55 protein-coding genes (2 of these 55 running past the window's edge) are annotated in these 57,671 nt (G+C 59.1%); 7 read left to right on the top strand and 48 right to left on the bottom strand.

All coding sequences use genetic code 11. From position 1 onward, the window contains the following. From nrdE to NH395_RS01320, 6 genes are all read right to left on the bottom strand, one after another. Nucleotides 1–38 carry the start of a class 1b ribonucleoside-diphosphate reductase subunit alpha gene (nrdE, locus tag NH395_RS01345; protein WP_082926096.1) on the bottom strand. It extends 2,068 nt beyond the left edge of the window, so the window shows 38 of its 2,106 coding nt (coding positions 1–38); its start codon is at nucleotides 36–38; its stop codon lies beyond the left edge, outside the window. Between the two features lie 56 nt (nucleotides 39–94). Next, nucleotides 95–529, bottom strand: a complete 435-nt coding sequence (gene nrdI, locus NH395_RS01340) for a class Ib ribonucleoside-diphosphate reductase assembly flavoprotein NrdI (RefSeq protein ID WP_082926089.1) — start codon at nucleotides 527–529, stop codon at nucleotides 95–97. A gap of 7 nt (nucleotides 530–536) precedes the next feature. Continuing rightward, entirely contained in the window at nucleotides 537–758 is a 222-nt protein-coding gene (nrdH, locus tag NH395_RS01335) for a glutaredoxin-like protein NrdH (protein WP_066320999.1), read from the bottom strand. Nucleotides 759–1,010: 252 nt separating this feature from the next. Next, on the bottom strand, nucleotides 1,011–1,622 hold the full coding sequence (locus NH395_RS01330) for a superoxide dismutase (RefSeq protein WP_066321000.1): 612 nt from the start codon (nucleotides 1,620–1,622) through the stop codon (nucleotides 1,011–1,013). 213 nt (nucleotides 1,623–1,835) lie between these two features. Beyond that, nucleotides 1,836–2,762 carry an FAD-binding protein gene (locus NH395_RS01325; protein ID WP_253021854.1) on the bottom strand — a complete coding sequence of 309 codons (927 nt, stop codon included), beginning with the start codon at nucleotides 2,760–2,762 and terminating at the stop codon, nucleotides 1,836–1,838. Nucleotides 2,763–2,832: 70 nt separating this feature from the next. Further along, nucleotides 2,833–3,582 (bottom strand): electron transfer flavoprotein subunit beta/FixA family protein, encoded by a 750-nt coding sequence (locus NH395_RS01320; protein WP_066321003.1) that lies wholly within the window; start codon nucleotides 3,580–3,582, stop codon nucleotides 2,833–2,835. A 426-nt stretch (nucleotides 3,583–4,008) separates the two neighbouring features. On the opposite strand from NH395_RS01320, the gene NH395_RS01315 reads away from it, so the two are divergent. Further along, complete coding sequence (locus NH395_RS01315; RefSeq protein ID WP_253021852.1) at nucleotides 4,009–5,673, top strand: electron transfer flavoprotein-ubiquinone oxidoreductase; 1,665 nt, start codon at nucleotides 4,009–4,011, stop codon at nucleotides 5,671–5,673. Between the two features lie 66 nt (nucleotides 5,674–5,739). Here NH395_RS01315 and NH395_RS01310 read toward each other — a convergent pair whose 3' ends face one another. The 15 genes from NH395_RS01310 to NH395_RS01240 form a co-directional block, all read right to left on the bottom strand. Continuing rightward, the gene (locus NH395_RS01310; protein WP_253021850.1) at nucleotides 5,740–7,926 is read right to left on the bottom strand and encodes an ATP-dependent helicase; all 2,187 of its coding nucleotides are present in this window, start codon (nucleotides 7,924–7,926) and stop codon (nucleotides 5,740–5,742) included. Further along, the gene (locus tag NH395_RS01305) at nucleotides 7,923–8,498 is read right to left on the bottom strand and encodes a DUF1285 domain-containing protein (RefSeq protein WP_066321007.1); all 576 of its coding nucleotides are present in this window, start codon (nucleotides 8,496–8,498) and stop codon (nucleotides 7,923–7,925) included. The genes NH395_RS01310 and NH395_RS01305 overlap by 4 nt, the downstream gene beginning before the upstream one ends. A 39-nt stretch (nucleotides 8,499–8,537) precedes the next feature. After that, on the bottom strand, nucleotides 8,538–9,383 hold the full coding sequence (locus NH395_RS01300) for a TatD family hydrolase (RefSeq protein WP_253021848.1): 846 nt from the start codon (nucleotides 9,381–9,383) through the stop codon (nucleotides 8,538–8,540). Nucleotides 9,384–9,402: 19 nt separating this feature from the next. After that, nucleotides 9,403–9,738: a PilZ domain-containing protein gene (locus tag NH395_RS01295; RefSeq protein ID WP_066321010.1), complete on the bottom strand. Its 336-nt coding sequence runs from the start codon at nucleotides 9,736–9,738 to the stop codon at nucleotides 9,403–9,405. An 18-nt stretch (nucleotides 9,739–9,756) separates the two neighbouring features. Next, nucleotides 9,757–10,743, bottom strand: coding sequence for a DNA polymerase III subunit delta' (locus NH395_RS01290; protein ID WP_066321011.1), 987 nt, complete (start codon nucleotides 10,741–10,743; stop codon nucleotides 9,757–9,759). Next, nucleotides 10,734–11,387 carry a dTMP kinase gene (tmk, locus tag NH395_RS01285; RefSeq protein WP_253021846.1) on the bottom strand — a complete coding sequence of 218 codons (654 nt, stop codon included), beginning with the start codon at nucleotides 11,385–11,387 and terminating at the stop codon, nucleotides 10,734–10,736. Before tmk ends, NH395_RS01290 begins: the two co-directional genes overlap by 10 nt. An 18-nt stretch (nucleotides 11,388–11,405) precedes the next feature. Next, on the bottom strand, nucleotides 11,406–12,413 hold the full coding sequence (gene mltG / locus NH395_RS01280; protein WP_199825243.1) for an endolytic transglycosylase MltG: 1,008 nt from the start codon (nucleotides 12,411–12,413) through the stop codon (nucleotides 11,406–11,408). A 24-nt stretch (nucleotides 12,414–12,437) separates the two neighbouring features. Then, on the bottom strand, nucleotides 12,438–13,241 hold the full coding sequence (pabC, locus tag NH395_RS01275) for an aminodeoxychorismate lyase (protein WP_253021844.1): 804 nt from the start codon (nucleotides 13,239–13,241) through the stop codon (nucleotides 12,438–12,440). Between the two features lie 6 nt (nucleotides 13,242–13,247). Continuing rightward, a complete protein-coding gene (gene fabF, locus NH395_RS01270) occupies nucleotides 13,248–14,486 on the bottom strand; it encodes a beta-ketoacyl-ACP synthase II (protein WP_066321015.1) in 1,239 nt (412 codons plus the stop codon). A gap of 197 nt (nucleotides 14,487–14,683) precedes the next feature. Continuing rightward, nucleotides 14,684–14,917: an acyl carrier protein gene (gene acpP, locus NH395_RS01265; RefSeq protein ID WP_008956801.1), complete on the bottom strand. Its 234-nt coding sequence runs from the start codon at nucleotides 14,915–14,917 to the stop codon at nucleotides 14,684–14,686. Between the two features lie 124 nt (nucleotides 14,918–15,041). Beyond that, the gene (gene fabG, locus NH395_RS01260; RefSeq protein ID WP_253021842.1) at nucleotides 15,042–15,785 is read right to left on the bottom strand and encodes a 3-oxoacyl-ACP reductase FabG; all 744 of its coding nucleotides are present in this window, start codon (nucleotides 15,783–15,785) and stop codon (nucleotides 15,042–15,044) included. 55 nt (nucleotides 15,786–15,840) lie between these two features. Next, nucleotides 15,841–16,800 (bottom strand): ACP S-malonyltransferase, encoded by a 960-nt coding sequence (fabD, locus tag NH395_RS01255; protein ID WP_253021840.1) that lies wholly within the window; start codon nucleotides 16,798–16,800, stop codon nucleotides 15,841–15,843. 132 nt (nucleotides 16,801–16,932) lie between these two features. Beyond that, entirely contained in the window at nucleotides 16,933–17,955 is a 1,023-nt protein-coding gene (gene plsX, locus NH395_RS01250) for a phosphate acyltransferase PlsX (RefSeq protein ID WP_253021838.1), read from the bottom strand. A 42-nt stretch (nucleotides 17,956–17,997) separates the two neighbouring features. Then, entirely contained in the window at nucleotides 17,998–18,168 is a 171-nt protein-coding gene (gene rpmF, locus NH395_RS01245) for a 50S ribosomal protein L32 (RefSeq protein WP_027335444.1), read from the bottom strand. Nucleotides 18,169–18,202: 34 nt separating this feature from the next. Further along, the gene (locus tag NH395_RS01240) at nucleotides 18,203–18,730 is read right to left on the bottom strand and encodes a YceD family protein (protein ID WP_253021836.1); all 528 of its coding nucleotides are present in this window, start codon (nucleotides 18,728–18,730) and stop codon (nucleotides 18,203–18,205) included. Between the two features lie 155 nt (nucleotides 18,731–18,885). Between NH395_RS01240 and NH395_RS01235 the strand changes: the two genes are divergently transcribed. Next, on the top strand, nucleotides 18,886–19,500 hold the full coding sequence (locus NH395_RS01235; RefSeq protein ID WP_253021835.1) for a nucleoside triphosphate pyrophosphatase: 615 nt from the start codon (nucleotides 18,886–18,888) through the stop codon (nucleotides 19,498–19,500). On the opposite strand, the gene sppA is transcribed toward NH395_RS01235, so the two are convergent. Genes sppA through NH395_RS01220 form a run of 3 tightly spaced genes read right to left on the bottom strand, consistent with a single transcriptional unit; the run spans nucleotide 19,488 to nucleotide 22,202 of the window. Beyond that, nucleotides 19,488–20,597: a signal peptide peptidase SppA gene (gene sppA / locus NH395_RS01230; protein ID WP_253021834.1), complete on the bottom strand. Its 1,110-nt coding sequence runs from the start codon at nucleotides 20,595–20,597 to the stop codon at nucleotides 19,488–19,490. The two genes, NH395_RS01235 and sppA, sit on opposite strands and share 13 nt — an antisense overlap. A gap of 3 nt (nucleotides 20,598–20,600) precedes the next feature. After that, nucleotides 20,601–21,251 carry an HAD-IA family hydrolase gene (locus tag NH395_RS01225; RefSeq protein ID WP_253021833.1) on the bottom strand — a complete coding sequence of 217 codons (651 nt, stop codon included), beginning with the start codon at nucleotides 21,249–21,251 and terminating at the stop codon, nucleotides 20,601–20,603. A 9-nt stretch (nucleotides 21,252–21,260) separates the two neighbouring features. Beyond that, a complete protein-coding gene (locus NH395_RS01220; protein ID WP_066321025.1) occupies nucleotides 21,261–22,202 on the bottom strand; it encodes an RluA family pseudouridine synthase in 942 nt (313 codons plus the stop codon). A gap of 663 nt (nucleotides 22,203–22,865) precedes the next feature. Between NH395_RS01220 and rne the strand changes: the two genes are divergently transcribed. Beyond that, nucleotides 22,866–26,219 carry a ribonuclease E gene (gene rne / locus NH395_RS01215; RefSeq protein WP_253021832.1) on the top strand — a complete coding sequence of 1,118 codons (3,354 nt, stop codon included), beginning with the start codon at nucleotides 22,866–22,868 and terminating at the stop codon, nucleotides 26,217–26,219. Between the two features lie 82 nt (nucleotides 26,220–26,301). On the opposite strand, the gene murB is transcribed toward rne, so the two are convergent. Genes murB through NH395_RS01180 form a run of 7 tightly spaced genes read right to left on the bottom strand, consistent with a single transcriptional unit; the run spans nucleotide 26,302 to nucleotide 33,844 of the window. Then, complete coding sequence (gene murB, locus NH395_RS01210) at nucleotides 26,302–27,318, bottom strand: UDP-N-acetylmuramate dehydrogenase (RefSeq protein WP_253021831.1); 1,017 nt, start codon at nucleotides 27,316–27,318, stop codon at nucleotides 26,302–26,304. Beyond that, complete coding sequence (locus NH395_RS01205; protein ID WP_253021830.1) at nucleotides 27,315–27,782, bottom strand: low molecular weight protein-tyrosine-phosphatase; 468 nt, start codon at nucleotides 27,780–27,782, stop codon at nucleotides 27,315–27,317. The genes murB and NH395_RS01205 overlap by 4 nt, the downstream gene beginning before the upstream one ends. Before the next feature lie 3 nt (nucleotides 27,783–27,785). Continuing rightward, a complete protein-coding gene (kdsB, locus tag NH395_RS01200; protein WP_253021829.1) occupies nucleotides 27,786–28,562 on the bottom strand; it encodes a 3-deoxy-manno-octulosonate cytidylyltransferase in 777 nt (258 codons plus the stop codon). Further along, entirely contained in the window at nucleotides 28,563–28,772 is a 210-nt protein-coding gene (locus NH395_RS01195) for a Trm112 family protein (RefSeq protein ID WP_253021828.1), read from the bottom strand. Nucleotides 28,773–28,788: 16 nt separating this feature from the next. Beyond that, nucleotides 28,789–29,784, bottom strand: a complete 996-nt coding sequence (gene lpxK / locus NH395_RS01190; protein WP_253021827.1) for a tetraacyldisaccharide 4'-kinase — start codon at nucleotides 29,782–29,784, stop codon at nucleotides 28,789–28,791. Next, on the bottom strand, nucleotides 29,781–31,517 hold the full coding sequence (gene msbA, locus NH395_RS01185; RefSeq protein ID WP_253021825.1) for a lipid A export permease/ATP-binding protein MsbA: 1,737 nt from the start codon (nucleotides 31,515–31,517) through the stop codon (nucleotides 29,781–29,783). The genes lpxK and msbA overlap by 4 nt, the downstream gene beginning before the upstream one ends. Nucleotides 31,518–31,573: 56 nt before the next feature. Beyond that, nucleotides 31,574–33,844, bottom strand: coding sequence for a DNA internalization-related competence protein ComEC/Rec2 (locus NH395_RS01180; RefSeq protein ID WP_253021823.1), 2,271 nt, complete (start codon nucleotides 33,842–33,844; stop codon nucleotides 31,574–31,576). A gap of 97 nt (nucleotides 33,845–33,941) precedes the next feature. Between NH395_RS01180 and NH395_RS01175 the strand changes: the two genes are divergently transcribed. Continuing rightward, a complete protein-coding gene (locus NH395_RS01175; protein WP_066321038.1) occupies nucleotides 33,942–34,493 on the top strand; it encodes a DUF2062 domain-containing protein in 552 nt (183 codons plus the stop codon). Here NH395_RS01175 and NH395_RS01170 read toward each other — a convergent pair. After that, entirely contained in the window at nucleotides 34,490–35,194 is a 705-nt protein-coding gene (locus tag NH395_RS01170) for an ATP-binding cassette domain-containing protein (RefSeq protein WP_253021821.1), read from the bottom strand. The two genes, NH395_RS01175 and NH395_RS01170, sit on opposite strands and share 4 nt — an antisense overlap. 10 nt (nucleotides 35,195–35,204) lie before the next feature. After that, a complete protein-coding gene (locus tag NH395_RS01165) occupies nucleotides 35,205–36,446 on the bottom strand; it encodes a lipoprotein-releasing ABC transporter permease subunit (RefSeq protein ID WP_253021819.1) in 1,242 nt (413 codons plus the stop codon). Nucleotides 36,447–36,651: 205 nt separating this feature from the next. Between NH395_RS01165 and NH395_RS01160 the strand changes: the two genes are divergently transcribed. Together NH395_RS01160 and NH395_RS01155 are read left to right on the top strand one after the other, a co-directional pair. Continuing rightward, nucleotides 36,652–37,728 (top strand): agmatine deiminase family protein, encoded by a 1,077-nt coding sequence (locus tag NH395_RS01160; RefSeq protein ID WP_253021817.1) that lies wholly within the window; start codon nucleotides 36,652–36,654, stop codon nucleotides 37,726–37,728. Next, nucleotides 37,725–38,627: a carbon-nitrogen hydrolase gene (locus NH395_RS01155; RefSeq protein WP_253021815.1), complete on the top strand. Its 903-nt coding sequence runs from the start codon at nucleotides 37,725–37,727 to the stop codon at nucleotides 38,625–38,627. Before NH395_RS01160 ends, NH395_RS01155 begins: the two co-directional genes overlap by 4 nt. A 74-nt stretch (nucleotides 38,628–38,701) precedes the next feature. Here NH395_RS01155 and NH395_RS01150 read toward each other — a convergent pair whose 3' ends face one another. The 4 genes from NH395_RS01150 to NH395_RS01135 form a co-directional block, all read right to left on the bottom strand. Beyond that, the gene (locus NH395_RS01150) at nucleotides 38,702–39,658 is read right to left on the bottom strand and encodes a Nudix family hydrolase (RefSeq protein WP_253021813.1); all 957 of its coding nucleotides are present in this window, start codon (nucleotides 39,656–39,658) and stop codon (nucleotides 38,702–38,704) included. Nucleotides 39,659–39,756: 98 nt separating this feature from the next. Then, the gene (gene argJ / locus NH395_RS01145; protein WP_253021811.1) at nucleotides 39,757–40,986 is read right to left on the bottom strand and encodes a bifunctional glutamate N-acetyltransferase/amino-acid acetyltransferase ArgJ; all 1,230 of its coding nucleotides are present in this window, start codon (nucleotides 40,984–40,986) and stop codon (nucleotides 39,757–39,759) included. A 30-nt stretch (nucleotides 40,987–41,016) separates the two neighbouring features. Next, nucleotides 41,017–43,758, bottom strand: coding sequence for a preprotein translocase subunit SecA (gene secA / locus NH395_RS01140; protein ID WP_253021809.1), 2,742 nt, complete (start codon nucleotides 43,756–43,758; stop codon nucleotides 41,017–41,019). Between the two features lie 74 nt (nucleotides 43,759–43,832). Continuing rightward, on the bottom strand, nucleotides 43,833–44,195 hold the full coding sequence (locus NH395_RS01135; protein WP_253021807.1) for a hypothetical protein: 363 nt from the start codon (nucleotides 44,193–44,195) through the stop codon (nucleotides 43,833–43,835). Nucleotides 44,196–44,352: 157 nt separating this feature from the next. Here NH395_RS01135 and NH395_RS01130 point away from each other — a divergent pair, with 157 nt between their 5' ends. Beyond that, entirely contained in the window at nucleotides 44,353–44,826 is a 474-nt protein-coding gene (locus NH395_RS01130; protein WP_253021805.1) for a DciA family protein, read from the top strand. Nucleotides 44,827–44,894: 68 nt separating this feature from the next. On the opposite strand, the gene lpxC is transcribed toward NH395_RS01130, so the two are convergent. The 11 genes from lpxC to murF all read right to left on the bottom strand — a co-directional run. After that, nucleotides 44,895–45,806 carry a UDP-3-O-acyl-N-acetylglucosamine deacetylase gene (gene lpxC, locus NH395_RS01125; RefSeq protein WP_253021803.1) on the bottom strand — a complete coding sequence of 304 codons (912 nt, stop codon included), beginning with the start codon at nucleotides 45,804–45,806 and terminating at the stop codon, nucleotides 44,895–44,897. A 136-nt stretch (nucleotides 45,807–45,942) separates the two neighbouring features. After that, nucleotides 45,943–47,115, bottom strand: coding sequence for a cell division protein FtsZ (ftsZ, locus tag NH395_RS01120; protein WP_253021801.1), 1,173 nt, complete (start codon nucleotides 47,113–47,115; stop codon nucleotides 45,943–45,945). Nucleotides 47,116–47,149: 34 nt separating this feature from the next. Continuing rightward, on the bottom strand, nucleotides 47,150–48,439 hold the full coding sequence (ftsA, locus tag NH395_RS01115; protein WP_066321059.1) for a cell division protein FtsA: 1,290 nt from the start codon (nucleotides 48,437–48,439) through the stop codon (nucleotides 47,150–47,152). Between the two features lie 299 nt (nucleotides 48,440–48,738). Further along, nucleotides 48,739–49,452, bottom strand: a complete 714-nt coding sequence (locus NH395_RS01110; RefSeq protein ID WP_253021799.1) for a cell division protein FtsQ/DivIB — start codon at nucleotides 49,450–49,452, stop codon at nucleotides 48,739–48,741. Continuing rightward, nucleotides 49,449–50,390 (bottom strand): D-alanine--D-alanine ligase, encoded by a 942-nt coding sequence (locus NH395_RS01105; RefSeq protein ID WP_253021797.1) that lies wholly within the window; start codon nucleotides 50,388–50,390, stop codon nucleotides 49,449–49,451. The genes NH395_RS01110 and NH395_RS01105 overlap by 4 nt, the downstream gene beginning before the upstream one ends. After that, nucleotides 50,387–51,796 carry a UDP-N-acetylmuramate--L-alanine ligase gene (murC, locus tag NH395_RS01100; protein ID WP_253022410.1) on the bottom strand — a complete coding sequence of 470 codons (1,410 nt, stop codon included), beginning with the start codon at nucleotides 51,794–51,796 and terminating at the stop codon, nucleotides 50,387–50,389. The genes NH395_RS01105 and murC overlap by 4 nt, the downstream gene beginning before the upstream one ends. A 53-nt stretch (nucleotides 51,797–51,849) precedes the next feature. Beyond that, entirely contained in the window at nucleotides 51,850–52,944 is a 1,095-nt protein-coding gene (gene murG / locus NH395_RS01095) for an undecaprenyldiphospho-muramoylpentapeptide beta-N-acetylglucosaminyltransferase (protein WP_366064870.1), read from the bottom strand. Nucleotides 52,945–52,964: 20 nt separating this feature from the next. Then, complete coding sequence (gene ftsW, locus NH395_RS01090; protein WP_253021795.1) at nucleotides 52,965–54,146, bottom strand: putative lipid II flippase FtsW; 1,182 nt, start codon at nucleotides 54,144–54,146, stop codon at nucleotides 52,965–52,967. Beyond that, the gene (murD, locus tag NH395_RS01085; protein WP_253021793.1) at nucleotides 54,143–55,531 is read right to left on the bottom strand and encodes a UDP-N-acetylmuramoyl-L-alanine--D-glutamate ligase; all 1,389 of its coding nucleotides are present in this window, start codon (nucleotides 55,529–55,531) and stop codon (nucleotides 54,143–54,145) included. The genes ftsW and murD overlap by 4 nt, the downstream gene beginning before the upstream one ends. A 56-nt stretch (nucleotides 55,532–55,587) precedes the next feature. Continuing rightward, nucleotides 55,588–56,670: a phospho-N-acetylmuramoyl-pentapeptide-transferase gene (gene mraY, locus NH395_RS01080; protein ID WP_066321067.1), complete on the bottom strand. Its 1,083-nt coding sequence runs from the start codon at nucleotides 56,668–56,670 to the stop codon at nucleotides 55,588–55,590. A gap of 9 nt (nucleotides 56,671–56,679) precedes the next feature. Further along, nucleotides 56,680–57,671, bottom strand: partial view of a UDP-N-acetylmuramoyl-tripeptide--D-alanyl-D-alanine ligase gene (gene murF / locus NH395_RS01075; RefSeq protein WP_253021791.1) — the 3' portion only. Its footprint extends 367 nt past the window's final position; only the last 992 of its 1,359 coding nucleotides appear in the window; its start codon lies off the right edge, out of view — the gene reads right to left on this strand; its stop codon occupies nucleotides 56,680–56,682.

Here is a 57,671-nt window from a genome sequence, read left to right as displayed (position 1 = left end):
TAAAGATTCAGCATGGCGTTCAGCGCATGGTAATCCATGGTGCGACCGTCGCTTGCCGCCGCAGGCCGTTGCGTTTCAGTGACATTTCTCGAGGCTAGGGTTGTCGTTTCCAAAACTCTTCTACTCCTTCACGGACCTTGGCGACGTCTTCGTCAGTGCCAAACAGTTCGAATCGATAAAGCAACGGTACCTGGCATTTTTCCGCAATGATGCGGCCCGCCAGGCCATACGCGTCGCCAAAGTTGGTATTACCCGCGGCAATCACCCCACGTATCAGGTGGCGATTATGTTCGTCATTCAGAAACCGGATCACTTGGCCCGGCACCGCCCCCTTGGCCTGACCGCCACCGTAGGTGGGCGTTACCAGAATGTAAGGCTGATCCACCTGGGGGACCGGCGCTTGCCGACTGAGCGGCAAGCGCTGGGCAGCCAAACCTGTCTTTTCAATAAAACGGTGGGTATTGCCCGATTTGGTGGAAAAATACACCAGATTGCCGACCATGGAGGGCGTGCGTCCATCTGTCAGCATGGGTAACTTACGCCAGGGCTTGGATGCGGTCTGGACGGAAGCCTGACCAGTGGTCTTCACCGGCAACGACGACCGGCAACTGACGATAACCCAGCGCTTCGACTTCTTCTTGGGCACCCGATTCGGCGGTGATGTCGATCACGGTATAAGGAAGTCCCTGCTTGTCCAGCGCGCGATAGGTAGCGGTGCATTGCACACAGGCTGGCTTGCTATAAATTTGAATTTCCATGGTCATTTTCCTTTTCATAGCGGCATTTTTCGGGTAGGGCATATCTTGTGCCCGCCCTCTCTAGAAGCTACAACGCATACTATATATAGACCATCTGAAAATCAATTCAAGCATATGTGGTATTTTTCATCCACAGGATATTGACAGCTATTGCCCAATACTATTCACGACAGCAAAAAAACCGCCCCCGATTAAGGAGGCGGTTTTCAAGCAGAGGCCATCTGATGGCGTCATACGTAGCGCGACTAGGTGTTAAGCGATGGCCGCTTGATAACGACGCTCGACGTCTTCCCAGTTCACCACGTTGAAGAAAGCGGCGACATAGTCAGGGCGCTTGTTCTGGTACTTGAGGTAGTACGCATGCTCCCAGACATCCAGACCCAGTACCGGCGTATTGCCGTGCATTAGCGGGCTATCCTGGTTCAGCGTGTTTTCAACGACCAGTTTTTTCTCGGGTGTCACGGATAGCCAGGCCCAGCCACTACCAAAGCGACCAAGCGCTGCTTTCTTGAACGCTTCCTGGAAGGCTTCAAAACCGCCCAGCTCAGCATCAATCGCCTTGGCTACGCTGCCTTGCGGCTGGCCACCGCCATTGGGCGACATCATTTGCCAGAACATGGAGTGGTTGGCATGGCCGCCGCCGTTATTGATCACGGGCTGACGCTTGTCTTCCGGAACACGGTCCAAATTGGAGATCAGTTCTTCAACCGGCACGTCTTCGAGACCTGTGCCTTCCAGCGCGGCATTCAGGTTGGTGACATAGGTGTTGTGGTGACGAGAATGGTGGATCTCCATGGTCATCGCATCAATGTGCGGTTCTAGCGCATCGTACGCGTAGGGTAACTCTGGAAGTGTATGTGCCATATTGATCATCTCCTTTCAGTGGCTTTCTTTGCGTTCAGCAATATCCGGTTTCAATAACTAGGTGCGGTCACCTCATTGCTTTTTCAACCGCAAGGGGCTGATTTCGCTTTTGCCCCAGTATTTTAGTCAACTAACGGCAGTTTATCTAACCCAGCTCATATAAAAAAGCCGACTTCACACGAAGTCGGCTTTTAATCTCACGATTTCAACTGGTTACAGCTTACTTTCCAGCTCCGGGAGGATCTCGAACAGATCGCCAACCAGGCCATAATCGGCAACATGGAAGATCGGCGCTTCGTCGTCCTTGTTGATCGCGACGATCACCTTGGAGTCCTTCATGCCGGCCAGGTGCTGTATGGCGCCGGAAATACCCACCGCGATATACAGCTCCGGGGCCACGATCTTGCCGGTCTGGCCAACCTGCATATCGTTGGGCACGAAGCCTGCGTCTACCGCGGCGCGGGAAGCACCAATCGCCGCCCCCAGCTTGTCGGCAATGCCGTCGAGCAGCTTGAAGTTTTCGCCGTTGCCCATGCCGCGGCCGCCGGAAATCACCACCTTGGCGCCGCCAAGCTCCGGGCGGTCCGACTCGGCAAGCTCCTGCTTGACGAAACTGGACTGGGCATTGTCGACCACGGTATCAACGGCTTCGATGGTGGCGGTGCCGCCATCACCCACGGCATCAAAGCCGGTGGTACGCACGGTGATGACTTTCAGCGCGTCGTCGCTCTTGACGGTCGCGATGGCGTTACCCGCGTAAATCGGGCGTTTGAAGGTGTCAGCGCTATCCACGGCAAGCACATCGGAAAGCTGGCTGACGTCTTTCAAGGCCGCCAGACGCGGTAGCACGTTTTTGCCGGTGGTGGAGGCGCTGGCCAGTACGTGGGTATAGCCATCGGCCAGTTCGACCAGCAGTGCGCCCATAGGCTCGGCGAGCTGGTGGGCGTAAACGGCGTTATCCGCAACGCGTACTTTACTCACGCCGTCAAGCTTGGCCGCCGCCTCGGCCGCGGCCTGAACGCCTTCACCAGCGACAAGAACGTCGATATCGCCACCAATGGCTTTAGCCGCCGCCACGACGTGGGCCGTGGCGCCCGCCAGCTGGCCTTCATGAAGGTCGGCAAGTACCAAAATGCTCATAAAATCAGCTCCTTTCAAAGCGCTTGTCTCGAAGAACTCGTCTCAAAGTACGGGTTGTAAAGAACCGACCTTAAAGAACCTTGGCTTCGTTTTTCAGTTTGTCGATCAGCTCGTCTACCGAGGCCACTTTGATACCGCCCTTGCGCTCCGCCGGGGATTCGACTTTCAACAGGCTGACCTTGGACGCCACCTCGACACCCAGATCGGCGGGGGTCTTCACGTCCATGGGCTTTTTCTTGGCTTTCATGATATCCGGCAGCTTGGCGTAGCGCGGCTCGTTGAGGCGCAAGTCGGTCGTGACGATCGCCGGCAGCGTCAAGGCAACCGTCTGCAGACCGCCATCGATTTCCCGGGTCACGTGAACCTTGTCACCGTCGACGGTCACCTCTGACGCAAAGGTGCCCTGGGGCAGGTTGGTCAAGGCGGCAAGCATCTGGCCGGTCTGGTTATTGTCGGTGTCGATGGCCTGCTTGCCGAGAATCACCATGCCCGGCTGCTCTTCATCGACCACCTTGGCCAGCAGCTTGGCCACAGCCAGTGATTCGGCGCGCTCGTCAGTTTCGATATGAATGGCGCGATCCGCCCCCAGCGCCAGCGCGGTGCGCAGCTGTTCCTGGGCGGCCTTGGGGCCCACCGTCACGGCGACCACTTCCGTCGCAACGCCCTTCTCTTTCAGACGCACGGCCTCTTCCACGGCAATTTCGCAGAAGGGGTTCATGGCCATTTTGACGTTGGTAAGGTCGACGTCAGAATGGTCCGCTTTGACACGAATTTTGACGTTGTAGTCGATGACGCGTTTCACCGCGACAAGTACTTTCATAGGTTCCTCGCTTGGCTTGTGGTGAAGCCGTTAACCCTGGATGGCACCCACCTGGCAGGCACCTTGAGAAGCTTCGGATATCACATTGCGGCCCGGAAAGGCTGGCCGCATCAAATTCATTCGAGCGTTTGATAGGCGTGCAAATAAAAAACCTTTTTAATTTGCCATAGCCTACCTGCCTGCAACAATAGGCGCTGCTTACGGCCTTGGTCGAATCCCCATCACTGGATGGGCCGCCCTTCATCGTCGCTAAATGTGAAATCGCCATTTAGCATCGTAGGCGTGACCTTACACAGGTATTATGCCTATTATGAAGGATAACCAGAAGCAAACGACCGTTTAAAATTAAGGCCATGTTTTTATAAGCTAGTTCCCAATCGCTAGTCATTGTAAACAATGGCCCTTATGAGAGTAAGGAGACACCAGGTGGAGAACGTTGAACGCGATGTGATGGACTTTGACGTGGTCATCGTCGGGGCTGGCCCATCAGGACTGGCGGCGGCCTGCCGCCTGATGCAGCAGGCCAACGACGCGGAGCAGGAACTGACCGTCTGCGTGGTTGAAAAAGGCTCGGAAGTCGGCGCGCATATTCTGTCCGGTGCCGTGTTTGAACCCCGCGCCCTCAATGAGCTGTTTCCCGACTGGCAAGAGCGCGGCGCGCCCCTCAACACGCCCGCCATCCGCGATGATGTTTACCTACTGAAAGATGCTGACAAGGCGCAGAAACTGCCCAACGCGCTGGTGCCCAAAAGCATGCATAATACCGGCGGCGACCTTACCCGCTACGTGATCAGCGCGGGCAACCTGTGCCGCTGGCTGGCGGAACAGGCAGAGGCCCTGGGCGTGGAGATATTCCCGGGCTTTGCCGCCCAGGAAGCCATCGTTGAAGACGGTGCGGTACGTGGCATCCTCATTGGTGACATGGGCGTGGCCGCCGACGGCTCGCCAAAAGATAGCCACATGCCCGGCATGGAACTGCGGGCAAAATACACCCTGTTTGCCGAAGGCGCCCGCGGCCATATTGGCAAACGCTTGATCGAGGACTTTTCCCTCGACGCCGGACGCGACCCACAGCACTACGGTATCGGCCTGAAGGAGCTTTGGGACGTGCCTGCCGACAAGCATGAACCGGGCGTCGTCCTGCACGGCTCCGGCTGGCCGCTGGGCAACAATGCGCATGGTGGCTGGTTCCTCTACCACGCTGAAAATCAGCAGGTGGTGGTCGGGCTGATCATGGACCTGAGCTACCAGAACCCCTGGCTGTCACCGTTCGACGAATTCCAGCGCATGAAGCACCACCCGGTACTCAGCCAATACCTGGAAGGCGGCAAACGCGTTGCCTACGGCGCCCGGGCGATCACCAAAGGCGGCTTCAACTGTCTGCCTAAAATGACCTTCCCAGGTGGCCTGCTCATCGGCTGCGATGCGGGCACGCTCAACTTTGCCAAGATCAAGGGCCTGCACACCGCCATGAAATCGGGCATGGTGGCAGCCGAAAGCGTGTTTGAAGCGATAAAGAACGGCGACGAAGGCGCCCAGGAACTGACGAGCTTCAACGACAAATGGGAAGCCAGCTGGGCCTATCAAGAGCTGAAAGAAAGCGCCAGCTTTGGCCCGGCCATTCATAAATACGGCACTGTCGGGGGCGGCGCGTATAATTTTGCCAATCAACTACTGGGCAACAAGCTCCCCAACCTTCACGATACGACCACCGATCACGGGGCTCTGAAACCCGCCGACGAGTGCGAGAAGATCGACTACCCCAAGCCCGATGGCAAGCTATCCTTCGACAAGCCATCGTCGGTGTTCCTGTCCAACACCAACCACGAAGAAAACCAGCCTTGCCACCTGCGTCTGGACGATCCAGACCTACCGATTCGCGACAACCTGCCCAAGTATGCCGAACCCGCCCAGCGCTACTGCCCGGTAGGTGTCTATGAAGTCGTCGAGGATGACGAAGGGAAGCCACGCTTCCAGATCAACTTCCAGAACTGCATCCACTGCAAGACCTGCGATATCAAGGATCCGGCTCAGAATATTACCTGGGTAGCGCCAGAAGGCGGCGGCGGCCCCAACTACCCGAACATGTAGCGACTTCGGTGGCACACTACGCATGTCAATGAAGCTAAATGCCCCATCACTGGGGCATTTTCTTTATCAGGCCAGCCGTTCGATGGGAGCCCGGCTGGCGATCAGCCGTCGCCGACCTGCCTGATCGAAGCGCACATCGATCACCGGGTCGCTTGGGTTACCCTCTACGGTGGCCACTTCGCCTTCGCCGAACACCGCATGGTGCAACCGCTGGCCAGGATAGAACGCGCTTGCGGTGTAGGCCGCCTGCGGGGCTTGAACCTCGGGCGCTGCCAACTCGATGTCATCACGCCCTAGCTGGCTCAGGTAACGCCCCACGAGCGATGGCGACGTGACCCGCAGCGTCTTCGACGGCGTGTTGTCGCCAGCCAGGCAGGCGGCGACCTGCATGCTGTCCTGCCAGGCGCTTTCGGTAATAAAACGGCTGGGCCGATGCGCCCCGCCATCGTGAAGCACAAGCAGCCGTTCTTTCGAGCGCGTGATCGCGACATAAAACAGCCGCCGCTCCTCCTCCAGCCGGTCGTCAGTAAGCGGGTTGTCACGGCTGTAATAAGGAAAATCTTCCTCGTTGACACCTGCCACGGCGACGAAGGGCCACTCAAGCCCCTTGGCGCCGTGAACGGTGCTGATCAAAACCCCCGCTGCTTGATTCTCCACCGGGCGCTCCAACAGCTCGATAAACGCATCCGGGTCCGAAACGCTTTGCGCCTGCTCGATCAACACGTCCAGCAAGCGCACGTCTTCTTCGCCTTTATCGCGCCGGGCGGCAGCGCGTTTCAGGGTTTTCTCGGCCTCGATGGTGTCCACGACGTGCTGCAGGAGCTTGGCGGGCGGCCATGCGCTGAGCTGCGGCAGTTCGCACAGCAAGGTCCAGCGTTTTTTCAGCGTGCGCCGCTGGATGGGCTTTAAATCACTGATCACCGGGTCGTGATTTTCCGGCCATGCTTGACGGCTGGCGAGATACTGAGCCAGCCGCTGCAGGCGCTCGCGGGCCACGAATGGCGTGGGCTGGGCCAGCAGCAAGGTGAGTTGTTCGGGGTCTTGCAGCAATGTCGGGCGACGGGAAAGTTTTAAATACCCGGCCAGCGCCTGAACCAGCGGCAGGCGAAACACGAAGCGGTCTTCGCGGGCCAGCCGAAAGGGGATGCCGGCCTGCAGAAGCGCCAGTTGAAACGGCACCGAAAGCGCCCAACTGCGCACCAGGAGACTCACGTCGCTCAACACGCGGCCCTGCGCCTGCCAGTCGATCAACGCATCCAGCAGTTGCCGACCACCCTGCCCCACGGACAAGCGGGTATCCGGATTGTGGGGCGCGGCCAAACATAGCTGGTCCGGCCGACGCTGGTTGGCGGCAATCGCATGGTTGGCCGCCAGCGCCAGGGCATGGCCGTGGCGAAACGTGGTCGAGAGAGGGTAATCGGTCGCTTCGCCAAAGGTGGCGGTAAAGTTTTCTAGCATGGTATCCGGCCGCGCACCGCGCCATTCGTAGATACACTGATTGGCGTCGCCCACCGCCATCACGGATGCCCGCTTACCCGCCAGAACCGCCAGCAGGCGCTGCTGGGCCGCATTGATATCCTGATACTCATCGATGATCACGTGATCGAGAAAACCCTCTACCCGGCTGCGTAAGGCGCCATCGGCTTCGAGGGCTTGCAGCGGACGATAAAGCAGATCCGCATAGGTCATCACCCCTTCACTACGCAACAGGCGTTCGGCCTCGTTAAAGGCGGCGGGGAAATAGTCCGTATCGGGGTCGTAATTGAGACGTTCAAAGAGGGCTTCAGGGGGCAGCATTTCGGCTTTGACCAGACCGCAAAAATGGGCCAGCGTCTCGAGTCGATCACCTTCCAGCGCCGCATCGCGGCGCTCAACGGCATCGCTGAGCACATTCAGGCTGGCCTGGCGAAGCAAACGCTCGAGCTGCCATTCCGCCGACAACAGGCGACGCGGCGCCAGAACGCCCCAGCGACACAGACTTTGCGTCAGCCGGTGACCCAGCGAGTGGAAAGTACGAACGTCAGGTAGCGCCTGGCCGGATGGCGCCATACTGGCCAGGCGACGCTGAAAATCTTCCCGGGCGGAGCGGTTAAACATCAGCACCAGAATGCGCTTGGGCGGAACACCGCGGGCGAGCAGATGGTGAACACGTGCTGCCATGGTGGTGGTTTTACCGGCACCGGCCACCGCAGCAACACGGGCATGGCCCTCATCGTGGTGAATGACGGCTTGCTGTTCAGCGGTTAGCTTCACGACCCCTCGCTGGGTGATAACCCATCAAGCTCATGCCCTTCCAGGTAGCCGATGGGGTGCCAGTGGCCGGCGCTGTAGACACTCAGCGCCTGACGACCGGCCCCTTCATCGCGTAATTCGGCGACCTCAGCAAGCTGATAGTAGACATGGCGATGCAACCTGGCTGCCAGCCCGAAACGTACGGCAATTTCCGGCACCTGATCTCCCTGCGGCGTCTCGCTCAACGTCAAGGGGTGCTCGGCATCAAGGCGCACGACGTCGTCAAACTGCGTGGTCAACCACCACGCATCGTCATGAAAATCGGCTTCCACGGCGACCAGCGGCCGATCATCCACCTTGATACGCCAGCGCTCGATAGGTGTTACCAGGCAATAGCCCTCGGCATCATGACGCAGCAAGGTCGACAGCAACCGCGCGACGCTGGCACGGGCAAAAGGCGTTCCTTCATGCCACCAGCCGCCCTGGGCATCGATGCGTATGTCCATATCGCCTGACAGGGCGGGCTGCCAGTCATCGAGTGGCGGTATGCTGGAAGCGCCCTGACGATAATCGAGCAATCGGTCTATATTCATCGTGTTACCTCGCCCTGGCTTGCCTGTTTAGCTCATCATTCAACCACTAGTCTTAGCCAATAGCCCCGCTTCTGCCAACGCTTGGCGAACCTGTTCGGGCGCCTCGGGGACGGCATCACGAAAGAGCTGATAGAAATTGGCCGTGGTCTGCATGGCGACTTCATCCACGCTGATACCCCGCGCTTCGGCAATGCACTCGGCCACTTCCACCACCCAGGCTGGCTCGTTGGGTTTACCGCGATACGGCACCGGCGCCAGGTAGGGGCTGTCGGTTTCAATCAGCAGTCGGTCAAGGGGCAACTGGACTGCCAGTTCGCGCAGCGACTCGGCACTGTTGAAGGTGACGATACCCGACAATGAAATATAGAACCCCAGGCGCACAGCTTCACGCGCCATCTCGATATCTTCGGTAAAGCAGTGGAGCACGCCGCCGACTCGCGGGTCGCTGTGCTCACGCAGCAAGGCCAGGGTGTCTTCCTTGGCATCGCGGGTATGCACCACCACGGGCAGTTCGAGCTCACGCGCGGCGATCAGGTGGCGCTTGAAACGTTCGTGCTGCACCGCCACCGGCACGCGGTCCGCATAATGGTAGTCAAGGCCCGTCTCGCCGATGGCCACCGCACCGAACTGTTCGGCCGCTTCCTGGATGTCGCTGACGCTGGGTTCGACCGGTGCGTCATGCAGGGGATGCTGCCCCGCCGATATGACGACATCCTCGTGCTCTCTGGCAATGTCGGCAAGCTTGGGCATGTCCTCAAGGGTCACGGCGATGGCAAGAAACTGATTGACGCCAACGCCGCGGGCGGCCTCGAGCGTTGCCGCAAGGCTACCGTTGTGCGTGGTGTCGGATAGGCGGTCCAGATGACAGTGGGAATCAACAAACATGTCGCTCTCGTGGTGGGCGTTAAAGAGTAAATGAGGGCGCCGCTTTGTCCAGCTGCCCCGCCAGAAGCGTTTCAATACGGTCTCGTACTCGGTAGTCCTGTGCGTTGAAGTGAATACCGATACCCGGCATGCGCCGACCGGTGACACCGTCGGGAGACACCCAGATCACCTCGCCGCTTAGCGAAAGGCGCTCGCTCTCCCCCGGCAGTGTCAGCAGTAAATAGACGGTCTGGCCCAGGTCATAGTAGCCGCGCGTGGGGATGAACATGCCCCCGCGGTCGAGAAACGGCATATAGGCCGACAATAACGTGGGCACATCGGGCACCGTGAGGGAGAGCGCTTTTTGCGTTGCCATAACACCTCGTCAGTCGGTCTAGGAGCGGAGCAATGCCGACCAGCGTACCAGCCACGCTTCCAGCACAAGCTGCGGATTGGGATTGGCACCAACAGCGAGCAGGCGGCGCTGCTCGCGGGCATAGTCCAGCAGTTTAAACCAGTCCCGTACCCGGGCATTTTTCACCGCTTGACGGTAAAGCGGAAGTAAATCGGGATTGCGCAGGGAGGAGGTGGAGCCGGACAGCCCCAGCCTGATCAGGTCTTCGAGCCAGGCAATACCGTACCATAAAATCGCATCTATCGCCTGACGGTCTAGCCGCGCGGCTTCAGACACCGGCTCCCCGCCCCGCACCAGCTGTTCGAAACAGTCGTGCAACTGCTGTCGCAAGGCGCGGGCCTCGGGAGCGGCAAGCTCGACCGCGCGCAACGGCAGTCCACCTGACACCTGCCACCAGAAGCGCGCTTCGTCCTCGCCTGCCAACTGTTCGGTCAACCAGCCCAGGCAATCGGCTAATGCAACGCTGGGTAGCGGCCACTGCTGGCAGCGCGAGCGAATGGTGGGCAGCACTCTGGAGGGCACGTCCGCCAAGAGGATAAACAATGTTTGATCGCCCGGCTCTTCCAGGCTTTTCAACAGCGCGTTTGACGCCGCCACGTTCATGGCTTCAGCCGGCGAGATAACGATGACCCTGTAGCCACCCTGCTGCGCCGTTTGCGAGACGAAGCGATTGACGTCACGAATGGTATCGATGCGAATCTGGCGCTTGCCTTCTTCCGGCGCAATGCGCAGCAAATCGGGATGGTAGCCAGAGGCCAGCAGTTGACAGCTGCGGCACTGGCCACAGGCCTGCTCGCCCGGGGCGGCACACATGGTCCGGGCAATCAGTGCCTCCGCCAGGCGCTGCTTGCCGACGCCATGCTCGCCGCTGAACAGCAACGCATGGGGCATTCGTCCGGTGTCCGCAAGACGGCATAGCTGGCGCCAGGTGGGTTCATGCCAGGGCAGTACACCGCTCAGTCCCATAACGCGACTCGCCGGGCCAGGGTGTCACAGATATCGGACTGGACCTCCGCCAGGGACTGGTGGGCGTTGATCACGGCAAACCGCTCCGGCGCTTGTTCGGCCCTCGCCAGGTAGGCATTACGGACGGCCTGAAAGAAGTCTGCCTGCTCCTTTTCAAACCGGTCTCGCTGGGTATGCTGGTCGCGCAGGCGTGATTCCAGGCGTTGCTTGGCAGCGTCGTGTGGCATATCCAGCAATAGCGTCAGATCAGGCGCCAGCCCCTTCTGCACAAACGCCTCAAGCGCTGCGATACGCTCTACCGGAATCCCTCGGCCGCCACCCTGATAGGCATATGTCGCGTCGGTGAAGCGATCACAGACCACCCAGGCACCCCGCGCCAGTGCAGGCAGAATCTTTTCGGCCAGATGCTGGGCGCGGGCGGCAAACATGAGCAGCAGCTCAGCGTCAGTATGCAGCCATTCCTCGGGGGCAGGGTCCAACAGCAGTTGGCGAATCGCTTCCGCCCGAGGCGTTCCCCCTGGCTCCCGCGTGGCCACCACTTCGATTCCCTGCGCTTCCAGCCAGGCCACCACGAACTGCATATTGGTGGACTTACCTACACCTTCACCGCCTTCTAGGGTGATAAAGCGACCGTGCTTCGTCATCATGGCCTCTGGGTAATATTAGTCACGGTTGCGGATATAACGGTTCACGGCGTTGTTATGCTCCCGCAGCGTGCTCGAGAACTTATGGGTGCCGTCGCCCCGCGAGACAAAATACAGCGTATCGCCCGGTAGAGGGTTCACGGCGGCTTCCAGCGAAGCCCGACCCGGCATCGCGATAGGCGTCGGCGGCAGCCCATCAATCACGTAGGTGTTGTAGGGCGTGGCCTCGCGCAAATCGGCATGGCTAATCCGTCCCTCATAGCGCTCCCCCATGCCATAGATAACCGTCGGGTCGGTTTGCAGCCGCATGCCCCTTTCCATCCGCCGCTTGAAAACGCCCGCGATTTCACGCCGCTCTTCAGGCGCCCCGGTTTCGCGTTCGATCAACGATGCCATGATCAACGCCTCATAGGGCGAGTCGATGGTCAGATCGTCGTCGCGTTCCGCCCATACCTCTTCAAGTATGCGCTCCATACGCTCAAGCGACTGACGCAGGATATCGACGTCGCTCATCCCCAGGTGATAGTGATAGGTATCGGGGAAGAACCAGCCTTCCGGATAGGTTCCCTCACGACCAAGCAGCGCCATGACCTCCTCATCGCTCATATCCGCCGTGCGCTGTTCAAGTTTGGGAGCTGCTGCCAGTTGCTCACGCATCTGGGCAAAGGTCCATCCTTCGGGGAAGGTCAGCGGATAGGTCACGACATCGTGACTGTCGAACAGCGCCAGAAGCTCCATGCCGGTCATGCCAGGCTCGAGAAGATATTCCCCGGTGCGCAAATCCGGCAAATCCTGCGGCTGCAGTTTCGTCATCAGCTGGAAAGCCCAGGCATCCTCAATAATGCCTTGCGCCTCCAACTCACCGACAACGCGGTTAAGACCGGCACCCGAGGGCACTTGATACAGCGTGGGTTCATCAATCGTCAGCGGCGCATCAAGCCGCTGCTGCCAATAAGCATAACCACCGACGACACCGGCAACGCCCACCATTACCACCATGGCCAGTGCCACCACCAAGCGTTTCACTATAAGACCTCAATATTCAATACGTTAAGGCGTCGCTGGGTAACCGAGCAACGGGTGGGCCACCGCTTGCAGGGGATCATGCCTGGACACCCCCCAGTGACGCAGGAGTGCGCCTTGCGCCGTCCACAATGCATTGACCGGCCATACGCCCTGCACTGAGTTGGCCAGCCACAGCCGGTCAACCAACGCGACCTCATCAATCGGCAATTGGGCGAGGGTCACGAGCTGCGCGTCAATCAACGCGGCGCGCAGCGTGCCTTCAACACCGCACTGGTCCAGCGCCGGCGTCATGATGCGCCCGCCCTTTTCCCAAAACAGGTTCATGCTGGTCGCTTCCACGGCCAGGCCGTGATCATCGGCCAGCAAGCCTTCACGGTAGTCCGTTGTCTGCCATTCCTGGCGAGCCAGCACATTTTCAAGACGGTTGAGATGCTTGATACCCGCCAAACGCGGTTGCCGGGCAAGGCGTAACGAACAGATACGCACGCTGACGCCCTGTGCCCAGGCCGACGGATCTGGCTGAAAAGGCACACGACGGCTCATAAGACGGGGCACCGCCACGTCAGGCGTCGCGTAGCCGCGACCACCACTCCCCCGGGTGACGATAATCTTGAGCACTTCCCACCCGGCAGCGGGTGTTGCTTGCCAGGTACCCGCCAAATCGGCTGGCGATGGCGGGTCGATTTTCAGGCGCTCACAGCCCAACTGAAGCCGCTCCAGATGCTGCTGCCAGAGCACCGGCTGACCATCGCGCAGCAGAACGGTTTCAAAGACGCCGTCGCCGTAGGCCAGCCCGCGGTCGTCAAAAGGTACCCAGGGCTGGCTCATACCGGCTTACACCTTTTTGAACAGCAATGACCCGTTGGTACCGCCAAAGCCAAAGGAGTTCGACAGCACAGCATCGATGCGCATGTCACGAGCCGTGTGCGGGACGTAATCCAGTCGGCAGCCTTCCTGCGGATTGTCGAGGTTAATCGTGGGCGGTGCGATCTGGTCACGGATAGCCAGCACGCTAAACACCGCCTCCACGGCCCCAGCCGCTCCCAACAGGTGGCCAATCATCGACTTGGTCGAACTGACGGCCACTTTTTCAGCCGCCTGGCCCATGACTTTCTCGACGGCCCGGCTTTCAGCCAGATCGCCTGATGCTGTCGAGGTACCATGAGCGTTGATATAGTCCACCTCGGCAGGATCGATCTGCGCGTCCTTGATGGCGTTACTCATCGACAACGCAGCACCACTGCCATCTTCGGGTGGCGACGTCATGTGGTAAGCGTCATCGCTCATGCCAAACCCGGCCAGTTCCGCATAGATGGTTGCGCCGCGAGCCTTGGCGTGCTCGAACTCTTCAAGCACCAGCACACCGGCCCCGTCAGACAACACAAAGCCGTCACGATCGGTATCCCAGGGACGGCTGGCCGCCTGGGGGTCATCATTGCGGGTCGACAGCGCGCGGGCGGCTGCAAACCCACCCAGGCCAAGCGGTGTCGTGGCCATTTCCGCGCCACCGCAGACCATCACGTCGGCATCGCCATAGGCGATGGTGCGCGCACTATAGCCAATATTGTGCGTCCCCGTGGTACAGGCTGTGGTAATCGCAATATTGGGCCCTTTGAAGCCGTGCTGAATCGCCATATTGCCCGAGATCATGTTGATGATCGACCCTGGGACAAAAAAGGGCGAAATTCTGCGCGCTCCGCCTTTATTCAGCGCATCGTGATTGTGCTCGATCATAGGCAATCCGCCAATGCCGGACCCAATCGCCACACCGATGCGGTCAGCGTTGGCTTCGGTGCACTCAAGACCTGAATCCTGAATCGCCTGAGCGCCCGCGGCCATGCCGTACTGGATGAACAAGTCCATCTTGCGGGCATCTTTGGGGTTCAGATACGGGCTGATGTCAAAATTTTTGACCGACCCGCCAAACCGCGTGTTGAAGCCGCTGGTATCGAAATGCTCAATCGGCGCGATACCGCTCTGCCCGGCCACAATATTGGCCCACGATTCCTGGACCGTATTTCCAACTGGGGTTACCAGACCTAGCCCGGTTACCACTACCCTTCTTCGCGCCATCAACCTTCCTCCAGGCATCCATGGTGACTCGACCCTTGTGAGTCATTATCAGTCGTCAAAGTTGCCGCTAGTATAACGGAGATTGAACGTTATATTCAGTGCGACCGCAAAGCAAAAAAGCCGTCCCCTGGAAGGACGGCTTTTTAATGCGGGTAGACATCAAGCCACCTACCCGGGTTCGATGCATCAACTAAGCCTTACTGATGGGCGTTAACGTAGTCGATGGCTTCTTGCACCGTGGTGATTTTCTCGGCTTCTTCGTCCGGAATCTCCGTATCGAACTCTTCTTCCAACGCCATGACGAGCTCAACTGTGTCAAGCGAGTCAGCACCCAGGTCTTCAGTAAAAGAAGAGCTATTCTGGATATCTTCTTCTTTAACGTTCAGGCGCTCAGCCACTACTTTCTTTACGCGCTCTTCAATAGTACTCATCAACGTACTCCAGTCATTCACATTAGCCGTTTTGGATAACCAGCTATTTGGGAACCGCAAGCCAAAAGCTGCGGGGTAGTTTATAGACGCCCTTGAGCTGACGCAACCGCCAAACTCAAGGCCATCAACGCATATTCATGCCGCCGTTAACATGCAGCGTCTCGCCGGTGATGTATCCTGCCGCATCACTGGCCAGAAACCCCACAGCAGCGGCAATTTCATCCGGCGAACCCAGGCGCGCCAACGGAATCTGCTTGAGCAGCATTTCGTGCTGCGCTTCAGGTAGCGCTTCGGTCATGTCAGTGGCGATAAACCCCGGGGCCACCGAGTTGACCGTAATGGCCCGCGAAGCGACCTCACGGGCCAGCGCTCGGCTAAAGCCTTCCATGCCCGCCTTGGCCGCCGCGTAGTTAGTCTGGCCCAGGTTGCCCATGGTCGCCACCACCGAGCTGATCGACACAATACGCCCAAAACGCGCCTTGGTCATCCCTCGCAAACACGCTTTGCTGACGCGGTAAACGGATTTGAGATTGGTGTCCATCACCGAGTCCCACTCGTCTTCCTTCATGCGCATCAATAAATTGTCGCGGGTGATGCCGGCATTGTTGACCAGAATAGTCGGCGCAGCAAATCGCTCCGCAATGGTTTTCAACACGTCATCGATGCTCGCCTGATCGGTGACATCGAGGCATAAGCCAGCCCCTTCAATGCCCTGATCTGCGAAGTCGGCATCAATCTTGGCCGCCCCCGCATCGCTCGTCGCTGTACCAACGACAATACGTCCCTGGCGGCTCAGTTCGTAAGCGACCGCCCGGCCGATGCCACGACTGGCACCCGTAACAAGCGCTACTCTACGTTCTTGGGTCATAAGGTACTGCCTTTCACCATGTAAATAAGCAAGGATAGCGGAAAATCACCACTTATCATGCATCATCCGCCAACGCGTCGCGGGCCAACTCAAGTGCAGCATCCAAGCTATCGGGATCGTTGACCGCCAGGCTTTTACTGCCACGCACAATACGCTTATTCAAGCCGGTCAGCACTTTACCCGGGCCACACTCGATAAACACGTTAGCCCCCTGGGCAGCCATCGTCTCGACACAGTCGCTCCAGCGCACGGGTTGATAGAGCTGTTCGATCAGCCGTGTGCGCAGCGTGTCAACGTCAGCATGCGCCTCGGCGTCTACGTTTTGAATGACCGTGTAGCGCGGCGGACGCAGCTCGATTTCCTGCATCGCCGCCGCCAGGCGGTCCGCTGCCGGGCGCATGAGGCTGCAGTGGGAAGGCACGGAAACCGGTAGCGGCATCGCCCGCTTGGCGCCCGCTTCCTGACACGCCACAATCGCCCGCTCGACGGCTGCCTTGTCGCCCGCAATCACCACCTGGCCCGGGGCATTGTAGTTGACGGCTGACACGACGTCCCCTTGCGCTGCGCTGGCACAGGCGGCCTCCACAGACGCGTTATCGAGCCCCAGAATGGCGGCCATACCGCCTTCTCCCGCTGGCACTGCGTGCTGCATGGCCTCACCGCGAAGGCGAACCAGTTTAACGCCCTCGGCAAACCCCAGCACACCGGCACAGACCATGGCGCTGTATTCACCCAGGCTGTGCCCTGCCATGACCGTCGGGCGCGGCCCTTCCAGCTCTTGCCAGACACGCCATATCGCTATGCTGGCGGACAGCAACGCTGGCTGAGTGCATTCGGTAGCATTTAGCGAGGCTTCTGGCCCCTCTTGAACGACTTTCCATAAGTCGTAGCGTAACGCATCCGACGCTTCCTCAAAGGTCGTTCCCACCACGCTGTAACGCTCGGCAAGCTCGCGCAGCATTCCAAGCTGCTGAGAGCCCTGCCCGGGAAAAATGAGGGCAAGGGGTTGAGACATGTCGTTCACCTTTGCTCTTGTAGGCATTTGCTCAGTTGAGCGATAGACGCGGTCATGGGCACATCCTGCTGCTCACCATGACCCGCTAACCTGCGATGCAATGACACCATCACTGCACCATTAAAACAGTCGCTACTCATTGAAGGACCAGCGCTTGGCAAGCCGCTCGGGCAGGTTGTGCTCAACTTCCTGCATCGCGCGGCGAATGGCATAGTAAAAGCCATCTGCACGGGTACCTCCGTGGCTTTTCACCACGATACCCTGCAAGCCTAGTAAGCTGGCACCGTTGTAGCGTACCGGATCCAGTTCTTGCTTTAAGTGCTTTAGCACGGGCTTGCCAATCCAGCTCGCCAGGCGCCCTCTCAGGCGCGACGCAAACGCCAGTTGCACCCGCTCGACCAGCATTCCGGCCAAACCCTCGCTGGCCTTGAGAACGGCATTGCCTGCAAAACCATCACAGACAATCACATCCAGTTCGCCCTGAAAGATATCGCCGCCCTCGGCATAACCCAGGTAGGCAAATGGCAAGCTGTCCGCCGATTCGCGAAGCAATCTGTCGGCTTCGCGCACGCTGGCACTGCCTTTGGTTGACTCGGCACCAACGTTGAGTAATGCCGCGCGCGGGCGCGCGATACCGTCCACCTGCTCTGCCATTGCCGCACCAATCAGGGCAAACTCGACCAGACGGCTCGCTGGCGAGTCAACATTGGCGCCCAGATCCAGCAAATAACAGCGCCGCCCACCGCGCGCAGGAATGGCCGTACTGATAGCCGGTCGTGACATACCCGCCAGCATGCCCAGCTCGCGCCGGGCCAGCGCCACCAGGGCTGCCGTATTGCCAACGCTGACACCCGCCAGGGCATCGCCCTGGGCCAGGCAACGCAGCATTTGCGCCATACTGGTCGACTGCCCGCGGCGCAATGCCCAGGCAGCCGTCGCCGTCGCCGCCACGCTATGAGCCACATCATGGACCAATAAACGTGACGTTGCCGCAGCCAAAGGCCGCGGCAAACGCGAAAGCTCAGCACTGATCTGCTGATGCGGACCAAACAGAATAAGCTCGAGACCAGGGGTTTCGATAACGGCCCTGGCTGCCCCTTCAATCAGCGCGTGAGGACCTTGGTCGCCCCCCATCACATCAATTGCTAGGCGCACAAAGCACCCATTCGTTTAGTCGTATCGATCGGCAGAGACGCTTTACGCGTCAACCACCTTGCGACCGCGGTAGAAACCATCCGGCGAAACGTGGTGGCGCAGGTGGGTGGTGCCGGTTTCTTTGTCTTGAGACAGCGTCGGGGCGGTCAGCGCATCGTGGCTACGACGCATACCGCGCTTGGAACGAGTTTTACGGTTCTTTTGAACTGCCATGGGAGTACTCCAGGGTCTGTCGGATTATGGGTGCTTACTTCTTGCCTTTCAGCGTGCTAAGCACCGCGAAAGGATTGACGGGGGTTGTTTCCTGCTCCCCGCCTTCTGTCTTGCTGACCAGTTGCTCTGCCGAAACGTGGCACTCTGCTTCCTCGTGGTAAACCACTTGGGGCAGACTGAGGATCAGTTCATCTTCAACGACCGTCAGCAAGTCCAGCTGTTCATGTTCCACCAGCACCGGCTCATGACTGGCTGGCAGCTCTCCGGCCAAGCTTTCATCAGCGACCATCCCTAACAGGAAATCGCTGGTAACGTGCTGGCTGAGCGGCTCCAGACAACGGCGGCAAGGCAGCGCCAGTGTCGCTTGCATATGACCACGAATTTCACGTCGCCCCTGAGCATCGACACCAAATTCGAGCACGACGTGACAGTCGCCCGATTGGAGTCCGGCTTCTTCGGCGAGGCGTGGCAGCCTATCAAGCGCTACCAGGCCTTCGAGTCGTTCGCGGCGGGCTGCAAGCTTATAAGGCTCAACCCGGCTGGGGAGTTGTGAGGTCAACATAGGCGCGCAATGATAGGCACTCCCCATGCTGGTGTCAAAGCCAAGGACGCAATTCTTTGTGGTCGTGCGGTAGGATAAGCCCCAAGTTTGGGTAAACTGGGCAACTATCATACCGATTGACTGCAAACGACTCTTACCTCACGAAGGAAAACTGCATGCCTCATACAACGCCTGCGCTTGTCCTGGCCTCAAGTTCGCGTTCGCGCCGCGCGCTGCTCGACCGCCTGCAGATGCCCTATGAATGCTGCTCGCCCGATATCGATGAAACGCCCAGAGAGGCAGAAACACCGCACCAGCTGGTTCATCGACTGGCGTTAAGCAAAGCCAACGCCGTGGCCGAACGGTTTAACGACCATTTGATTATCGGCTCTGATCAGGTTGCCGTCTTCGAGGGCGACATCCTGGGCAAGCCCCACACCAGCGAGCGCGCCGAACATAATCTCAACCGCTTTTCCGGCCAACGGGTGACCTTCCTGACGGGTCTGGCACTACTCGATACCCGCCATCAGTCGCACCGCGTTCACGTAGAGCCCTTCGAGGTGGTCTTCCGGCAGCTAAGCCGAGAGGAAATAAGTGTTTACGTCGCTAAAGAACAGCCGCTCGATAGCGCAGGCAGCTTTCGCATGGAGGGCCTGGGCATCGCGCTGTTCGAACGCCTGGAGGGGCACGATCCCAACGCCCTGGTGGGCCTACCCTTGATCGCCCTTTGCAGCATGCTGCGCCAAGCGGGCCTCGACCCGCTTGGCAGCAACCTTCCTCAGGGTGATTGAAAACGCAGCGGCGAAGGGGATGTGTCGACCCCCAGAAGCTGGGCGGCCGTTCGAGTGAAGCGCCGGGTCAGCCGATCGAACGGGTCCAGGCTCGGCGTGTAGTTTTGCCACTCGACCTCATCGCCGTACTCACGGGCAACATCATCGATACTACCCAACTGGTCGATCAGCCCCAGCGCCTGGGCCTGCTCGCCGCTCCATACCAGGCCGCTGAACAAGGATTCATCATCACTCAAACGATCACCGCGCCCCGCTTTTACATCATCGATGAACTGCTGGTGGGTACTGTTCAACACGCTCTGCCAGAATTCTTCGTCTTCGTCGTCAAACGGCTGAAAGGGGTCGAGAAAGGCCTTGTTGTCCCCGGCGGTCAACACGCGCCGCTCGACGCCCACCCGATCGATGGCTTCCTGCAGCCCGAAGCCGGAATAAATCACCCCGATGGAACCCACCAGACTCACCGGCGAGGCCACGATGTCGTCAGCAGCGGCGGCAATGTAGTAAGCGCCGCTGGCACCGATGTCTTCAATGACGGCCACGATGGGTTTATCCCCCGATTCGCGCAGCCGCATGATTTCCGCATAAACCCGCTGTGACTGCACAGGGCTGCCGCCCGGGCTGTTGATATGAAGCACCACGGCCTTGGCGCTATCGGCCTCCCAGGCGTTGCGCAGCCCTTCAATGATCCGCTCGGCATTGGCTGGTGCGTCCTCGGCGATCACGCCGTTAACGTCCACTCTGGCGAGGTGTGCAGCAGCGGGCGTCGCTTCCGACGGGGCATAGAACCGGTATATGCCCAGCCCCAGCGCCACCGCGAACAGGCTCAGCATCAACAGGCGAAAAAACAGCTTCCAACGACGCGAACGCCGCTGCTCTGCCAACACACCGCCAATCCAGTGATCCATCATCTCGATCTGCGCCAGCCGCTGGCGCTCACGCAGCGTATCGGCGTCGTCATCGGGATGCCCCGCCTCCTCATGCCGCTTTTTATTAGGCGGCACTTCGGGGCCCTGGGTCCAACGATCTTCCGTCTTCTGCTGCTCGGCCGATGGCGATGTATCGTTTTCCATGTCGCTGCGCGAATCATCGTCCTTCATCATTTATCCCTGTAGCCATGTAAAAAGTTCATCAACACTGTGCACGATCTCGTGCGGCTGGCTGGCCGCCAGGCGCTCAGGGGAATGAACGCCATAACTGACGCCGACACGGGGCATGCCGAGTGAGCGCGCCATTTCCAGGTCATACTCGGTATCCCCTACCATGACCGCCCGTTCGGCAGGAATCGAGAGTTCGTCGAGCAATTCCTGCAGCATTTGCGGGTGAGGCTTGGAACGTGTCTCGTCGGCGGTGCGGCTGGCGTGAAACCAGTCAAGGCTCCCTGTCTCCTGGAAAACCCGGTCCAGCCCACGGCGGCTTTTACCCGTCGCGACCGCCAGTTTCTGCGCCCCATTTAACCGAAGCCGCGCCAGATGATCTTCCACACCGGCGAAAAATCGCATGGGCGTGGTATCCACATGCACAAATTGATGCGCGTAGGCTTGGCGAAGACGCTCGGCCTGCTCTGGCGATATACCCGGGCAAAGCGTTTCAATGGCTTCAGGCAACCCCAGCCCGATGATGTTCTCGATATCCGCCCGGGGAAGCATCCCCAATCCCGCTTCGAGCCCCGCCGCCTGCATGCACGACACGATACGCGGCACCGAGTCCATCAGCGTGCCGTCCCAATCAAAGATAACCAGTTCATAGCGCATGGGAGCTCCTTATCGACGCACGCGATCAAGCGCGTTTTCCAGCGCCTCGGGCAGCGGCGCCTTGACCGTGACGGGGCGTCCATTGGAAGGCTCGGGGAACGTCAGCGAGCGGGCATGCAAGAAAAGCCGGGCAAGCCCGAGCTGCTTGGTAAGCAGGCCGCTCTCTCGATTGGCATACTTGTCATCCCCGAGCAGCGCATGACCGGCATGCGCGGCATGCACACGGATCTGATGCGTCCGCCCGGTCACCGGCTCGGCTTCAATAAGGGTGGCTTTTGCAAACGTCTCGACAACCGCAAAATGGGTGCGCGACACCTTACCATTGGGGTCTACCCTGACACGCCGCTCGCCGTTGCCCGCATCATAGCGATCCAGACGGGCGCTTTCGTAGGTCTTGCGTGCTGGCCAGCGGCCTGCCACCAGTGCCAGATAGCGCTTGTCCATGCCGTGCTTTTTCAGCGACTCGTTCAGGGTGACAAGTGCATCCCGGGATTTGGCCAGCAGCAGGCAGCCCGAGGTATCGCGGTCCAGACGGTGAACCAGTTCCAAGAACGTCAGGTCGTCGCGCACCTGACGAAGCGCTTCGATCAGGCCGATTTTAACCCCGCTACCGCCATGAACCGCGAGCCCTGACGGTTTATTGAGCACCATCCAGTCCGGCCCCTCCATGATAACGCTGCCGACCAGCAGATCACGCAAATTGTCGCTGACTTCCTTGACTGCCTCACGGGGTGCCAAACGTAGCGGTGGAATGCGCACCAGATCGCCGGACTGGAGCCGGTAATCGACCTTGATGCGCTTTTTATTCACGCGCACCTCGCCCTTGCGCACGATCCGGTAAATCAACGCACGCGGCGCGCCTTTAAGGCGGGTCATCAAAAAATTATCAATTCGCTGGCCAGATTGTTCCTGGGCAATTTCCACCCACTGTACTTCACGCCCTTCGGCCATTGCCGCGCACTCCTGCTGATAGGCTAAAACGGCATTCTACCGTAGACCAAACACCAATGCGTCAATTGCTGGTCGTTTGCTTTACTGTTATATTCCAAAGCGCTTACCGGCCGATAGAGATCATTGATAGCATCGCGTTGTCATTAGCTAATTGATGGTATCCACATGATAATCGGCCAGCGCCTGCCCGACTAACACGCAGGCCGAAGCAAGAGGCGTGGCTCAGTGTACGCATTATCCACCCCTCGCCGTAAAAAAATGCAGTAACTCTGCCGCCCGTTTTCAATACGGCAGAGAAGATTGTGCCCAACCCTGAACGGTGGGCAATCGCTTAAAACGCCACGTCCTAAGTAGCCAGGCTGAAACGTCACAACGCGCTGCCTGCTTAAGACGACAAAGTTCAACACCGTGCCGATGACGGTGTTGGTGAATCGATGAATGCCAGGTGTTGGCGGTGTCAGCAGGGCCGGATGGACGTGACAGCCACCGAAACATGTCTTGCCTCCGCCACGTACTCAACGCCTAATTAGCCAGGTCGGCGGTCATGCCTTCCTGGTAAAATGCGTCAGCATCGCTATGCGCCGAGCACAAGCACGCAGCACCCAGCGGTTCGCCACATCACCCCAAGGTGGTTCGTCGGCACGCTACGCTATGCGAGACATTATGAAAAGAATGCTGATCAATGCGACCCAGCCTGAAGAGCTGCGCGTCGCTCTGGTTGATGGACAACGGTTGTATGACCTTGATATCGAGTCCGGCGCACGAGAACAGAAAAAAGCCAATATTTATCGCGGCAAGATCACCCGCGTCGAACCTTCACTGGAAGCGGCCTTCGTTGACTTCGGTGCCGAACGTCATGGGTTTCTGCCGCTAAAGGAAATCTCGCGGGAATATTTCGTCAAGGATGTTTCCGGCCGCCCGAGTATTAAAGAGGTGCTCAAAGAAGGCCAGGAAGTCATTGTCCAGGTCGACAAGGAGGAACGTGGCAATAAAGGCGCGGCGTTAACCACCTTTATAAGCCTGGCCGGACGCTTTCTGGTACTGATGCCCAACAATCCCCGCGCCGGCGGTATCTCACGCCGCATCGAGGGCGATGAGCGCAGCGACTTGAAAGAGGCCATGAGCCATCTTACCGTGCCCGACAAGATGGGCCTGATCGTGCGCACCGCCGGCATCGGCCGAAGCCCTGAAGAACTGCAGTGGGACCTGGACTACCTTGTTCAGGTATGGGAGTCGATCACGACCGAAGCGGGCAAACGCGCCGCGCCCTTCCTCATCTATCGCGAATCCAACGTGATCATCCGCGCGATGCGGGACTACCTGCGCCAGGATATTGGCGAAGTCTTGATCGACAGCCCCGAGATACACGCGGAAGCGCTCGCCTTCATTCGTCAGGTGATGCCGTCTTACCAGCAGAAGATCAAGCTGTACGCCGACGAAGTACCGCTGTTCTCGCGCTTTCAGATCGAATCGCAAATCGAAACGGCCTACCAGCGCGAAGTCAAGCTGCCTTCGGGCGGCTCGATCGTTATCGACCATACCGAAGCCCTGGTCTCCATCGATATCAACTCGGCTCGCGCCACCCGCGGCAGCGATATCGAAGAAACCGCGCTGCAGACCAACTCGGAAGCCGCCGATGAAATCGCCCGTCAGCTGCGTCTGCGCGACATTGGCGGCCTGGTGGTCATCGACTTTATCGACATGGGCCCCGCCCGCAACCAGCGTGAAGTCGAAAATCGCATGCGCGATGCCCTCAAGCTGGACCGGGCCCGGGTGCAAATCGGCCGCATCTCGCGCTTTGGCCTGATGGAAATGTCACGCCAGCGCCTGCGCCCTTCACTGGGTGAAACCAGCGGCGTGGTCTGCCCGCGCTGCAACGGCCAGGGCACCATTCGCGATGTCCGCTCGCTCTCGCTATCCATCATGCGCCTGATCGAAGAAGAGGCCATGAAAGAGCGCAGCGCGCAGATCCGGGCCATCTTGCCTGTCCCTGTGGCGACGTACCTGCTCAACGAAAAACGTAGCGTGCTGGCCGATATCGAATCCCGCCAGGGCGTTCGCGTCGTTCTGCTGCCCAACCCGGACATGGATACCCCCCATTACGATGTGCAGCGTCTGCGCGATGATCACCTTGACGAAGACGACAGCCAGACGCTCTCAAGCTTTGAGCTATCCACGGATAGCGACATCGGCAAAGAACCGGCGCCAAGCTTTGTGCCTCCTGCTCAGCGCGCTGAAGCGGCGGTTAAAAGCGTTGCCCACAACGCGCCCGCGCCTGCCTCATTGCAGCATGAGCCAAGCCCGGAAAGCCCAGCTCCCGCAAGCAACACCGACGGCGCCAGCATGCTGGGTCGCTTCATGCGCGGATTTGCCAAATTGCTCGGCAACGATGAGCAGCGCCCCGCGTCCACCGAGCAGACCAAGACCCCGTCAGAACCGGCTGCGCCGCGCAAAACCGAGCGTGCCTCTTCCTCTCGTCGTGAAGAGTCGCAACCCAACCGGCAGCGCAGCGATAGTGCAGCCAAGAGCAATACGGGCAATGCCCAGCGCAGCAGCGCCAGCAACGAAACCGACGAAAAGCGTAACGGCCCCAGCCGGACCCGCAACCGTCGCCGCCATCCCCAGCAGGATGAGGGCAACGTCGCCCAGGGCAATGACAAAAAGCCAAACCGTCAGAAAGACACGGCACCGGCAAGTTCTGCCAAGGGCAGCGACAGCGAGACGGCAGGCAAAAGCGCACCCCCCAAAGCCCGTCGCGAGTCGAACCGTGACACCTCGCGCAATGCCGGTGAGGCGAATGCCAGTGACGCTAAAAACGCTGCCAAGGCCAACACCGATACGTCAGCGGCCAAGCAGGATGACGGCAAGCCCAAGCGCACGCGCAATAACCCACGTCAGCGCACGCGTCAGCAGGCCATCAACCCGAAGGCCGAAGCCGAGCAGCTAAAGCTTCAGGAAGAAGCCGCCAAGGCGCCCAGCGAGTCGGGTAATGCGTCAAACGACGCGGTGACAGGCAACGGCAACGAGCGCCAAGCAGATAACCACTCGACCGCCGAGACTTCATCCCAGGCAACTCAGCTAACGGCCGCTGCGCCAGCGGAAACGGCCAAGCAATCGCCCGCTGAGCAGGAAGCAACCTCCTCTTCAGCAGATAGCACTGCTGATTCCGTCGACGAGGCGTCGACCACAACGGCTGAAAGCCCTGCCGATAATGCGGCCAAACCCCGCAAGTCGACGCAGCAACGGCGTCAGCCGAAGCGCGATTCGCGTTCGAAAGGCGGCGATACAGCATCGAATGAAGACACCGACGTGGTGCAGTCGCAGGACCAAGCGACTGTATCAGAGGAGGCTTCTACACATGCCGAGGCCGTTGAAGCGCCAACCACCCAGGCGCCAACAACGGAAGACTCGCCCAAGGCTGAACCCACTGCTGATCAAGCGGACGCTAACACGTCCTCGACGACAGCAACGGAGCAGGCTGCCGCACCAGCGGCCGATGCAGACGCGCCTGAAGAGAACACCTCAGAAGCCGTCTCCAAGCCAGCAGCCAGCGATGAAACGGCTGACGTAAGCAAGCAGCAGGCAGCGCAGACGCCGCAGGATAGCGATGGCGAGCAAGCCGCGTCAGCGCCTGAGGCATCGGAGAAGGCACCTGAGCAACGCACCTCTAAAGAAAGTACTTCTAAAGAAAGCTCTTCTGAAGGAAGTACTTCTGAAAAAAGCACTTCTGACGAAAACGCACCTGAAGTAAGTGCTGAAGCCCCTGCTGAAGCGCAAGCCAAAGATGACACTGCTGAATCAGGCGCTGCAGAGAAGGCCTCGCCTAAGCAGGCACCAGCCACTGAGCCAGCGGCCGAGACGTCATCGCAGCCCGAGGCAACCCCTGCCCAGCAGGCGGCGCCCAATAGCGAAGCAGGCGCTGAAGAAGCCGCAAAACCGCGTCGTCGTCGCAGCCGGGCACATAACGACCCGCGCGAGAAACGCAAGCAGCGGGCAAACGACACGAACGCTGACTAACGACTGAGTCAGCCAAGTGGCATAAAACGAACGCCCCGCCGTTGTTAACGGCGGGGCGTTTTTTGTGTGCAACGGAAACGGATCAAGCGCTGATCAGGCGCGGCTCGGGCGTTAGCCTGACGGCAAAGCGTTCAGCGACTCGCTCAGCGACCGTATTGGCTAACGCCAGCAGGCCTTTGCGATTACCGCCGCCGAAATGAACCAGTACCAGCGCCTGGCGTTCATGGACCGCAAACGCCCCCTGACGAAATCCCTTTAAGCCACACTGGTCGATTAACCAGCCTGCTGCCAGCTTCGTCTGCCCGTTACCCTGAGGAAAACACGGCATGTCAGGATAGCGCTGGCGTAGCGCCGCGGCCCGCTGATCGGTCACGAACGGATTTTTGAAAAAGCTGCCCGCATTGGCCAATTCTGCGGGGTCCGGTAGCTTTTCACGGCGGATAGCGCATACCGCCTTGGCCACTTCCAGGGGCGAAGGCGATTCAGGCACCCGGGTTGCCAGATCCCCATAGCCAAGCGTCACCAAGGGCTCACGGGACAGTCGCAGCACCAGCCGGGTAATAATGACCGTTTCCGCCAGTGCGCCTTTGAAGATGCTATCGCGATAGCCAAACTGGCAGGCATCGCGGCTCAACCAACGCACTTCGCCGGTCGCCCTGTCAAGCACTTGTACCGCGCGCAGCCTATCCGCCAGCTCAACGCCGTAGGCACCGATATTCTGCACCGGGGCGGCACCGCAATCGCCAGGGATCAGGGCGAGGTTTTCGGTACCCCATAACCCGGACGCTGCCAGCGACATGACCAGTCGGTGCCAGTTCACGCCTGCCCCCACATGCGCAAGCAGTTGATCGCCCTGCGTCTGTAGCCACCACTGATCAAGCAATGGTCGAATGACGATGCCGCTGAGCCGTGCGGGCAAAAGCACATTACTGCCGCCGCCCAGCACGGTTGCCGACCACCCTTCTCGCCTGGATTGGGCAAGCACCTGCTGCAATTGAACCAGCGTTCGGGGCGCCGCGTACCGTTCGGCCACACACGGCAGACGCAGCGTGTTGGCACCGCTCAGGTCGACTTCGCGCTGGACTGCCAGTGGGCTCATTGCTTGCCACGCTGGATATGCGCAACCAGACCTTCGGCAGCGGTTTCCAGGAGATTGAACACCCGCTCGAAGCCTTCATCCCCCCCGTAATAAGGGTCCGGCACCTCGCTTTCCGCCAGGTCGGCAAAGTCCAGAAACAGCCCCACATGGGCGTTGGCGTGAGCAGGCTTCATGGCCAACATGGCGCGAAGATTGTCGCGATCCATCCCCAGTACATAGTCGAATTCAGTGAAATCCTGCGCTTGCAATTGGCGAGCCCTTAAACCACTGATGTCGATACCTCGCTGTTCGGCCGCTGCCTGGGCGCGCGGGTCAGGTGCATTACCCAGGTGCCAACGCCCCACGCCACAGGAGTCGACGACCACGCGATCCTGCCACCCGGCGCGTTCCAGCGCGCGGCGAAATACCCCTTCTGCAGTGGGCGACCGACAGATATTACCTAAGCAGACAAACAGCACTTTCACGGTTCACTCCTTCTGCTGTGTTGGCGCCAAAAGCGCGCGTACACGGGCTAAATCCTCAGAGGTATCGACCCCGGCCGGGTTCACGTCACAGGCCAGCGCGACCTGGATCGTATGGCCATATTGCAGTGCGCGCAGCTGTTCGAGCTGCTCGAGCTGCTCGAGGCTCGACGCGGGCCAGTCGCAGTAGGCATGCAAAAAGCTGACCCGATAGGCATAAAGGCCAATATGGCGCAGCCACGCATCCGTGCCGAGTACCGCGGGGGGCTGCGAAAATTGTTCACGGTCCCAGGGAATCGGTGCCCGGGAAAAGTACAGCGCCCGCCCCTGAAACGAACGCACCACCTTGACGACATTGGGGTTGAACAACGAATCGATATCCGTAATCGGTTCCGCCAGCGTCGCAATGGAAGCCTGATCGTCGTCCGCCAGGCGTTCGGCCACCTGGTTGATCAGCGCCGGGGGAATCAAGGGTTCGTCGCCCTGGACATTGACCACCAGTGCCGACTCGTCCAACGCCAACTGATCGGCCACCTCGGCCAGCCGGTCGGTCCCGGAAGCATGGTCCTCGCGCGTCATGACGACCTCGGCACCGTAAGGCGCCATGGCCGTCTTGATACGCACATCGTCGGTGGCCACCACGACACGGCTGGCGCGGCTCTGGCAGGCGCGTCGCCAGACATGGGCGATCATCGGCTCTCCCGCAATATCCAGCAGTGGCTTGCCCGGCAACCGGCTTGAGCCATAGCGGGCAGGAATCACCACGGTAAACGACAACGCCATTCACCCCTCTCCTGTGCGGCCTGGTGACGGTGTCAGTTTTTCATCGACCTCCAGCGCACGGGCCGTCTCTGGCAACATCACCGGAATGCCGTCTTCGATCGGATAGGCGAGGCCATCGTAAACACAGTGTAGCTCCAGGGCCTCGCGGTCGAACTTCAACTTGCCTTGACACAGCGGGCAGACCAGCATGGCCAGCAGTTCCTTATCCATGAGCGTTTCTCCTGTCTCAGGTAAGCGCTGACAGTTTGTCTGTCAGCCAATGCTCAAAATCAGGTGGAAGCATGGCTTCCACATCGAGAACCCAACTATCCGGCGGGGCGAACGCCTGACATTTCACGGCATCCTTGGCGGTCATCACCAGTGGACGACCTCTCCACCGGTTCAGCAGCGCCTCGTTCAACGGCTGGTGATCCGCCAGCGGATGCCACTCGCCCGTCACCCCCAGTGCTATCAAGGTTGCAAAAAAGCGCTGGGGATTACCGATGGCAGCCAAGCCGTTGACCGGGGCCTTGAACGGTAAAGGCGCCAGTAGAAACCGTTGGCCATCGCAAAGCCTGCGCCAGCCGCATGGCCTCAGGTGCATGGTGACGCCCTCTACCGGCAGCTCACAAGCGTTATCGCCATTCACGATCACGGCATCGACGCCCTTCAACCGGTCGGGCGATTCACGCAGCGGCCCTGCCGGCAGGCAATGGCCATTCCCCAGTCCGCGTGCGCCATCGATCACCACCAGTTCAATATCGCGCGCAAGCGCAAGGTGCTGCAAACCATCATCGCTGATAATCAGGTCGCAACCGGCCCGGACAAGAGCCTCCGCCGCCCGGGCTCGCTGCGGGTCGACCATGACCGGCAGCCCTGTCTGCTGAGCCAGCATCAGCGGCTCATCGCCGCTCTCGTTTACTGGCGTCGTCGGCGTCACCCGCAGCGGGTAGCGTTCGGCACTGCCGCCGTAGCCGCGTGACACGATACCCGGCGACCAGCCCTGTGCTGCCAGCCGGTTTCCCAGCCATGCCACCAGCGGTGATTTACCCGTACCGCCCAGGGTGATATTACCCACAACGATGACCGGCACCGGCGCGCGCCATGCGCGTCGCCTGCCGGTATGAAACTGGCGCGCCCGACGCTGCATCAGTCTTTCATACAGCTTGCCCAAGGGCTGTAAAGGCCTCAGCCAGCGGCTGCCCTGGTAGGCACCCGCAAGCCAGCGGTCGGCAAGCTTCACTGGGGCTCCTGAAACTGCAACTGGTGCAGCGCCGCGTAAGCACCGCCTGCCGCCAGCAGGGTTTGATGACTGCCCTGTTCAACAATGCGCCCCTGATCCATGACGATGATCCGATCCGCGCGCTCGATGGTGGACAACCGGTGGGCAATCACCAGGGTGGTGCGCCCCTGGCAGACATCTTCAAGCGCCTTTTGGATATAACGCTCTGATTCGGTATCCAGGGCAGAGGTGGCCTCATCCAGGATCAGCAGCGGGGCATCCTTGAAAATCGCCCGCGCAATGGCCAGCCGCTGGCGTTGACCGCCTGACAGCATCACGCCGTTTTCCCCCACCACGGTGTCATATCCCTGGGGAAGCTGGTCGATAAATTCATCGGCGTAGGCCGCTTCAGCCGCCGACCTGATGGCCTCAGGGTCTGGATCATCCACGCCGTAAGCAATGTTATCGGCAATCGAGGCGTTGAACAGCGTGACCTGCTGAGAGACCAGCGCCATTTGCTGACGCAGCGGGCGTAGCGCATAGTCCTCCAGTGGCACATCATCGATGGTGATACGCCCCTCACTGGGCTGGTAAAAGCGCGGCAGCAAGCTCACCAGGGTCGACTTGCCGCTGCCGGACCGCCCCACAATCGCTACCATCTCGCCGGCTGCCACCTCAAGATTGATATCTTGAAGGACATAGGGCTGATCCTCGGCATAGCGGAAGCTGACATTTTCGAGTTTGACGCGCCCCGCTAACCGTTCGACCCGATACGTTCCGCTATCGCTTTCGGGAACCATATCCAGCAGGCCGAAGAGTTCGGAGGCGGCGGCAATCCCTTTCTGGATTTCGCTGTTGATTTCCGACAGCTGTCTAACCGGCTTGATCATCAGGGCAGCGGCCGTAATAAAGGCAACAAACTCACCCGGCGTCATACTGGCCATCAGTGAGGGTGCCATGGCCAGCCAGACCAGAATGGCCATCGAGATCGCCACCAGAATCAAGATGACCGGAGAACTGATGGCACGTGTCATCGCTTCCTTCATGCTTTGGCGACGGTTTTCTTCACTGACGCGCTCGAAACGCTGCTTTTCATACATTTCCGCGCCATGGGTGCGCACCACCCGATGGCCCGAAAGCGCTTCAGAGGCCACATGGGTGACGTCGCCCATGGAGTTCTGAATGCGCTTGGAAAGCCTGCGAAAGCGCTTGCTGGCGTAGCTCACCACGCCTGCGATAATCGGCGTGACGCCTAAAAACAGCAGCGTCAGCATCCAGTTGGTCCATAGCAAATAGCCGAGCAGGCCAATCACGAACAGACCTTCACGTAGCAGGATGGTAAACGCCTTGGTCGCAGCACCCGCCACTTGTTCCACATGGTAGGTAACCCGGGACACCAGATGACCGCTGGAATGGTGGTCAAAAAACATGCCCGGCAGGTGGAGCATGTGGGCAAAGACATCGCAGCGCAGCGTATGGATCACATAGCGCCCGACATAGGCCATGAAGTAGGTACTCAGAAAAGTCCCGATACCCCGCGCGGAAAACATGATGATGACGAATAACGGAAGAAAGAGCCGGAAAGAGGCGTCGGGATTCTGGATGCCGTCAATCAGGCGTTTCATCATTTCCGCCAGCGCGGTGCTTGACGCGGCATAAATGACAAAGCCCACCAGCGCCAGGCTGAAAGCACGCCAGTGCGGCTTTACATAGCTTAATAAACGTTTATAGAGGATCCAGCCTGAGTCAGTCACACGAGCTCCTAAGCAATAGCGTGCAGTGGGAGAATTCTACCTGATGGCGCTGCGCATCAACACCGCTGTCGAGGCGCCGACCCGCGCAGGGAGTTTATTTCAAGCGGGGCATCAGGGGAGAGGCGTAACTGGACGGCGCCATCTTGGGCAGTATTCCATAAACAGCTCCCCTGCTCGCGAAAACGCTGCACGACGCCATCATTGGGGTGACCAAAGGGGTTATCGCGCCCGGCACTAAAAATAACATGCTGTGCATCGGCCGCTCGCACGAACTGCAGCCCCGAACTCGAGGCGCTACCATGGTGCCCCGCGACCAATACCGTAACGGGCGATCTGAGATCTCCGATCAACCGCCGCTCGACCTGTCGACCGGCATCACCAGTGATTAACACCTGCTGCTGGCCCACCTGAACCGACAGCACGCACGACCGGTCATTGGAGGAGGCGTCGCCGAGGTCCGCACTGGGCCACAATACGCGATAATGAACACCATCCCGTTGCCATTCATCGCCCCTTTGACAGTCAAGACGTTGCACCGCAATCGGTTCCTGGGCAGGTGCACGCCATTCATCCACCTGGTGCTGGTCGCGGAGCGCCTGCACGCCCCCTGCGTGGTCACTATCGCTATGGCTGACAAGCACCTGATCGAAATGCTGCCCCGGCGGCCACAGGGTTTCAAGCGGCATGAACCCCGAGCGATAACGCGGCCCCGTGTCCACCAACATCCGCTGATGGGCGCTACGCAGTTCTATCAATTGGCCCTGCCCCACATCATAAACGGTGATAAGCAAGTCATCGCCTGCGGGGCGTGACGACGCTGGCCAAAAAGGCACCCACATGACAATGATAAGCGCCCCTAGCTTCAGCCACCTTGCCGTGCCGGGCAGCCCCCAGCATAACGCCATCACAAGAAGCCCCACTGCCCACGGCAGTTGCAGGTAGCGCGGCGGTTCCCATAACGGCCAATGCACCACCGCCACTTCCAGGACACTGTAAAAGCCGCCCAATCCCTGCTCGAATAACCACCAGACCGCCGTCGACGCGTAAGGCACTGGTGTCAGCAACCAACCCAGCAGCGCCAGCGGCACCATGAAAAGGCTCATGAAGGGAACGGCGACCAGATTAATCAGGGGAGCCGCTGGCGCTACCCGGCCAAACGCGATGAGCACCGCCGCCGCCATTAGCGGGGCCAGCAGACATTGGGACCGCAGTACGGCCCAGCACCATCCGCGCAGACCCTGCGGGCGTGGCCTGCCTTGCCAAATGATGATCAGCCAGGCAACGGCCACAAACGACAGCCATAACCCGGGTTGCCAAAGGGCAACGGGATCGATCACCAGTACAGCGGCTAGTGCCAGCCACCAGCCTTGCCAGGACCCCGGCGCGTGGCGACCACTCAACACCCAGAGACCCACACCGCTCATGATCATGGCGCGCATGGCCGGTGGCTCCATGCCTGCCAGTACCGCATAACCGAAGGCCGCCGAGCCCGCTAGCCACCAGGGCCACGCCCTCAGGCGCCAGTTGCCCGGCGTCAGCTTGCGCGCGGCTCCGCGGGCTAACAGCAAGACGAAAGAAGCGACCAGCCCCACATGCAAACCGGAGATCACAACCAGATGGGTCGTACCACTGGCGTTGAGTAGCTTCCAGTCATCCCGGGTGAGCTGGTCTCCCAGCCCGAGCGTCAGCGCCGCAAGCCAACGCCGTGTACGCGGCGAAAGCGATTGCTCTTCCAGCAGGGCATGTGCTTGGTGGCGCAGTGAGAAAGGGGCAGCGGTTAGCCGCTGAGCAGAAGGTTCCTGGCGGACATAGCCGGTCGCATCGATACCCTCACGCCATAGCCAGTGGGCATAGTCGAAAGCACCGGGGTTCATAAAGCCGTTGGGCGGACGCAGACGCAGCGTCATCACCCAGCGCTCGCCTGGTTTAGGCAATGGCGGCTCCGGGTCGTATGCGCTGACCCGCACCCTTTGCAGGCGCTCGCAGCTTGGTCGAAGGTCCGGGGCGTCACAGCGATCCACTTCCACTAACAGGCGCAGGCCACTACTGGTCGGCTGGGTCTGAGTAATACGCCCTTCAACCCGAACATCCTCGCCGGAAAGGCCGGGTGGCAATTGACGCGCCCACTGGGATTGGATGGCCACCACTCCCCAACAGACGATCGCCAGCCAAAGGCAATAACGCAAACGCACTGTTGCCAGGACAAGCAGCAAGATACCCAGCGCTGAGGTGACTGGCAGCGTATTACCGGCTGGCCCCAGCCAACGGCCAAGAACAGCTCCCGCCATAACGGCCACTGCAACGGGTATCGCAACCCCAATGCGCATACTGCCCTCCCTGGCGCTGCCTTATCGCCGCCTTGGCGTAGCCGAAACCCTGTCCCTTATGGATAATGGGCGGCATTCATAGGCAAGAGTGTCCGACATGCCTCGCCGTTTCTTCCAACGCTATATGCCCAAGCCCGATACGCTAAAGCGTCAGCGGTCGCTGCGTTTCATGGCGCCGCTGATTGCCGACCCGCGCTTGTGGCAACTGACGCGACGCAGCGTCGCCAATGCGTTCAGTGTGGGGCTTTTCTGCGCTATGCTGCCGATTCCCTGCCAAATGGTGGTAGCGGCCATAGGTGCTCGCTTCAGCCGCTGCAACCTTGCCCTCGCGGTCGGCCTGGTGTGGATTACCAACCCACTGACCATGCCGCTATTCTTTTACGGTAACTATTGGATTGGGACCTTTTTTCTGGATACGCCTGCACGTGAGGCGCCTTCCCGCCTTTCGACGCAATGGCTAGCCGAACAAATGCATAACATCATGCCCGCTTTGCTGCTTGGCTCTCTAGTATCGGCCCTGGTCCTGGCCGTAATGGCCAATATTGCCGTGCGCCTGATCTGGCGTTGGCACGTTTCCCACCACTGGAAGCGCCGCCGCCAAAAGAGGCGGCAGCGGCGTGCCCGGATCGAAGCCGAATTCGACGATTAAGGCTGCTGTACGAGCTTTCCTCCATCCAGTTTCATCATTCGGTCCTGATGCCCTGCCAAGCCAATGTCGTGGGTGACAATCACGAAGGCACAGGCGCTTTCGCGCGCCAGCTCATCCATTAGCGCCAGAATGGTGGCGGCCGTGGTCTGGTCCAGATTGCCCGTGGGCTCATCCATTAATACCAGGCTGGGGTCCGTGACCAGCGCACGGGCAATGGCCACCCGCTGACGCTCCCCACCGGATAATTCACCCGGCTTGTGATCGGCCCTGTCCTGCATGCCCACCCGCGACAAGATCTGCATGGCGCGCTGCTCGGCCTTTTTTTTCGCTTGCCCGCGAATGATCAACGGCAACGCGGCGTTTTCTACCGCCGTGAACTCGGCAAGCAGGTGGTGGAACTGATAGACAAAGCCGATATAACGGTTGCGAAACCGCCCCAGCGCCGTCTCATTCAGCCCCGCCAGCGGTTGATCCGCGATCACTACATCGCCTGCAGTGGGCCGGTCCAAGCCGCCTAACAAATTAAGCAGTGTCGTCTTGCCCGACCCTGAGCTACCCACAATGGCAACCCGCTCGCCCGCATGCACTTGCAGGTCAAGCGTATCGAGGACGGTTAAATCCTGCGGCCCTTCACTGTAGGTGCGGGTCAAGCCTTCACATTTCAGCATTACAGGGGCTTGGTTCGATGTCGTCTCAGACATGTTGGCTTCCTTATTCATAGCGCAGCACATCGGCAGGCTGGACACGCGCAGCCCGCCAAGCCGGGTAAAGCGTGGACAGAAACGTCAACCCGAAGGCGGCCAGCACGATGTTTCGGACATCTGCAAAGTATAAACGCGACGGCAAGTCACTGATGAAGTAGACCCCTGCATCGAGGAATTTGATATTCATGAAGCCCTCGACCCAGCCAATCAGATCGGAAATCGTCAGGGCGAGCAACACACCGACAGCGACGCCCACGGCAATCCCGATAAAACCGATAGCCAACCCTTGCACGATAAAAATACCCATGATCGAACGCGGGGTGGCACCGATGGTTCGCAGTATGGCGATATCGGCCCGTTTGTCGGTGACGACCATGACCAGAGTGGACACAATATTGAAGGCGGCGACAGCAATAATGACCGTCAACAACAGCGCAATCATGCGTTTTTCCATCTGGATTGCCTGGAAAAGGTTGCCCTGAGAATAGGTCCAGTCACTGCCTCGATAGCCAGGGCCCAGTTCGTTGAGGATAGCCTGTGTTTCGCTACCGGCCACAAACAGATCGTCCAGTTCAAGACGCAGCCCGCCGATCGCATCACCAAGACGGCCAAGCGTCTGCATGTCCTCAATATTAGCGTAGGCTAAGTTAGCATCAAGCTCGGCACCAACGCTGAAGATACCGCTGACGGTGAAGCGTTTGAGGCGGGGAAATACGCCCGCCGGGGTAATCGAGGCCTCAGGAACCAGCAAGGTCACGCGATCGCCCACGTCGACGCCCAGGCGTCGGGCCAACATGGACCCCAGCACGACATTCCACTCGCCCGGCACCAGGTCGCTTAACTCGCCTCGCTGCATGTGCTCGCCAATAATCGATACCTTATCTTCCCAGTCGGGATGGATACCGTTGACCATGGCGCCTTCATTGTTGCCGCCCACCGAGAACATGCCCTGCTGTTCGACGTAAGGGGCGACCCCCTCGACGCGGTCACGCTGCATGATCTTTTCGGCCAGCGACTGCCACTCCACCATGCCCTCACGGGCTTCGATTTTGGCGTGCGGCACCATACCCAGGATTCGCGTACGCAGCTCGTGGTCAAACCCGTTCATTACCGACAGAACAAGAATCAGTACCGCCACGCCCAGCATCAGTCCCAGCATGGAAGTCAGCGATATGAACGAAATAAAATGGTTTCGGCGTTTAGCGCGCACGTAGCGCAGCCCCACCAGAAAAGGCAAACGATCAAGCATGGCGTCATTCCTTATAAGTCAGCGCTCATGGTACGGTTTTTTTAGCATCGCTGCATATGTATAAGCGGGCTTTAGAGGCACATCCGCCGCCAGCGTTCCCTCATGATTCTCTATACTTGCAACTTTTCGCGCGAGCCCCTACATTGCGCCGATTCGACTGGCGCCCGACGCGCCCTCTTTTATCTTCGCTGCGAGCGGCTTTACGTTGACCACTTCGACCTATCGTTTATTACCTGAATGGCATCCTCAGGATGGCATTCAACTCACCTGGCCACGCCCGGATGGCGACTGGCAGGCACTCCTGGGTGGCATAGAAGGCACACTCGAGCGTATTGTCGTCGCCGTGACCCGCCATCAGCGAGTACTCATCAGCGTGCCTGACAACGCCACGCGCACACGTCTGGCAGCGACATTCGACGCCTATGGGGTACCCGAAGGTCAATTACGGCTGTGTGTCGCGCCCAGCGACGACACCTGGGCACGGGATCACGGGCCGATTACCGTCGCCGATGAAACGGGGGCATTGCAACTGTTGGATTACACCTTCACCGGCTGGGGCGGTAAATTTCCTGCCGCTCGCGATAATCGGCTGACCCAGCGGCTTGCCGAGGCAGGCGTGTGGAACTGCCCGGTCAGCCCCCGGGAGCTCGTGCTGGAAGGCGGCGCGATTGAGACGGACGGCGACGGCACCTTGCTCACCACCGAGGCCTGTCTGCTCAATCCCAACCGCAATCCGCACATGCCCCGGCGCCAGCTGGAACAACAGCTTGAGAAAGACCTGGGCGTCGATCGCGTGCTGTGGTTGGCCCATGGCCATCTGGAAGGCGACGACACCGATAGCCACATTGATACCCTGGCGCGTTTTTGCAACCCGACGACCATCGCCTATGTGCGCTGTGACGACCCGACGGACCCTCACTACCCAGCCCTGCAAGCGATGGAGCAGGAGCTCCAGGCGTTTCGGCAGCGTAATGGCGAGCCCTACCGGCTAATTCCGCTGCCCTGGCCTCAGGCCTGCTATGCACCCGACGATGGTCGCCGCTTGCCTGCCACTTACGCCAATTTTTTGATCATCAATGGGGCTGTACTGGTACCCACCTACGGGGACCCCGCCGACGTTATCGCGCTGAACGCTCTGGCGGTCGCCTTTCCCGAACATACGCTCATTCCCATCGAGTGCAGTCACGTCATTCGCCAACACGGCAGTCTGCATTGTTTAACCATGCAGCTCCCCCGAGGCACGCTCGCCACTGCTCATCAGACCGCGGAGGAATCATCATGAAAAGCCCCGTCACCGTCGGCATCGTGCAACAGCAAGCCTGGCCCGATAAGTCCCAAAGTCTGGCCGCCAGTGAAGCGGGCATTCGCGACGCCGTGCAGCAGGGTGCTCAGCTGGTATTGCTCCAGGAACTGCATGCCACGCACTATTTCTGCCAATACGAAGACCCCGCGGTGTTCGACCTGGCCGAGCCGCTGGATGGGCCCACGGGCCAACGGCTCGCCGAGTTGGCCCGGGAGCTGGACATCGTACTCGTCGGCTCGCTGTTCGAGCGCCGCGCACCCGGGCTCTATCACAATACCGCGGTGGTATATGACCGTGGCGAGGGCCGCGTGGGCCAGTATCGCAAGATGCATATCCCCGACGACCCCGGGTTTTACGAGAAATTCTACTTCACCCCCGGCGATCACGACGCCGCCCGCGACGAGGGGTTTACCCCCATAGACACCTCTCTTGGCCGTCTGGGCGTGCTGGTTTGCTGGGATCAGTGGTATCCCGAAGCCGCGCGCCTGATGGCCCTTGCCGGCGCCGAGCTGCTCCTCTACCCCACCGCCATCGGCTGGGATCCCAACGACGACGCTGCCGAGAAGGCCCGCCAGCAGGACGCCTGGACGCTCATCCAGCGCGCTCACAGCGTCGCCAACGGGTTACCCGTGGTCGTCGCCAACCGGGTTGGGTTTGAGGCCGACCCGTCTAGCGTGGGTGCAGGCATCCAGTTTTGGGGAGGCAGTTTTATTTGCGGGCCGCAGGGTGAACTGCTGGCAAGAGCCGGAGAGACGTCTGAGCAGTTGGTCGTGGAGATCGATATGGCCCGCAGTGAGAACACGCGGCGTATCTGGCCCTACCTGCGCGACCGTCGCATCGATGCCTATGGCGAGCTGACCCGCCGCTTCAGGGACTAGCCGCCTGACGCTCTTCTGTTGTTAGGCAAAACGCCTGTCTGGGATTAACCAGACAGGCGTTTTTAATGCCCTGCTTATTTCCAGAAATCGCGGATGGAGGCAATCCCCTGGGCGCCCACGGCGCGGGCGTGATTGGCATCAAAACGCGTCATGCCGCCCAACGCAAAGACCGGCATGCCCGCGCGCTCCACCCACTGCTGAAAATCGTGCCAGCCGATGGGAGCTACATCGGGGTGCGACGGCGTGGTGCGCAATGGCGACAGCGAGACGAAGTCACAGCCTAGCGCAGCCGCCTGCTCCAACTGCCTGGGGTCATGGGTCGACGCCGACAGCCATTTGTTTTCCGCAATCGGCCGACGCTCAAGCTGCATAAGGCGCTCGCTGGTCAGATGTATGCCGTCGGCATCCACCTGATCGAGCAGCGAGGGATCGCCATTGAGCAGCAACCGCGCCCCCACCTCGCGACACAGCGTCAGCGCGCGCTGCGCCCTTGCCACGTAAGCCTCGTGCGTTAGCTGCTTGGCGCGCAGTTGAACCAGCCGGATGTTATCCTCGTTTAGCGCCCGGGTCAGCAGTGCATCAAAACGGCCTTCATCGGCTTCTTCACCGGTGATCAGGTATTCGGTGGGTAGCATGACAGCCCGCAGGATGGGCAAATTTGCTGCCGGGAACGGGTAGTTGACCAGTTCCTCCATGGGGACCCAGCGAACAGCCTGGCCTTCGCGGCCAAAGGGTTCACCTGCAAAGGCATGCACCTGCCAGACATCCAGCAGTATATGTTTGTCAGAATACTCATGATGCACCCGGATCAATGGTTGCGCATTGATAATTTCGACGCCCAGCTCTTCGTGCAATTCGCGTTTCAAGCCTTCTAACCCGGTTTCGTAGGGGGCCAGCTTGCCGCCGGGAAACTCCCATAGTCCACCGTGATCAACGTTCGAAGGCCGCCTGGCAATCAACACCTGCTGCTTGTCAGCACTGATAATGGCAGCGGCTGCCACATGAACCCGTCGTTTAACCATGATATTCATTACGTCTCTATCCACTGTGTGCACACCCGCTGAGCGATAGCGGTATTATATCGCTGTTAAGATCTGTTGAGGTCGAAGCGGCGACGAGCGTTTGCCGCTTAGCTACGATAATCAGCGTTGATCGATACATAGTCATGGGAGAGATCCGACGTCCACACGGTGGCATTCTCGTCTCCCCGCCCCAGACAAATGCGGATGGTAATCTCATCGTTGGCCATCACCTGGCTACCGGCTTCTTCCGTATACCCCGCCGCTCGACCGCCGTTTTCCACCAGGCGCACATCGCCAAGCTCGATGATGACCTTTTCAACGTCGAACGCATCGACTGGCGCCCGACCAACGGCGGCAAGAATACGCCCCCAGTTGGCATCAGACGCATAGAGCGCCGTCTTGACCAAGGGGGAGTGGGCAACGGTAAAGGCCACATCAAGCGCTTCCTGGCGGCTACGAGCCTGGTCGACCTGCAAGGTGACAAACTTGGTCGCACCTTCACCATCGCGAATTATGGCCTGCGCCAACTCCGTCATTACCCGCTGCAAACCGTTGCGAAAGATGTCGATATGCGCATCGTTTTCAATGCGCAACCCCGTGCCGGTAGCCGCCAACATGCAGGCGTCATTGGTCGAGGTATCGCTGTCAACGGTAATGCAGTTGAACGAGCGATCGACCGTTTCGCGCAGCAGCCGGTCCAACAATGCCTGATCGATTCCCGCATCCGTCACTACAAAGCCCAGCATGGTGGCCATGTTGGGCTTGATCATGCCCGAGCCTTTGGCGATCCCGTTGATGACAATCTCGCGGTCACCGATCGCCAAGGTCACACTCGCCCCCTTGGGACGTGTATCGGTGGTCAAAATACCTTCAGCCGCGTGCTGCCAGGCCTGGCCATCACCTGCCAAATCGCCAAGTGCCACAGGAATGCCGTCCAGAAGACGCGCCATGGGCATTGGCTCGCCGATCACGCCCGTGGAAAACGGCAGCACGGCATAGGGGTTGGCCCCCACCTGCTCGGCAACCGAGGTGCAGCTGTCCTGGGCGTCCTTAAGGCCAGCGTCACCGGTGCCTGCATTGGCATTGCCCGTATTGATCAACCAGTAGCGAGGAACTTGACCGTTTTCAGCGCTACGCTGAAGGTGCTCCCTTGCCACTTTCACCGGAGCGGCGCAGAAGGCATTACGGGTGAATACCCCTGACACCGTCGACGTTTCGGGCAACTCAATGACCACGACATCACGACGGTCTGGCTTTTTTATCCCGGCCATGGCCGAACCCAAACGCACCCCGTCTAGAGTCGGCATCGGGGGGAAGGGTATTGATCCTACCGCCATGTAAATCTCCTTAAGCGTGGCGTTTGCACTTTAGTCGAGCTTACCGCAACACTGCTTATACTTTTTGCCCGATCCGCACGGACAGGGGTCATTGCGCCCAACCTTGGGGCCTTCGCGACGAACGGGACGGCCATCGGCGCCAGGTGCCTCTTTTGGCGCGTCGGTTTCGTCGGACGCGGCAGCGTCCGGGTCGTCATGGCGGCTGGCGGCAGTGGCTTTTTCACGCTCCAGCGCTTCACGACGCTTCTGCTCCAGGGCTTCCACTTCTTCCGGCTGGCGGACCTGCACATGGCTGAGAATCCGTGTCACGTCTGCCTTGATGTTCGTCAGCAACTGCTGAAAAAGCTCAAACGCTTCACGCTTGTATTCCTGCTTGGGGTTTTTCTGCGCATAGCCACGCAGGTGAATACCGCGACGCAGATGGTCCATGGATTGCAGGTGCTCTTTCCAGCGGGTGTCGAGAACCTGCAGCATCACCTGCTTTTCAAACCGGCGAATAAGCGCTTCACCGGCGGCGTCGATTTTCGCGGCGTAGGCTTCCCGGTGCATGGTGTGCAGGCGTTCGCGCAGCTTCTCTTCGTTGAAGCGCTGATCCGCTTCTGCCCATTCGACGACCGGCGCATCCAGGTTGAATTCGGTTTTCAGGTGCGCTTCCAGGCCCGGCAGGTCCCACTGCTCGGCCAGGCTTTGCGGCGGAACAAAGTCGCTGATGGCCTCTTCCATGACTTCTTCATGGATACCCGCAACAGCGTCTGCCACGTTATCAGCGGCCAGTATGTCGTTACGCTGCTGATAAATGACCCGGCGCTGGTCGTTGGCCACATCATCGTATTCAAGGAGCTGTTTACGAATGTCGAAGTTGCGCCCCTCGACTTTCTTCTGCGCTCGCTCCACGGCATTGGAGACCATCTTGTGCTCGATGGCTTCGCCACGCTCCAGGCCCATCGCCTGCATCAGACGCTTGACGCGGTCAGACCCGAACAGTCGCATCAGACTGTCTTCGAGGGACAGGAAGAAGCGGGTGGACCCAGGGTCACCCTGGCGCCCGGCACGGCCGCGCAGCTGATTATCGATCCGCCGCGACTCGTGGCGCTCGGAGCCGATCACGTGCAAACCGCCGGCTTCCAGAACGGCGTCGTGACGCTCCTGCCATTCTGCTTTCAGGGCATCAATCTGCGCCTGGCTGGGCTGCTGCAGCTTGGCCACTTCAGCTTCCCAGTTACCCCCCAGCACGATATCGGTACCCCGGCCCGCCATGTTGGTGGCGATGGTTACCGCTCCAGGACGCCCCGCCTGGGCAATGATCTCGGCTTCACTTTGGTGTTGCTTGGCATTGAGAACGTTGAACGCGAGATTGGCCTCGCGCATCAGGTGCGCAATGTATTCGGAGGTTTCGATGGAGGCCGTACCCACCAGCACAGGGCGACCCGCCTCAGTCTGTACTTTGACGTCCTGGATAATGGCTTCGTATTTCTCTTCCGCGCTCAGGTAGACCAAATCATTGAGGTCTTTCCGCTTCAACGGCCGATTGGTGGGAATCACCACCACATCAAGCCCATAAATCTGGCGGAATTCGAAGGCCTCGGTATCGGCCGTCCCGGTCATGCCGGCGAGCTTGTCGTAGAGGCGGAAGTAGTTCTGGAAGGTGGTCGAGGCCAGGGTCTGGCTCTCGCGCTGAACGGTGACGCCTTCTTTAGCTTCGACGGCCTGGTGCAGACCCTCCGACCAACGCCGCCCCGGCATGGAACGCCCGGTGTGTTCGTCGACGATCACTACCTGATCGTCGGAGACCATATAGTCAACGTCACGGTGGTAGAGATAGCGAGCTCGCAACGCCGAGTGCATGTGCTGAAGCAGGTTGAGGTTCTGAGCCGCATACAGGGAGTCATCTTCCCCCAGCAGCCCCTCTTCACGCATGAGCGCCTCGACCTTGTTGTGGCCCTGCTCGGTCAGTTCAACCTGTTTTTGCTTTTCCTCGAGGACGAAATCCCCCGTGACCGGCGTTTCGTCGTCCTCGGACTTCTCGCCTTTTTCCAACTGCTGCGACAGACGGTCAACCACCTTGTATAGATCGGTATTCTCGTCCACAGCACCTGAAATAATCAGCGGCGTACGCGCTTCATCGATCAGGATCGAATCCACCTCATCGACAATCGCGTAGTGCAACTCACGCTGGACTTTATCTTCAAGTGAAAAGGCCATGTTATCGCGCAGATAATCAAAACCAAATTCGTTGTTAGTGCCGTAGGTAATATCGCAGTGATACGCATGACGCTTTTCGGCGCTGGTCTGACCGCTGAAGATAACCCCGACGGTGAGCCCTAAAAACTCATACAGCGGGCGCATCCATTCGGCATCACGGCGGGCCAAGTAGTCGTTCACCGTCACCACGTGAACGCCTTTCGCCGGTAGCGCATTCAAGTAAACGGCGAGGGTCGCCACCAGGGTCTTACCCTCGCCGGTTTTCATTTCAGCGATACGGCCGCGATGCAGGGTGATCCCGCCGACCATCTGCACATCAAAGTGACGCATGCCCATGACGCGTTTGCTGGCTTCACGAACCATCGCGAAGGCGTGCGGCATTAAGCTGTCCAGCGACTCACCGTCCGCCAGTCGCTGACGCAATGTCGCCGTTGTGGCCTGTAGTTCGGCATCGTTTAATGCCTCGAACTCACTTTCCAGTGCATTAACGTGCTGCACGCTTTTGAGCATGCGTTTCACATCACGGTCATTTTTTGAACCGACGACCTTACGTAATAAATTATTGATCATGTAGTTTCCAACTAACCGCGAGCGCCCTTGACAGGGCCACCCCGTTCCATAAATGAAGAAGGTTGACTGACTTATCAGCGGTAAAACGGGGAAATCTGAGGGGGACCACGACGACTGAATACATCATGTGCGGCCACTAGCACACTAACAAACCGCTTGAATGCGAAAGGTCTAGGTGATGTTAAGGGCTTCAACACGACCCAGAAGCGCCGCATAGCGCGACGCCGGGTTGCCATCAAGCGTGTCCGTGCGCGCAATACGGCAGACACCCAAATACACGCCACCACGCTGCGCTCACCACCCCGCAGCGCTTCTGCATAGGTCAGGTTAGTCGGCAATAAACAGCCGACCAACAGGCCTGCCAGCCACCAGCGCGCCAGACTATGGCGACGCTGACGCCGAGGCAATACCGAGGCAATGTTCAACGCTTGCGACATGCTGTGGACAAACTCCTGAGCGTGTTAGGCTTTAAGGGTCGGGCAACCTGACGCGTGCCCGACATCACCTTTGCCAGAAAGCATCTACATAAGGCACCTATGTAAAGGTAAAGTCCCCATGCATAGGGCAATAAGCGATACCTTAGGAATCAAGCGTATGAGTATAAAGGTTAAGCGATCTCAGGCCCAGCCCATCAGCCGTCTGATGGGCAAGTCGGGCGATATCGGCAAGCTTATGCGCCTCTCAGCACTTATTGATCAGGCACAACGGCATTTGCAGGCCCACCTGCCCGAGGCAATGCGTGAGCATATTTATGTTGGCGGATTCCGAGACGGACGCTTGACGTTGATTAGCGGCCAAGCGCAATGGCTAACCTGGCTGCGCTACGAACAGGACCGCTTGCTAAGCCTTATTCATCAGTTGCCGGGATTCGAGGGCGTCACCGGATTTACCTTCAAGGTGCGTCCTGTAAGGACCATTCAGCCACCTTTACGCAATACCCGCTCTCTGTCGCGTTCAGCCGGCAATACGCTCAGCCAATGTGCCGAAGACACCGACCACCCCGCCCTCAAGCGGGCCTTGGAACGACTGGCCTCCCACGCACCGGATGAAGCCAGCCATGAAGACTGACCCACAAAACAAAACGCACCGCCATGGCGGTGCGTTTTTCGAGCGGTCAATCAGGCGAACCAGACTGACTACGCCATGGCAGGTGCCGAGTAGGAAATCGGCGCCACAGCCTGCTCTTCTTCAAAGGTAACAATTTCATAGGCATCGGGCTGAGCCAGTAACTCGCGACATAATTGATTGTTCAATGCGTGGCCCGACTTTACACCGCGGAACTCGCCAATCAAGCTATGACCTAGCTGGTACAGATCACCAATGGCATCCAGCACCTTGTGCTTGACGAACTCGTCTTCGTAGCGCAACCCGCCCTCATTGACGATTCGATAGTCATCGACAACGATGGCATTGTCCAGGCTTCCGCCTAATGCCAAGTTGTTCGAGCGCAAGAATTCGAGATCGCGCATAAACCCGAAGGTACGCGCCCGGGAGACTTCTTTAACGAAAGAGGTCGTTGAAAAGTCGATCAGTGCCGTTTGCTTTTGCTGGTCGAACACCGGGTGATCAAAGTCGATGGCAAAAGAAACCTTGAACCCCTGATGCGGCAGGAAGGTCGCCTCTTTATCGTCTTCTGTCACGCTGATCGGACGCTTGATGCGAATAAATTTCTTGGCTGCTTCCTGCTCCAGAATACCCGCCGATTGAATCAGGAAGACAAACGGGCTTGCACTACCGTCCATGATAGGCACTTCTGGGGCGCTAACATCGACATACGCATTGTCGATGCCCAATCCAGCAAACGCCGACATCAAATGTTCGACAGTCGCCACTTTGACACCCTGATAGCTGAGTGCAGTACACAACTTGGTGTCTTCAACCAACGCTGCGCGGGCAGGCACCTGGGCCATTGGCTCCAGATCCGTTCTGACAAACACAATCCCCGTATTAGCGGGCGCCGGACGCAAAGCCAGATGAACTTTTTTACCCGAGTGTAAACCCACTCCGGTGGCACGAATGATATTTTGTAAGGTGCGTTGTCTGATCATGGGCAGTGGTCGAACTCTAATAACGGGGATAACCGCAAGGGATGAAAGTTATCAAACAGTGTTCACTTTAACAGCAAACGAGAGCTTTGACCAATAAAACTCTCGTTTGCCGGTAGCATGAACCTGATAGCTTGTATCAATCCGCCTGGCGGCGCAGGAACGCGGGGATGTCCAGATAATCGTCAGCATCCGCAGCGCGACGCTTTTCAGGGCGTGCAGGCGTGCTTTCGGCAGCTTCGGCACGGCTGTTTGCCTGCTGGCGCATTACCGTGGGCTGTTGCAGCTTGCGGTAATCTGCCGAGGTTTCTGCCGCACGGCGAGCCGGCTCACGGGTAGCCGCTTTAGGCTGACCACCGTCCAAGCCTGCCGCCACGACTGTGACACGCAGCTCGTCGGACATTTCCATATCGATGGAAGTTCCCACGACGATCGTCGCTTCCTGGGAGGCAAATTCCTGAACCGTGGCCCCCACGTCGTTGAATTCGCCAATCGAGAGGTCTGGACCGGCGGTGATGTTGACCAGGATGCCGCGCGCACCGTGCAGATCGATATCTTCCAGCAGCGGGCTGCGAATGGCCTTTTCAGCGGCTTCGCGGGCGCGATTTTCACCTGTCGCACCGCCGGTGCCCATCATCGCCATGCCCATCTCGGACATGACCGTGCGCACGTCGGCAAAGTCGACGTTGATAATGCCCGGACTGGTGATCAGCTCGGCAATACCTTGGACAGCGCCCAGCAGCACATCGTTGGCTGCGCTGAAGGCGGTCAACAAGGTGGCGTTTTTACCCAGCACAGAAAGCAGTTTCTCGTTGGGAATGGTGATCAGCGAATCCACATGCTCCGAAAGCTCTTTCATGCCCTCTTCTGCCGCGCGCATACGCTTGGGCCCTTCAAACGGGAAAGGCCGCGTCACGACCGCTACCGTCAGAATGCCCAATTCCTTTGCCACCTGCGCGACCACGGGGGCACCACCGGTACCTGTACCACCGCCCATACCAGCAGTGATGAAGACCATGTCAGCGCCATTGAGAAGCTCAGCGATACGCTCACGATCTTCCATCGCCGCTTGACGGCCGACATCCGGATTAGCTCCCGCACCCAGGCCTTTGGTGATTTCACCCCCAAGCTGCAGGACCGTCTTAGCGGATACCCGCTTTAATGCCTGAGCATCGGTGTTGGCGCAGATGAACTCGACGCCTTCGATGTTGCTTTCGACCATGTGGTTAACTGCGTTGCCACCACCGCCGCCAACGCCAACCACTTTGATGACCGCACTGCTCGAGGGTGCGCTATCTACCAATTCGAACATAAGCCCCGTCTCCTGAACCGCGCTTGCGGCCCTGTCAGAAATTTCCTTTGAACCAGCCTTTGATTCTTGCCAGCGCTGCACTGCCATCCTTGACGTCACGCCGGGAGACGTCAGTACGCCCCTTGTGCACAGGGATAACTCCCCGTTGACTTTCTCGACCATGCCCATGGCGGGATTCCTGCAGTGCATAATGCAGTAAACCCACACCGGTTGCATAGATAGGATTGCGTACAACGTCCGACAACCCTTTGACATTTTGCGGACACGCAATACGAACGGGCATATGAAAGATTTCTTCTGCCAGCTCGCCCACGCCTTCCATACGTGACGTACCGCCAGTCAGCACAATACCGGCAGCAACCATGTCTTCATAGCCGCTGCGACGTAGCTCGTCTCTGACCAGCGTAAAAAGCTCCTCATAGCGCGGCTCAACCACTTCGGCCAGGGCCTGCCGGGAAAGATCCCGAGCTGGCCTGTCACCAACGCTAGGTACTTTGATCATTTCGTCGCTTGCCGCCAACTGAGTCAGTGCACAAGCGTACTTCACCTTGATCTCTTCGGCGTGCTGTGTGGGTGTCCGCAACGCCATGGCAATGTCGTTGGTGACCTGATCGCCCGCGATCGGAATCACCGCCGTATGACGAATGGCGCCTTCGGTGAAGATCGCCATATCGGTCGTTCCACCGCCAATATCGACCATGCAAACACCCAGCTCGCGCTCGTCCTCGGTCAATACTGCCATGCTGGACGCCAACTGCTCGAGGATAATGGCATCCACATCCAGACCACAGCGACGCACACACTTTTCAATGTTCTGCACCGCATTGAGCGCCGCGGTTACCAGATGAACCTGCGCCTCAAGGCGGACTCCCGACATTCCAAGGGGTTCGCGAATGCCGCCCTGAGCGTCGATTGAAAATTCCTGGGGCAGCACATGCAGAACTCGCTGTCCTTCTGAAACAGCCCGGGCACGGGCCGAGTCAATCACTCGCTCGATATCCGAGGGTGTCACTTCGCGTTCTTTGATGGCCACGACACCATCGGAGTTCATTGACTTGATATGGCTGCCAGCAACGCCGACGTAGACAGAATGAATGTCGCAGCCCGCCATCAATTCGGCTTCTTCAACGGCGCGCTGAATCGACTGCACGGTCGATTCGATATTAATGACCACGCCGCGCTTCATGCCCCGGGATGGATGCGAGCCAATGCCCGCAATTTCAATTCCACCATCGTCGGTTGGCTGACCGACGATCGCGACGACCTTGGACGTTCCAATGTCCAGCCCGACCACCATGTTGGATGCGTTGGGTGAGCCTGCCATGAGTCGGGAAATCTCCTTGTCGCCTTAAATAAAAAAACAATTAACGTTCAATCTTACTTGGGCACTAATTAATAAGAGTGCCATCTTGTGTCTTTGCAATGCTGATCAATGAGTCAACTTAACCAGCAATATTAACATTTATAATTGACGATTGGCTCATAGTATAGAAACAATTAGCGCATTACGACTAGTCAATCATCACAATAGTCGCCTTCCAAGCGAAATAAAACCCCATGCGCGCGGTTTTCATCGACAGCGACCGCTTACTTTACACCCCTAAACGCCCTTTCTTCGATGCGTTACTCTTTTTGCACATCAAATTCACTTTCTCCATGCCAGGCCACCGCCACTCCATTGGGGTAGCGTAAATCGATATAACGGATACGGTCGCTTAAACGGCTCAATTCCCGCTGCCAGGAAGCATTTAAACGCGCCAGCCGAACTTGATGTTGACGACGCCCCAACATAACCCAGGTACTATCATTTAACTGTAACCGCCAGGCGCCACGCGGCTCTAGGCGCAACTGCGTTAACCGTAAATCCAGCCCTGCGAAATGCGGTGTTAATTGATGGTAATAATCCAGCACTTCTTTACTGCTACCGGCGGGGCCTGCCATGTCGGGCAGCCCCTTGGGCGCTTCCATTGGGGCGAATGCAAAGGCCTCACCTTCTGCGTTAAGGAGAAAGTCGTCATTCCAGCGGGCCACCGGGGTTTGCTCAACCAGCTCAAACACCAGCGCATTGGGCCACTCACGTGTTATGCGTACTTCATTCAACCAGCCAATGCGCAATGCCTGTTGCCTTAACGCCCCCAGATCAGCAGATAACCACTGAGTGTCTTCAACGACCGGTGCCAACTGGGTCCGTAGATAATCAGCATCGACGTAGTCCCAGTCGCCCCGGATGGAGACACGCTCAATGGGACGATCAAGCCACAGCCAGAGCGCCTGGCCACCTGCCACCAACAGCAGACCCAACATCAAACCACCCAACCAGGCCTGGCGTCTTTTCATGAGGCGCTCTTTTGACCGGCCGTTTGCAGAATACGCATCACCAATTGATCAAAATCGATCCCGGCATGGGCGGCCGACTGGGGTACAAGGCTGTGGTCAGTCATGCCCGGCACGGTGTTGACTTCGAGTAACCAAAAGCGCCCGTCACAGTCACGCATCACGTCAACGCGTCCCCAGCCCTGCCCGCCCACGGCGGCAAATGCTTGTTGGCAGAGCGCTGCCAGCGCCGCCTCATCCTCTTGGGACAGGCCACACGGCAGGTGGTATTGCGTTGTATCGGTCAAGTATTTGGCTTCATAGTCGTAAAAACCACCCGGTACTTCAACGCGAATGGCGGGAAGCACTTGATCGTCTAACAGGCTCACCGTGTATTCATCGCCCTGGATGAATCGCTCCGCCATGACCCGCGCGTCGAAACGGGCGGCATCATGATAGGCGGCTTCCAAGGCCGCCTGATCATCGACAATGCTGATGCCAAGCGTCGACCCCTCATGGACGGGTTTGACAATCAGCGGCAGACCAAGCTGCGCGACCACCCCGGCCCAGTCAGCATCCGCGTGGAGCATGATGCTTTCCGGCGTTGGCAACGCCAGGGCATGCCATACCTGCTTGGTGCGCTGCTTATCCATCCCCAATGCCGACGCCAGGACACCACTGCCCGTATAGGGAATGCCCAATAGCTCTAGCGCCCCTTGCAGGGTGCCGTCTTCGCCGCCGCGACCATGCAGCGCAACAAAAACCGCTGTCGGGGCCAGTCTTTCCAGGCCGACCAAACCACCCTCGCGCGGGTCATAGCCCTGGACATTCACGCCCTGGCGTTCCAACGCCGCGATAATCGCAGCACCGCTCTTCAGTGACACTTCACGCTCGGCAGACTGACCGCCGTAGATGACGACAACACGCTCAAGCGATAGGGGTTCAGAGTTGAGTCCGCTCACAGATCTACCTCATTTAACGCCAACCGGGCTTGCGCCAGGCGCAGCGAGATACCGCCGACATCACCAGCCCCCTGGGTAATCAAAATGTCGCCGGGGCGCAGCACGTGGCTTAACAGATTGGGCAATTCGTGTTTATGCTCGACAAACAGCGGATCAACCTCGCCTCGCTGACGAATCGAACCCGCCAGCGTGCGGCCTTCTGCCCCAGGAATCACCGCCTCGCCGGCGCTGTAAACGTCCAACAGCACTAACGTATCCACCTGGGAGAGCACCCGGACAAAATCCTCGTATAAATCACGCGTGCGGCTGTAGCGATGCGGCTGATAAAGCATCACCAGGCGCCGCTCAGGCCACCCTGCCCGAACCGCCTGGATGACCATATCCACTTCCCGGGGGTGATGTCCATAATCATCCACCAGCATGACGTCTCCCCCCGTCGGGCTGGGGTAATGGCCATGCACCTGAAAGCGACGCCCCACGCCCGCAAAGTTCGCCAGGGCGCGAGTGATCGCCGCATCACTGACACCGGCATCGGTGGCAACCACAATTGCCGCCATGGCGTTCAATGCATTGTGCCGTCCCGGCATGGCCAGCCGAATGGGTAACGGGTCGGCATCACCGGGACGCAATGCGGTAAACGACACCTCGCCCCCTTGCTGCTCAAAATCGATGATTCGGTAGTCGGCATCTTCGTCGAACCCGTAGGTGACGAACTGGCGTTTCACCTGATCACAGAGCTCGCGCACATTGGCATCATCGATGCAGAGCACTGCAAGCCCGTAAAAGGGCAGATTATGAAGAAATTCGACAAACGTGCTTTTAAGGCGCGAGAAATCACCACCGTAGGTTGCCATGTGGTCAGCATCGATATTGGTGACGATGGACACCATCGGCTGCAGGTGCAGGAATGACGCGTCGGACTCATCGGCCTCGGCCACCAGGTAATCACCCTCACCCAGCCTTGCATTGACACCCGCGCTGGTCAGCTTGCCGCCGATCACGAAGGTTGGGTCAAGGCCGCCCTCGCCTAGTATCGTTGCCGTCAAGCTGGTGGTTGTGGTCTTGCCATGGGTACCGGCCACCGCAATGCCATGGCGAAAGCGCATCAGTTCGGCGAGCATTTCAGCGCGGCGCACCACTGGTACGCGGTGATCGTGGGCCCAGCGAATTTCTGGATTCGTCGGATCAATGGCACTCGATACAACCACGACATCCGCCCCAAACACGTTTGCCTCGGCGTGACCAATCGATATGCTGACACCGCACTGGCTCAAACGCTCGGTAACAGGCGAAGGTTTTAAATCACTGCCGCTGACAGCGTATCCCTGGTTGGCTAGCACCTCCGCGATGCCGCACATCCCGGCACCGCCGATGCCGACGAAATGAATGCGCCGAATGCGACGCATGCCGCGACCATTGGGGGCGGTCGTTGCTGATGCCGCCTTGGTTTCAGAATGGGTCACACAGTCTCTCCTTGCGGTATGACAGCCAGACACCCCTCGACCAAGTGCTGGGTTGCCTCCAGGTAGGCGGCCTGGCGGGCATTAGCGGCCATCGCCGCCAGGGTGTCAGGCGTTAATAAGTTTGCCAATTCATGGCTAAGGCGCTCGGCAGTCAACTCGGACTGAACGATGCAAAGCGCCGCTTTGGCCTCGACAAGCACCTGGGCATTGACGCGTTGGTGATCATCCACCGCGAATGGAAAAGGCACCAGCAAGGCTGGCTTGGCCGCTGCTGCCAGTTCTGCAACGGTCAATGCCCCGGCACGGCAAACCACCAGGTCCGCCCAGTCATAAGCCGCCGCCATATCATCAATAAAAGGTTCAACCTGAGCCTCAACGTCCTGCTCGGCATACCGAGCCGCGGTATCGGCATCCCGCGCCTTGCCGGCCTGATGCCATATGGCCGGCCGCTGTGCAGCCTCCAGGCTGGCGATGGCTTGGGGCAGTCGCTCATTGAGGGCCACGGCACCCAGTGAACCACCGACGACCAGCAGGCGCAGAGGACGGCCTGCCATGGTCGCCGAATCGCGCGGGTGATTGCCCAAGGAGGCAATATCGTCGCGGACCGGATTACCGATCACTTCCGCCCGTTGGCCAAAGGCCTGGGGGAAAGCCGCATAGGTGCGGGTCGCCAGGCGCGACAGGACCCTGTTGGTCAACCCCGCCACAGCGTTCTGCTCATGAATCACCAGTGGAATGCTCAATGTTCTGGCGGCCAGACCACCGGGGCCGCTGGCAAAACCACCCAACCCCACCACAACCTGAGGGTTGAACTCTTCCATGACACGACGGGACTGACGCACCGCGCGGCTCAGGTTCAAGGGTGCCTTCAGCCAGCCTGTCAGGCCGTTACCGCGCAGCCCTGAAATGGCAATGGTATGCAGGGTGATTCCCGCGTCGGGCACCAGGCGGTTTTCAATGCCTTTCGGACTACCCAGCCACTCAACTTCGACTCCCTGAGCCATCAGGGCCCGCGCCAACGATAAAGCAGGCATCACGTGGCCCCCGGTTCCTCCTGCCATGATGAGCACTCGGCGCGCTGGCTGTGTCACAGGCAACTCCTTAAGCTTGATTATGAGAGGCGTGGTTCACGCCGCGGGCGATAAGGCGTCGAGGCACGCTTGGGCTGTTGGCGCGTTTCCACATCGGTGCGCAACAACAAACCTATCATGACGCCGGTCACCAGCAAGCTGGAACCGCCATAGCTCATCAGTGGTAGCGTCAACCCTTTGGTTGGCAGCAGCCCAGAGCTTACCGCCATGTTGATAAACGCCTGAGCCGCAATAATGAAACCAACACCATAGCTGACGTAGGCGCCGAACAGATGCCCTGACAGCTCGGCTCGACGCCCTACCAACATGGCCCAGGCAATCAACAGGGTAAATAACACCACCACTGTAATGGCGCCCAACATCCCCAACTCTTCGGCGACCACTGCAAAAATAAAATCGGTATGCGCCTCGGGGAGGTAATGCAACTTCTGCACGCTGTTGCCAAGCCCGGTACCGGTGACATGACCACGACCAAAGGCAATCAGTGCCTGGGTCAACTGATAGCCGGTCGCAAACTGATCGGCCCAAGGGTCCAAAAAACTGGTCCAGCGAGCCAGCCGATAGGGTTCCAGCGCCACCATCATCACCGCCCCCGTCGCCAACAGGCTGCCACTACCGATCAATAGGGTTAGCGACGCCCCCGCCATCATCAGCATGCCAATCACGCAGGCTGTAAACACCACCATGCCGCCAAAATCAGGCGCCAAAAACAACAGCCCGGCCGGCACGGCCAATACGGCCAGTGGCCGCCACATACTGAACGGCCTGCGCCTGAGGTCGTAAGTAAAGCGGGACATAAAAGCCGCCATGTAGAGAATCAAGCCAATCTTGGCGAGCTCGGATACCTGCAGGCTCGGCAATGGACCGGGCAGCGCAATCCAGCGTTTACTGCCATTGATTTCCTGACCGATGAACAGCACCAGTGTGAGAAGGAAAATATTGACAAGCAGAATCAAGCTGGCGTTTTGACGCCATACCTCCAATGGAAGACACAGCATCACCAGGCACGCGGCTATGCCAAGCAGCAAAAACACACCATGCTGTTGTGCATAGTGATAACTGTTGTCTACCAAACCGATAGAGGCCGAACTCACCATCACCCAACCGAAGCCCGCCAGCGCTACCGCCACCACAATCAACCAAATATCACAGGGTGCCCCCTGGGTAGACAGTGCCTGGCGTAGATTTCCTAGTCGCTTCATGACGTTGCCTCGTGGACGAATCGTGCTTTTTGCTCTACCCAGTGACGAAAGGCATCGCCTCTTGCCTGGTAATTAACGAATTGATCCAGACTCGCACAGGCCGGCGACAGCAGCACGCAGTCTCCGGGTTTCGCAAGCGCATACGCTTCTTGCATGGCATGCGCCAGATCCGCCACCAGACGCGTCTCAACGTGACCTGACAACGCCTCATCCAGACGCAATGCATCCTGGCCAAACAAGATAACGCAGCATGCGTTGGCGCTTAATGGCGCCGCCAGGGGAGAAAAATCGGCCCCTTTGCCAACACCGCCTGCCAGCAATATCAACCGGCCATTCAAGTCGGCGCCAATGCCTTCAATGGCCGCAAGGGTCGCTCCCACATTGGTCCCCTTGCTATCGTTCACCCATTTCACGCCGTCGAGTTCAGCGATCAGCTCGCTGCGGTGGGGCAAACCTTTGAATGCCTTTAATGCCTCGCACATGGCCGCTCGATCAAACCCCAACGCGTCCCCCATGGCCAGAGCAGCCAACCCGTTAAGATAATGATGCTGGCCCACCATCGCCAACTGATCGGCGGCAAGCCAAGGCGCTTTACCCTTCATCAGGGTTAACCGCCCCTGCTCTAATGCCAACCCCAGATCACGACCGCTTGGCGGCTGACTGCCAAAGCGAGTCAACTCGGCCACCGGCTCGCTGGGAAACGTCATTGGGTCATCGGCATTGACGACAGCATGCTGCGCACCGCGGAAAATGGCTTGCTTGGCACGACGATAGCCTTGCATGTCGCCATGTCGATCCAGATGATCTTCCGATAAGTTTAAAAAGGCGGCCACCGCCGCGCCAAGGCGGGGGGTGGTTTCGAGCTGGAAACTGGAAAGTTCGAGGATGAATAGCTCAGCGTCAGGCTGTTGCTCCAATAGATCCAGTGCCGGGGTGCCGAGATTTCCACCCACAGCGGCCTTGACACCTGACGCCTGGGCCATCTGCCCGAGCAGGGTCGTCACGCTTGATTTGGCATTCGAGCCGGTAATCGCGGCAATGGGCGCGGACGCCGCACGCACAAACAGGGCCATTTCGCCGACCAGCCGGGGGTCGCCAGTGCGGGGGTTCATTTGCGCCGCCAACGGCGCTAACGTTGGATGCTGGGGGTCGACACCCGGGCTCACCACGACCTCTTCCACCACTGCAATATCCAGAGCCTCGAGGGGGCCGCAATGAACGCTAACGTCGGGATGGGCACGGTAGAACGCAGCCATGTCGGGCGGTTCCTCACGGGTATCCGCCACCATGAAGGGCACGCCCTGTCGCGCCAAATGACGGCATATCGCCCGCCCCGAGAGTCCCAGCCCCACGACGAGCGTTATTCCTGGTGGAACGTGAACCATCCCGGCTCCCTCATACCGACCCATGTCGGGCCCGGTCGCATTGAAAATGAAAAAACTTAACGAACTTTAAGCGTGGCCAGCCCCAGCAGCACCAGCACCACGGTAATGATCCAGAAGCGCACGATCACCCGGGGTTCTGGCCAGCCTTTCAACTCATAGTGGTGATGCAAAGGCGCCATTCGGAATATCCGGCGCCCAGTGAGCTTGTAAGAGCCCACCTGCAGAATGACCGAGACGGTCTCAAGCACGAAAATACCGCCCATAATGAACAACACGATTTCCTGGCGGACAATAACGGCCACGACGCCAAGCGCAGCGCCCAGAGCAAGCGCTCCCACGTCGCCCATAAAGACTTGTGCAGGGTAGGTATTGAACCAAAGAAACCCAAGCCCGGCGCCCGCTATCGTTGCGCAAAAAACGGCCAGTTCACCGGTACCCAGGATAAACGGGATATGCAGGTAGTCAGCGAAAAGCGCGTTGCCGCTGGCATAGGCAAAAATCGCCAGCCCCATCGCCACCAGCACCGTCGGCATGATGGCCAAGCCATCCAGACCATCGGTCAGGTTGACGGCATTGGAGCTACCGACAATCACCAGATAGGTTAACAGGATATAAAAAATGCCCAGAGGAATCGCAACGTCTTTGAGCGTCGGTATCAGCAGGCTGGTTTCCACTGCCGAGGCCGCTGTAAAGTAAAGAATCAGTGCCGCACTCAAGCCCACCACCGATTGCCAGAAATACTTCCAGCGCGCCGGTAACCCCCGGGGATTTTTCTCGACCACCTTGCGGTAATCATCTATCCAGCCAATCGCGCCAAAACCCAGCGTCACCCCTAGCACGACCCATACGTAGTGATTGGTCAGATCCCCCCACATCAAGGTGCTGATCGCCATGGCCATCAGAATCATTGCCCCACCCATGGTCGGCGTACCGGCCTTTGAGAGGTGTGATTGCGGACCGTCATCACGCACGGCCTGGCCAATTTGCCCCTCGACCAGCCGCCTTATCACCCAGGGCCCCAGCCATAGGCACAGAAACAGCGCTGTCAGGGCGGCTAAAATCACCCGCAAGGTTAAATAGTTGAAAACCTGGAAGGCAGATTGATACTGCGACAGAAAATTCGCCAAGTGAAGTAACATGAACGGCGTTTACCTTATCTCATCCGTGCGCAGGGCGGTGACAATTCGTTCCATGCCTGCGCTGCGCGACCCTTTTACCAACAAGCTGGCATTGGGCGGCAACGTATTGTGAAGATGACGCACAAGCGTCGCGTGATCATTAAAATGCAACCCACCATCAAAGGCATCGCTGGCCGGCTTGGCGGCTTCCCCCAGCGTTAACAGCAGATCGACCCCCAACTGCGCCGCATATCGGCCGATATCCGCGTGCAAAGCGCTGGAATCACTACCCAGCTCCCCCATTGCCCCCAAGGCACACCAGCGCGGCCCCGGCAGGCTCATCAACGTCTCCAGCGCGGCTTTCACCGCGCCAGGATTGGCGTTGTAGCTATCATCAAGCAGGCTTACACCGCGCAACCCGGGTAGCACACCAAGCCGGTTGGGGAGTGCAGACAGGCGCGCCAGGCGCTCGATCACCTGCGCTGGCGGCACCCCCAGAGAGAGCGCCGCCGCCGCCGCCGCGAGCGCATTACTCACATTATGCTTGCCCAGCAGCGGTAACTGTACCCGCCCAAGGGATCGCCCTTGATAGTTAAGCGTGAAAGCATAACGCCCTTGGGAGTCACAGGAAAGCGCTTCGGCCCAGATATCCGCCGGTGCCTTGATGCTGAAGCTGATCACATGACGCGGCGCAGCACAGGCTGCCCAGTAGGCAAAATAATGATCGTCGCGATTTAAAACCGCCACGCCATCGTCCGCCAAACCGCTCAGCACTTCCCCCTTGGCCTGGGCAATTTGCCCCATCCCGCCAAACTCGCCGACATGGGCACCGGTCACATTGGTAATCACGGCGACCTGAGGCCGAGCCAGACGCGTCGTCCAGGCAATTTCCCCCAGGTGATTGGCCCCCAACTCAACCACCGCCACCTGATGGTCCGGCGTCAACGCCAGCAAGGTCAATGGCGCCCCAATGTCATTATTGAGGTTTCCCTGGGTGGAATGAACCGCGCCCAGCGGTGCCA

The organism is Halomonas sp. Mc5H-6 (assembly GCF_024124705.1).
In the GTDB taxonomy this organism is placed as follows: Bacteria; Pseudomonadota; Gammaproteobacteria; order Pseudomonadales; family Halomonadaceae; genus Vreelandella; species Vreelandella subterranea.
This window is presented reverse-complemented; position numbering and strand designations above follow the sequence as displayed.

Bases quoted from the DNA above. Each gene is read 5' to 3' on its own strand.
- nrdI (WP_082926089.1), bottom strand. From the start codon at position 529: ATGCTGACAGATGGACGCACGCCCTCCATGGTCGGCAATCTGGTGTAT.
- nrdH (WP_066320999.1), bottom strand. From the start codon at position 758: ATGGAAATTCAAATTTATAGCAAGCCAGCCTGTGTGCAATGCACCGCT.
- NH395_RS01330 (WP_066321000.1), bottom strand. From the start codon at position 1,622: ATGGCACATACACTTCCAGAGTTACCCTACGCGTACGATGCGCTAGAA.
- NH395_RS01325 (WP_253021854.1), bottom strand. From the start codon at position 2,762: ATGAGCATTTTGGTACTTGCCGACCTTCATGAAGGCCAGCTGGCGGGC.
- NH395_RS01320 (WP_066321003.1), bottom strand. From the start codon at position 3,582: ATGAAAGTACTTGTCGCGGTGAAACGCGTCATCGACTACAACGTCAAA.
- NH395_RS01305 (WP_066321007.1), bottom strand. From the start codon at position 8,498: ATGAATATAGACCGATTGCTCGATTATCGTCAGGGCGCTTCCAGCATA.
- NH395_RS01300 (WP_253021848.1), bottom strand. From the start codon at position 9,383: ATGTTTGTTGATTCCCACTGTCATCTGGACCGCCTATCCGACACCACG.
- NH395_RS01295 (WP_066321010.1), bottom strand. From the start codon at position 9,738: ATGGCAACGCAAAAAGCGCTCTCCCTCACGGTGCCCGATGTGCCCACG.
- NH395_RS01290 (WP_066321011.1), bottom strand. From the start codon at position 10,743: ATGGGACTGAGCGGTGTACTGCCCTGGCATGAACCCACCTGGCGCCAG.
- tmk (WP_253021846.1), bottom strand. From the start codon at position 11,387: ATGACGAAGCACGGTCGCTTTATCACCCTAGAAGGCGGTGAAGGTGTA.
- pabC (WP_253021844.1), bottom strand. From the start codon at position 13,241: ATGAGCCAGCCCTGGGTACCTTTTGACGACCGCGGGCTGGCCTACGGC.
- fabF (WP_066321015.1), bottom strand. From the start codon at position 14,486: ATGGCGCGAAGAAGGGTAGTGGTAACCGGGCTAGGTCTGGTAACCCCA.
- acpP (WP_008956801.1), bottom strand. From the start codon at position 14,917: ATGAGTACTATTGAAGAGCGCGTAAAGAAAGTAGTGGCTGAGCGCCTG.
- fabG (WP_253021842.1), bottom strand. From the start codon at position 15,785: ATGACCCAAGAACGTAGAGTAGCGCTTGTTACGGGTGCCAGTCGTGGC.
- fabD (WP_253021840.1), bottom strand. From the start codon at position 16,800: ATGTCTCAACCCCTTGCCCTCATTTTTCCCGGGCAGGGCTCTCAGCAG.
- rpmF (WP_027335444.1), bottom strand. From the start codon at position 18,168: ATGGCAGTTCAAAAGAACCGTAAAACTCGTTCCAAGCGCGGTATGCGT.
- NH395_RS01240 (WP_253021836.1), bottom strand. From the start codon at position 18,730: ATGTTGACCTCACAACTCCCCAGCCGGGTTGAGCCTTATAAGCTTGCA.
- NH395_RS01235 (WP_253021835.1), top strand. From the start codon at position 18,886: ATGCCTCATACAACGCCTGCGCTTGTCCTGGCCTCAAGTTCGCGTTCG.
- sppA (WP_253021834.1), bottom strand. From the start codon at position 20,597: ATGAAGGACGATGATTCGCGCAGCGACATGGAAAACGATACATCGCCA.
- NH395_RS01225 (WP_253021833.1), bottom strand. From the start codon at position 21,251: ATGCGCTATGAACTGGTTATCTTTGATTGGGACGGCACGCTGATGGAC.
- NH395_RS01220 (WP_066321025.1), bottom strand. From the start codon at position 22,202: ATGGCCGAAGGGCGTGAAGTACAGTGGGTGGAAATTGCCCAGGAACAA.
- rne (WP_253021832.1), top strand. From the start codon at position 22,866: ATGAAAAGAATGCTGATCAATGCGACCCAGCCTGAAGAGCTGCGCGTC.
- murB (WP_253021831.1), bottom strand. From the start codon at position 27,318: ATGAGCCCACTGGCAGTCCAGCGCGAAGTCGACCTGAGCGGTGCCAAC.
- kdsB (WP_253021829.1), bottom strand. From the start codon at position 28,562: ATGGCGTTGTCGTTTACCGTGGTGATTCCTGCCCGCTATGGCTCAAGC.
- NH395_RS01195 (WP_253021828.1), bottom strand. From the start codon at position 28,772: ATGGATAAGGAACTGCTGGCCATGCTGGTCTGCCCGCTGTGTCAAGGC.
- NH395_RS01180 (WP_253021823.1), bottom strand. From the start codon at position 33,844: ATGCGCATTGGGGTTGCGATACCCGTTGCAGTGGCCGTTATGGCGGGA.
- NH395_RS01175 (WP_066321038.1), top strand. From the start codon at position 33,942: ATGCCTCGCCGTTTCTTCCAACGCTATATGCCCAAGCCCGATACGCTA.
- NH395_RS01170 (WP_253021821.1), bottom strand. From the start codon at position 35,194: ATGTCTGAGACGACATCGAACCAAGCCCCTGTAATGCTGAAATGTGAA.
- NH395_RS01165 (WP_253021819.1), bottom strand. From the start codon at position 36,446: ATGCTTGATCGTTTGCCTTTTCTGGTGGGGCTGCGCTACGTGCGCGCT.
- NH395_RS01155 (WP_253021815.1), top strand. From the start codon at position 37,725: ATGAAAAGCCCCGTCACCGTCGGCATCGTGCAACAGCAAGCCTGGCCC.
- NH395_RS01150 (WP_253021813.1), bottom strand. From the start codon at position 39,658: ATGAATATCATGGTTAAACGACGGGTTCATGTGGCAGCCGCTGCCATT.
- argJ (WP_253021811.1), bottom strand. From the start codon at position 40,986: ATGGCGGTAGGATCAATACCCTTCCCCCCGATGCCGACTCTAGACGGG.
- secA (WP_253021809.1), bottom strand. From the start codon at position 43,758: ATGATCAATAATTTATTACGTAAGGTCGTCGGTTCAAAAAATGACCGT.
- NH395_RS01135 (WP_253021807.1), bottom strand. From the start codon at position 44,195: ATGTCGCAAGCGTTGAACATTGCCTCGGTATTGCCTCGGCGTCAGCGT.
- NH395_RS01130 (WP_253021805.1), top strand. From the start codon at position 44,353: ATGAGTATAAAGGTTAAGCGATCTCAGGCCCAGCCCATCAGCCGTCTG.
- lpxC (WP_253021803.1), bottom strand. From the start codon at position 45,806: ATGATCAGACAACGCACCTTACAAAATATCATTCGTGCCACCGGAGTG.
- ftsZ (WP_253021801.1), bottom strand. From the start codon at position 47,115: ATGTTCGAATTGGTAGATAGCGCACCCTCGAGCAGTGCGGTCATCAAA.
- ftsA (WP_066321059.1), bottom strand. From the start codon at position 48,439: ATGGCAGGCTCACCCAACGCATCCAACATGGTGGTCGGGCTGGACATT.
- NH395_RS01110 (WP_253021799.1), bottom strand. From the start codon at position 49,452: ATGAAAAGACGCCAGGCCTGGTTGGGTGGTTTGATGTTGGGTCTGCTG.
- murC (WP_253022410.1), bottom strand. From the start codon at position 51,796: ATGCGTCGCATTCGGCGCATTCATTTCGTCGGCATCGGCGGTGCCGGG.
- ftsW (WP_253021795.1), bottom strand. From the start codon at position 54,146: ATGAAGCGACTAGGAAATCTACGCCAGGCACTGTCTACCCAGGGGGCA.
- murD (WP_253021793.1), bottom strand. From the start codon at position 55,531: ATGGTTCACGTTCCACCAGGAATAACGCTCGTCGTGGGGCTGGGACTC.
- mraY (WP_066321067.1), bottom strand. From the start codon at position 56,670: ATGTTACTTCACTTGGCGAATTTTCTGTCGCAGTATCAATCTGCCTTC.